43 protein-coding genes and 4 pseudogenes are annotated in these 50,595 nt (G+C 70.8%); 33 read left to right on the top strand and 14 right to left on the bottom strand.

The genetic code is table 11. The features are described 5' to 3' along the window. Positions 1 to 52 precede the first annotated feature (52 nt). The 3 genes from FRZ03_RS01230 to adh all read left to right on the top strand — a co-directional run bounded on the left by FRZ03_RS01230 (position 53) and on the right by adh (position 3,642). Complete coding sequence (locus FRZ03_RS01230; protein WP_186785212.1) at positions 53 to 652, top strand: N-acetylmuramoyl-L-alanine amidase; 600 nt, start codon at positions 53 to 55, stop codon at positions 650 to 652. Positions 653 to 754: 102 nt separating this feature from the next. Beyond that, on the top strand, positions 755 to 2,062 hold the full coding sequence (locus FRZ03_RS01225; RefSeq protein ID WP_146463195.1) for a GAF domain-containing protein: 1,308 nt from the start codon (positions 755 to 757) through the stop codon (positions 2,060 to 2,062). Between the two features lie 56 nt (positions 2,063 to 2,118). Beyond that, complete coding sequence (adh, locus tag FRZ03_RS01220; protein WP_146463193.1) at positions 2,119 to 3,642, top strand: aldehyde dehydrogenase; 1,524 nt, start codon at positions 2,119 to 2,121, stop codon at positions 3,640 to 3,642. 165 nt (positions 3,643 to 3,807) lie between these two features. Here the strand turns inward: adh and FRZ03_RS01215 are convergent. The 3 pseudogenes from FRZ03_RS01215 to FRZ03_RS38740 all read right to left on the bottom strand — a co-directional run. Then, positions 3,808 to 4,310 (bottom strand): annotated as a pseudogene (locus tag FRZ03_RS01215) (SDR family NAD(P)-dependent oxidoreductase); the annotation flags it as partial. Between the two features lie 39 nt (positions 4,311 to 4,349). Further along, positions 4,350 to 5,019 (bottom strand): annotated as a pseudogene (locus tag FRZ03_RS01210) (GlxA family transcriptional regulator); the annotation flags it as partial. Between the two features lie 3 nt (positions 5,020 to 5,022). Beyond that, positions 5,023 to 5,172 (bottom strand): annotated as a pseudogene (locus FRZ03_RS38740) (FAD-dependent monooxygenase); the annotation flags it as partial. A gap of 577 nt (positions 5,173 to 5,749) precedes the next feature. Between FRZ03_RS38740 and FRZ03_RS01205 the strand changes: the two are divergent. Further along, on the top strand, positions 5,750 to 6,991 hold the full coding sequence (locus tag FRZ03_RS01205; protein ID WP_261398454.1) for an MFS transporter: 1,242 nt from the start codon (positions 5,750 to 5,752) through the stop codon (positions 6,989 to 6,991). Between the two features lie 40 nt (positions 6,992 to 7,031). Here FRZ03_RS01205 and FRZ03_RS01200 read toward each other — a convergent pair whose 3' ends face one another. Beyond that, positions 7,032 to 8,267 (bottom strand): PucR family transcriptional regulator, encoded by a 1,236-nt coding sequence (locus FRZ03_RS01200; protein ID WP_146463189.1) that lies wholly within the window; start codon positions 8,265 to 8,267, stop codon positions 7,032 to 7,034. A 429-nt stretch (positions 8,268 to 8,696) separates the two neighbouring features. On the opposite strand from FRZ03_RS01200, the gene FRZ03_RS01195 reads away from it, so the two are divergent. Further along, a complete protein-coding gene (locus FRZ03_RS01195) occupies positions 8,697 to 9,200 on the top strand; it encodes a helix-turn-helix domain-containing protein (RefSeq protein WP_261398453.1) in 504 nt (167 codons plus the stop codon). Positions 9,201 to 9,436: 236 nt separating this feature from the next. On the opposite strand, the gene FRZ03_RS01190 is transcribed toward FRZ03_RS01195, so the two are convergent. Together FRZ03_RS01190 and FRZ03_RS38735 are read right to left on the bottom strand one after the other, a co-directional pair. Next, positions 9,437 to 9,838 carry an APC family permease gene (locus FRZ03_RS01190; RefSeq protein ID WP_146463185.1) on the bottom strand — a complete coding sequence of 134 codons (402 nt, stop codon included), beginning with the start codon at positions 9,836 to 9,838 and terminating at the stop codon, positions 9,437 to 9,439. Positions 9,839 to 10,132: 294 nt separating this feature from the next. Beyond that, positions 10,133 to 10,300, bottom strand: a complete 168-nt coding sequence (locus FRZ03_RS38735) for a hypothetical protein (protein WP_186785211.1) — start codon at positions 10,298 to 10,300, stop codon at positions 10,133 to 10,135. A 216-nt stretch (positions 10,301 to 10,516) separates the two neighbouring features. Here FRZ03_RS38735 and FRZ03_RS01185 point away from each other — a divergent pair, with 216 nt between their 5' ends. From FRZ03_RS01185 to FRZ03_RS01125, 13 genes are all read left to right on the top strand, one after another. Further along, positions 10,517 to 12,052: a flavin-containing monooxygenase gene (locus tag FRZ03_RS01185; RefSeq protein ID WP_146463182.1), complete on the top strand. Its 1,536-nt coding sequence runs from the start codon at positions 10,517 to 10,519 to the stop codon at positions 12,050 to 12,052. After that, positions 12,045 to 12,980, top strand: coding sequence for an alpha/beta fold hydrolase (locus FRZ03_RS01180; protein ID WP_146463179.1), 936 nt, complete (start codon positions 12,045 to 12,047; stop codon positions 12,978 to 12,980). The genes FRZ03_RS01185 and FRZ03_RS01180 overlap by 8 nt, the downstream gene beginning before the upstream one ends. After that, positions 12,964 to 14,358 carry a flavin monoamine oxidase family protein gene (locus tag FRZ03_RS01175; protein ID WP_146463177.1) on the top strand — a complete coding sequence of 465 codons (1,395 nt, stop codon included), beginning with the start codon at positions 12,964 to 12,966 and terminating at the stop codon, positions 14,356 to 14,358. The genes FRZ03_RS01180 and FRZ03_RS01175 overlap by 17 nt, the downstream gene beginning before the upstream one ends. After that, a complete protein-coding gene (locus FRZ03_RS01170; RefSeq protein WP_146463174.1) occupies positions 14,355 to 15,059 on the top strand; it encodes a transporter in 705 nt (234 codons plus the stop codon). Before FRZ03_RS01175 ends, FRZ03_RS01170 begins: the two co-directional genes overlap by 4 nt. 26 nt (positions 15,060 to 15,085) lie before the next feature. Further along, positions 15,086 to 16,444, top strand: a complete 1,359-nt coding sequence (locus FRZ03_RS01165; RefSeq protein ID WP_146463172.1) for an NAD-dependent succinate-semialdehyde dehydrogenase — start codon at positions 15,086 to 15,088, stop codon at positions 16,442 to 16,444. Positions 16,445 to 16,475: 31 nt separating this feature from the next. Beyond that, complete coding sequence (locus FRZ03_RS01160; protein ID WP_146463169.1) at positions 16,476 to 17,591, top strand: Zn-dependent alcohol dehydrogenase; 1,116 nt, start codon at positions 16,476 to 16,478, stop codon at positions 17,589 to 17,591. 101 nt (positions 17,592 to 17,692) lie between these two features. Continuing rightward, the gene (locus tag FRZ03_RS01155; RefSeq protein WP_261398452.1) at positions 17,693 to 18,865 is read left to right on the top strand and encodes an aspartate aminotransferase family protein; all 1,173 of its coding nucleotides are present in this window, start codon (positions 17,693 to 17,695) and stop codon (positions 18,863 to 18,865) included. 98 nt (positions 18,866 to 18,963) lie between these two features. Beyond that, a complete protein-coding gene (locus tag FRZ03_RS01150; RefSeq protein WP_146463165.1) occupies positions 18,964 to 20,520 on the top strand; it encodes a long-chain-fatty-acid--CoA ligase in 1,557 nt (518 codons plus the stop codon). Between the two features lie 41 nt (positions 20,521 to 20,561). Further along, the gene (locus FRZ03_RS01145) at positions 20,562 to 22,241 is read left to right on the top strand and encodes a class I adenylate-forming enzyme family protein (RefSeq protein WP_146463164.1); all 1,680 of its coding nucleotides are present in this window, start codon (positions 20,562 to 20,564) and stop codon (positions 22,239 to 22,241) included. A gap of 3 nt (positions 22,242 to 22,244) precedes the next feature. Beyond that, positions 22,245 to 23,027, top strand: a complete 783-nt coding sequence (locus FRZ03_RS01140; RefSeq protein WP_146463163.1) for an SDR family oxidoreductase — start codon at positions 22,245 to 22,247, stop codon at positions 23,025 to 23,027. A gap of 29 nt (positions 23,028 to 23,056) precedes the next feature. Beyond that, positions 23,057 to 24,295: an acyl-CoA dehydrogenase family protein gene (locus FRZ03_RS01135; RefSeq protein WP_146463162.1), complete on the top strand. Its 1,239-nt coding sequence runs from the start codon at positions 23,057 to 23,059 to the stop codon at positions 24,293 to 24,295. After that, positions 24,295 to 25,236 (top strand): phosphotransferase family protein, encoded by a 942-nt coding sequence (locus tag FRZ03_RS01130; protein ID WP_146463161.1) that lies wholly within the window; start codon positions 24,295 to 24,297, stop codon positions 25,234 to 25,236. Before FRZ03_RS01135 ends, FRZ03_RS01130 begins: the two co-directional genes overlap by 1 nt. Further along, positions 25,233 to 26,099, top strand: coding sequence for a phytanoyl-CoA dioxygenase family protein (locus tag FRZ03_RS01125; RefSeq protein WP_146463159.1), 867 nt, complete (start codon positions 25,233 to 25,235; stop codon positions 26,097 to 26,099). Before FRZ03_RS01130 ends, FRZ03_RS01125 begins: the two co-directional genes overlap by 4 nt. An 86-nt stretch (positions 26,100 to 26,185) precedes the next feature. Here FRZ03_RS01125 and FRZ03_RS01120 read toward each other — a convergent pair whose 3' ends face one another. Beyond that, positions 26,186 to 27,529, bottom strand: coding sequence for a diacylglycerol/lipid kinase family protein (locus FRZ03_RS01120; RefSeq protein ID WP_398659454.1), 1,344 nt, complete (start codon positions 27,527 to 27,529; stop codon positions 26,186 to 26,188). Positions 27,530 to 27,696: 167 nt separating this feature from the next. Then, positions 27,697 to 28,635: a M56 family metallopeptidase gene (locus FRZ03_RS01115; RefSeq protein WP_146463153.1), complete on the bottom strand. Its 939-nt coding sequence runs from the start codon at positions 28,633 to 28,635 to the stop codon at positions 27,697 to 27,699. A gap of 257 nt (positions 28,636 to 28,892) precedes the next feature. Here FRZ03_RS01115 and FRZ03_RS01110 point away from each other — a divergent pair, with 257 nt between their 5' ends. Next, positions 28,893 to 29,516 (top strand): TetR/AcrR family transcriptional regulator, encoded by a 624-nt coding sequence (locus FRZ03_RS01110; RefSeq protein WP_146463151.1) that lies wholly within the window; start codon positions 28,893 to 28,895, stop codon positions 29,514 to 29,516. Between the two features lie 49 nt (positions 29,517 to 29,565). Here FRZ03_RS01110 and FRZ03_RS01105 read toward each other — a convergent pair whose 3' ends face one another. Next, on the bottom strand, positions 29,566 to 32,778 hold the full coding sequence (locus tag FRZ03_RS01105; RefSeq protein ID WP_146463149.1) for a bifunctional cytochrome P450/NADPH--P450 reductase: 3,213 nt from the start codon (positions 32,776 to 32,778) through the stop codon (positions 29,566 to 29,568). 251 nt (positions 32,779 to 33,029) lie between these two features. Between FRZ03_RS01105 and FRZ03_RS01100 the strand changes: the two genes are divergently transcribed. The 4 genes and pseudogenes from FRZ03_RS01100 to FRZ03_RS01085 all read left to right on the top strand — a co-directional run bounded on the left by FRZ03_RS01100 (position 33,030) and on the right by FRZ03_RS01085 (position 36,054). Next, positions 33,030 to 34,097, top strand: a complete 1,068-nt coding sequence (locus FRZ03_RS01100) for a zinc-binding dehydrogenase (protein ID WP_146463147.1) — start codon at positions 33,030 to 33,032, stop codon at positions 34,095 to 34,097. A 212-nt stretch (positions 34,098 to 34,309) separates the two neighbouring features. After that, positions 34,310 to 34,438: pseudogene (locus FRZ03_RS39955) on the top strand (aldo/keto reductase); the annotation flags it as partial. A 175-nt stretch (positions 34,439 to 34,613) separates the two neighbouring features. Beyond that, on the top strand, positions 34,614 to 35,372 hold the full coding sequence (locus tag FRZ03_RS01090) for an SDR family oxidoreductase (RefSeq protein WP_146463145.1): 759 nt from the start codon (positions 34,614 to 34,616) through the stop codon (positions 35,370 to 35,372). A 16-nt stretch (positions 35,373 to 35,388) separates the two neighbouring features. Beyond that, positions 35,389 to 36,054 carry a TetR/AcrR family transcriptional regulator gene (locus tag FRZ03_RS01085; protein ID WP_146463144.1) on the top strand — a complete coding sequence of 222 codons (666 nt, stop codon included), beginning with the start codon at positions 35,389 to 35,391 and terminating at the stop codon, positions 36,052 to 36,054. A 212-nt stretch (positions 36,055 to 36,266) separates the two neighbouring features. On the opposite strand, the gene FRZ03_RS01080 is transcribed toward FRZ03_RS01085, so the two are convergent. Continuing rightward, positions 36,267 to 36,674: a hypothetical protein gene (locus FRZ03_RS01080; RefSeq protein ID WP_261398451.1), complete on the bottom strand. Its 408-nt coding sequence runs from the start codon at positions 36,672 to 36,674 to the stop codon at positions 36,267 to 36,269. A 297-nt stretch (positions 36,675 to 36,971) separates the two neighbouring features. On the opposite strand from FRZ03_RS01080, the gene FRZ03_RS01075 reads away from it, so the two are divergent. The 3 genes from FRZ03_RS01075 to FRZ03_RS38730 all read left to right on the top strand — a co-directional run bounded on the left by FRZ03_RS01075 (position 36,972) and on the right by FRZ03_RS38730 (position 39,573). Next, on the top strand, positions 36,972 to 38,942 hold the full coding sequence (locus tag FRZ03_RS01075) for an eCIS core domain-containing protein (protein WP_186785210.1): 1,971 nt from the start codon (positions 36,972 to 36,974) through the stop codon (positions 38,940 to 38,942). Positions 38,943 to 39,047: 105 nt separating this feature from the next. Continuing rightward, positions 39,048 to 39,278: a hypothetical protein gene (locus FRZ03_RS01070; RefSeq protein WP_146463139.1), complete on the top strand. Its 231-nt coding sequence runs from the start codon at positions 39,048 to 39,050 to the stop codon at positions 39,276 to 39,278. Positions 39,279 to 39,432: 154 nt separating this feature from the next. Then, on the top strand, positions 39,433 to 39,573 hold the full coding sequence (locus tag FRZ03_RS38730; protein ID WP_186785209.1) for a hypothetical protein: 141 nt from the start codon (positions 39,433 to 39,435) through the stop codon (positions 39,571 to 39,573). Between the two features lie 18 nt (positions 39,574 to 39,591). On the opposite strand, the gene FRZ03_RS01065 is transcribed toward FRZ03_RS38730, so the two are convergent. Beyond that, the gene (locus FRZ03_RS01065; RefSeq protein WP_146463137.1) at positions 39,592 to 40,182 is read right to left on the bottom strand and encodes a TetR/AcrR family transcriptional regulator; all 591 of its coding nucleotides are present in this window, start codon (positions 40,180 to 40,182) and stop codon (positions 39,592 to 39,594) included. Between the two features lie 190 nt (positions 40,183 to 40,372). On the opposite strand from FRZ03_RS01065, the gene FRZ03_RS01060 reads away from it, so the two are divergent. Next, positions 40,373 to 41,305: an alpha/beta fold hydrolase gene (locus FRZ03_RS01060; protein ID WP_146463135.1), complete on the top strand. Its 933-nt coding sequence runs from the start codon at positions 40,373 to 40,375 to the stop codon at positions 41,303 to 41,305. Between the two features lie 42 nt (positions 41,306 to 41,347). Here FRZ03_RS01060 and FRZ03_RS01055 read toward each other — a convergent pair whose 3' ends face one another. Beyond that, positions 41,348 to 41,728, bottom strand: coding sequence for a winged helix-turn-helix transcriptional regulator (locus FRZ03_RS01055; RefSeq protein WP_146463132.1), 381 nt, complete (start codon positions 41,726 to 41,728; stop codon positions 41,348 to 41,350). Between the two features lie 89 nt (positions 41,729 to 41,817). Between FRZ03_RS01055 and FRZ03_RS01050 the strand changes: the two genes are divergently transcribed. The 6 genes from FRZ03_RS01050 (at position 41,818) to FRZ03_RS01015 (ending at position 48,095) form a co-directional block, all read left to right on the top strand. After that, positions 41,818 to 42,747 carry an NADP-dependent oxidoreductase gene (locus tag FRZ03_RS01050; protein ID WP_146463129.1) on the top strand — a complete coding sequence of 310 codons (930 nt, stop codon included), beginning with the start codon at positions 41,818 to 41,820 and terminating at the stop codon, positions 42,745 to 42,747. A gap of 1,054 nt (positions 42,748 to 43,801) precedes the next feature. Beyond that, entirely contained in the window at positions 43,802 to 44,269 is a 468-nt protein-coding gene (locus FRZ03_RS01035; RefSeq protein WP_146463122.1) for a MarR family winged helix-turn-helix transcriptional regulator, read from the top strand. Between the two features lie 490 nt (positions 44,270 to 44,759). Continuing rightward, positions 44,760 to 45,152: an SDR family NAD(P)-dependent oxidoreductase gene (locus tag FRZ03_RS01030; RefSeq protein ID WP_146463118.1), complete on the top strand. Its 393-nt coding sequence runs from the start codon at positions 44,760 to 44,762 to the stop codon at positions 45,150 to 45,152. Between the two features lie 184 nt (positions 45,153 to 45,336). Next, positions 45,337 to 46,347 carry an aldo/keto reductase gene (locus FRZ03_RS01025; protein WP_146463116.1) on the top strand — a complete coding sequence of 337 codons (1,011 nt, stop codon included), beginning with the start codon at positions 45,337 to 45,339 and terminating at the stop codon, positions 46,345 to 46,347. Positions 46,348 to 46,391: 44 nt separating this feature from the next. After that, positions 46,392 to 46,811 (top strand): SRPBCC family protein, encoded by a 420-nt coding sequence (locus tag FRZ03_RS01020; protein WP_146463114.1) that lies wholly within the window; start codon positions 46,392 to 46,394, stop codon positions 46,809 to 46,811. A 435-nt stretch (positions 46,812 to 47,246) separates the two neighbouring features. Then, complete coding sequence (locus FRZ03_RS01015) at positions 47,247 to 48,095, top strand: MBL fold metallo-hydrolase (protein WP_146463112.1); 849 nt, start codon at positions 47,247 to 47,249, stop codon at positions 48,093 to 48,095. 77 nt (positions 48,096 to 48,172) lie between these two features. On the opposite strand, the gene FRZ03_RS01010 is transcribed toward FRZ03_RS01015, so the two are convergent. Together FRZ03_RS01010 and FRZ03_RS01005 are read right to left on the bottom strand one after the other, a co-directional pair. After that, positions 48,173 to 49,714, bottom strand: a complete 1,542-nt coding sequence (locus tag FRZ03_RS01010; protein ID WP_146463110.1) for an FAD-dependent monooxygenase — start codon at positions 49,712 to 49,714, stop codon at positions 48,173 to 48,175. 63 nt (positions 49,715 to 49,777) lie between these two features. After that, entirely contained in the window at positions 49,778 to 50,419 is a 642-nt protein-coding gene (locus FRZ03_RS01005; RefSeq protein ID WP_146463108.1) for a TetR/AcrR family transcriptional regulator, read from the bottom strand. Between the last annotated feature and the right edge of the window lie 176 nt (positions 50,420 to 50,595).

Here is a 50,595-nt window from a genome sequence, read left to right as displayed (position 1 = left end):
GGGCTTCCGTCACCTCCGACTCCCTCCTCCAGAAAGGCACCCCACGATGGACATGGACCGGGAAAGGCCGCGTCTGAGCAGACGGTGGCTCCTGAAGGGCGCGGCGCTCGCCGCCGTCCCGTACGCGCTGCTCCCCGAGCCGAGCGCCGGAGCGCAGACCGGTTCCGTCGACTACCCGGCCGCCGAGTGGCAGCCCGCCAGCACCTCCAACTACACGGCCTCCAGCCGGCCCGGCAGCTACGGCATCGATCACGTCGTCATCCATGTGACCCAGGAGACGTACGCCAACACCCTGTCCATCTTCCAGAACCCGCAGAAGCAGGTTTCCGCCCACTACCTGGTCCGGTCGGCGGACGGGCACATCGCCCAGTGCGTCCACGAGAGCGACATCGCCTGGCACGCGGGCAACTGGGACTACAACACCCGCAGCATCGGCATCGAGCACGAGGGATGGGTGGACCAGCCCTCCTACTTCACCAACGCCCTGTACGAGCAGTCCGCCAAGCTCACGGCGGCGATCTGCGACAAGTACGGCATCCCCAAGGACAGGGACCACATCATCGGCCACTACCAGGTACCCGGCACCGACCACACCGACCCCGGCGCCAACTGGGACTGGGTGCGCTATATGAGACTGGTCCACTTCGCCTGACGACGTTCCGGGACCGACGTCACACCTGTTGTCTGCACGGACACGGCACGTGACGATGGTCTCGACCGGATCATCGCCGTAACACCGTCCGGGGAGGCCGAGTTGACCGATCCGTGGGTGGCCCTGGAGCCGGGGGCCGATCCCGCCGAGCGCGTCCGGATACTGCGCCGGGCGCACGAGACATTCACCACGGTCGGGGCGGTGCCGCGCCCGGTGCGGTCGGTGGTCGCCGAGTCGTGGCGGCGCAGCGCGCGGGCCGGCGTCGTGCCGGACGGCACCGCGAGCGTGGAGCTGTCCGACGGCGACCTCGGCGCCTACCGGGCGGAGCATCCGCTGGCCCGGGTGATGCCGCTGTTCCGGGAGCTGATGGGCACGTTCGCGGCGGACGACGAGCAGTTGCTCGCGGTGTGCGACGCGCAGGGCAGGCTGCTGTGGGTCGAGGGGCACCCGGCGGCCCGGCGGCGGGCGGACGGGATGAACTTCGTGCCGGGGGCGCGCTGGTCGGAGGCCGCGGTGGGGACCAACGCGCCGGGGACCGCCGTCACCCTGGACCGGCCGGTGCAGGTGTTCGCGGCGGAGCACTTCACACGGCGGGTGCAGCCCTGGACGTGCGTGGCTGCTCCGGTGCACGATCCACGTACCGGGCGGGTCCTGGGCGCGGTGGACGTCACCGGCGGTGACGGGCTGGCGCATCCGCACAGCCTGGGCTTCGTGCAGGCGGTGGCGCGGGCCGCGGAGGCCCAGTTGGCGCTTCTCGCCCCGGCGCGGCCCGCCGCGGACACGCCGTCGCTGGTGGCGCTGGGCCGGGACGAGGCCGAACTCGCCCACGGCGGGCGGCGGATCAGGCTGAGCCGCCGGCACAGCGAGATCGTGCTGCTGCTGTCCCGGCACCCCGAGGGACTGACGGGGGACGAGCTGCTGTGCGCGCTGTACGCGGACGAGTCGGTGACGCCGGTGACCCTGCGGGCGGAACTGGCCCGGTTGCGGCGCCTGTTGGGACCGGAGCTGCTGTCGTCGCGGCCCTACCGGCTGACGACCGTGGTGGACGCGGACGCGACCGTGGTGGAACGGCGGCTGGGTTCGGGGGCGCTCACCGCGGCGGCGGAGGTGTATGCCGGACCGCTGCTGCCCGGTTCGCAGGCCCCGGCGATCGTACGGCTGCGGGAGCGTCTGGCCCGGGAGCTGCGGGCGGCGCTGATCGCGCACCGCGATCCCGACCTGCTGGCGGACTGGGCGCACGCACCGTGGGGCGAGGACGACATCGAGGTGTGGCGGGCGCTCGCCGCGGTGCGTCCGTCGGCTTCGGTGCGGGCCCGGCTGGCGGCGCTGGAGGCGGAACTGGCGGCGCCCTCCGCGCGCGCGGGAGCGCGGATCGGCGGCGCAACGTACTTGCAACGTCCGCCCGTCTAGCCTCGCGCCGAGAGCTGCCCAAAGGCGGGCAGCGCTGCACCGGGAGGCACATCAGGATGACTCGTTACGCGGCGCCGGGCACCGAGGGCGCGATCGTCTCCTACCAGGCGCGTTACGACCACTTCATCGGGGGCGAGTACGTGCCGCCGGTGCGCGGGCAGTACTTCGAGAACCCGTCGCCGGTCAACGGGCTGCCGTTCACCGAGATCGCGCGCGGCACCGCGGAGGACGTGGAGCGGGCGCTGGACGCGGCGCACGAGGCCGCCCCCGGGTGGGGTCGTACGTCGGTGACGGAGCGCTCCGACATCCTGCGCAGGATCGCCGACCGGATGGAGGCCAACCTCGAGGCCCTGGCGGTGGCGGAGAGCTGGGAGAACGGCAAGCCGGTGCGGGAGACGCTCGCGGCCGACATCCCGCTGGCGATCGACCACTTCCGGTACTTCGCCGGGGCGATCCGGGCGCAGGAGGGCTCGCTGGGCGAGATCGACGACGACACGGTGGCGTACCACTTCCACGAGCCGCTCGGGGTCGTCGCGCAGATCATCCCGTGGAACTTCCCGATCCTGATGGCCGCGTGGAAGCTGGCGCCGGCGCTGGCCGCGGGCAACGCCGTGGTGCTCAAGCCCGCCGAGCAGACCCCGGCCTCCATCCACTACTGGGTGAGCCTGATCGCCGATCTGCTGCCGCCGGGCGTGCTGAACATCGTCAACGGCTTCGGCGTCGAGGCGGGCAAGCCGCTGGCGTCGAGCCCGCGGGTGGCGAAGGTGGCGTTCACCGGGGAGACCACTACCGGGCGGCTGATCATGCAGTACGCCTCCGAGAACATCAAGCCGGTCACGCTCGAACTCGGCGGCAAGTCGCCGAACATCTTCTTCGACGACGTCTGGGCGCACGACGACGACTTCCGCGACAAGGCGCTGGAAGGCTTCACCATGTTCGCGCTCAACCAGGGCGAGGTGTGCACCTGCCCGTCGCGGGCGCTCGTCCAGCGCGGCAACTACGCGGAGTTCCTGGAGGCCGCGGTCGAGCGCACCCGGCAGATCAAGCCCGGGCACCCGCTGGACACGGACACGATGATCGGCGCGCAGGCCTCCAACGACCAGCTGGAGAAGATCCTCTCCTATCTGGACATCGGCCGGCAGGAGGGCGCGAAGGTCCTCACGGGTGGCGAACGCGTCGAGTACGACGGCGAGTTGAAGGGCGGCTACTACGTCCAGCCGACCATCTTCGAGGGCGACAACCGGATGCGGATCTTCCAGGAGGAGATCTTCGGCCCGGTCGTCTCGGTGGCCTCCTTCGACGACTTCGACGACGCCATCAAGATCGCCAACGACACGCTGTACGGCCTCGGCGCCGGCGTGTGGACCCGCGACATCAACACCGCCTACCGCGCGGGCCGCGCGATCCAGGCGGGCCGCGTGTGGACCAACTGCTACCACGCGTACCCGGCGCACGCCGCGTTCGGCGGGTACAAGCAGTCCGGCATCGGCCGCGAGACCCACAAGATGATGCTGGAGCACTACCAGCAGACGAAGAATCTTCTGGTGTCGTATTCGCCGAAGAAGCTGGGCTTCTTCTAGACACATGCGAAAGGGCGCCTGACCTGGGTTTTCACCCGTAAGGCGCCCTTCGTGCAACCCGCTCTCGACCGGGCCCGGCTTGCGCGCTAACTCCCCATTCCGCCCACGACTGCTCCCCTCCTGGCCAGTGCTTCCGGACCCGTCACGGACCAAACCCCCGGTTCACTCGGCGACCTCGTCGGCGGGCGCCTCCGAGAGCCCCTCCAGGGCGAACTTCGCCGCGCCGTACCCGCCGAAGCCCGCGAAGGACGTCTGTCCGCCCATGCTGCTCATCCGCATGATCGCGCCCGAGCGCCGCTCGCGCATGAGCGGCAGGACCGCGCGGACGAGCGCGGCGGGCCCGAGGACGTGCACGTCGAACAGGCGGCGCAGCTCCTGGTCGGTCGTCTCCTCGACGGCGCCGACGTGCGTCCAGCCGGCGTTGTTGACCAGGACGTCGATCCGTCTGTGCCGGGCCATCACATCCCGTACCGCCCTCTCGCCGGGCTCGTGTCGGTGACGTCCAGACGCAGCGCCTCCATCCGGCCGGGCCGGGCGGCCACCAGGCCCTGCGGCGCCTCGGTCGGCCGGGCCGCGCCCACCACGACGTCGCCGGCGGCCAGTGCCGCCTCGCTGCTCGCCCGGCCGAAGCCGCTGCTCGCGCCGGTCACCAGCCACACCCTGCCCATGACCACTCCTCGCCTCGCCGCGGGCCACGCCTCCAGACTCGCGATGTCGAACCGGATCGACTCGACGTACCCGGCCGGCGTGGTGCCCACTTCCTCCCGGAACAGCCTCGTGAGGTGACGCGTGCTGAGGTTCAGACGCGCGGCCAGTTCGGCGAGGGAGTAGTTGCCAGCGGGCCGCATCGTGACCAGGTCAACGACCCTGCGCAGGGCGGGCGACCGGGGCGACGGGCCTTGCAGGGGAGCGGAGAACTGCGACTGGCCGCCCGCTGCAGGTAGACGACAAGGGAACGGGCCACCTCCCGGGCGAGGTCGGGACCGTGGTCCTCCTCGACGAGGGCCAGCGCGAGGTCGATGCCCGCGGTGACACCCGCCGATGTGCAGACCGTGCCGTCGCGCACGTAGATGGCGTCGGGTTCGACGCGGGCCCTGGGATGCAGGGCGGCGAGTCTGTCCGCGATCTTCCAGTGGGTGGTCGCCCGGGTGCCGTCCAGGAGGCCGGTCGCTCCGAGGACGAAGGCACCGGAGCGCACGGAGGCGACCCGGCCGGAACGGGCTGCCAGGTCCCTGGCGGCTTCGGCAAGGTCGCGCGTGACCGGGGTCCTGGGGTAGACGTCTCCGCCCGGCATCAGGAACGTGTAGGGGTCCGGCTGCGTGGGGGCGCTGCCGTCGAAGGCGATCCGCTCACGATCGACGAGGCGACGTCGGCCCCGTCCCAGCCGAGGTTGAAGGCGTCGCGGAGCCCCGAGTTCCAGCCCTGGCCCCTGACGACCGGCATGGCATGGGCGGCGTCGCCGGTGAGGAAGATCCGCCCGTGCCGGAACCGGCCGGCGATACGGGCGTGGTGGCGGTAGACGCGCCGCCGACCGGGCCGTGAACATCGGTGACACCCTGCGGGCACCAGCCAGGTCCTGTTCACCTATCCGTTCTGCTCGGCGCCTTCTTGCGGCTCGCCCTTACAGCGGCAAGGATCAGGACCGCGTCCGACTCGTCCCTTGGGCCGCCCCTCTCCGGCGCCGTGTACTGCTCGCCTGGCGGCACGTCGAGGCCCGAGCGTGCCACGCGTGCGCCGACTCGACGCACAACTCCCACGGAGATGCCGACTTTGTCGGACCGCCTGCCGCCTTCGGCAGCGACATCCCCCACGGTCCACTCGATCGCGCCCGCGGATCGGCGCGGGTCACCCGCGGTGGCGCAGGGCCTGCACCGGTGGTGCCGAGTGCACCGAGCAGCGCAAACCCGGGTGCAGTTTGTCGTACCCAAGGTCGATCCGGCTCGCGACAGTGGAGCACCCCCGATCGACCGACAAGGACAACGAGATGCCGGAGTCGACGACCGCTCGGCGACGAGCGCGCGGAGCTGCTGCCATAGGTGCAGGCGCAGTCGCCACAGTCATGATCCGACGTAGCGCCCGGAGGCGCGGCGAGTCGCTTGGTCGTCACGTGCCACTCACCAGCGCGAACGCGAACGCACGCGTAGCCGCGACGACGGCTGCGCCGCACGTCGAGCAGCACACGAAGAGCCGGTGGTCGGTCTTCCTCGCCTACGGGCTCCTGGCGGCCGCGACCCAGGCGCTCTTCGTCAACTACGCGCCCGTGACGCAGGACGCCGCGCGGCACTTCGGCGTCTCCATCGGTGCGATCGGCTTGCTGTCCCAGGTCTTCCCGCTGATCTACGTCCTCCTTGCCATCCCTGCCGGCATCGCGCTCGACCGGTTCCTCCGTCCAGCCCTCGTCGTCGGCGCGGCGCTTACTGCGTCAGGGGCGTTCCTGAGACTGGTTGCCGACGACTTCACCTGGGCGTTCATCGGGCAGGTCGTCGCCGCCGTGGGACAGCCCTTCATCCTGAACGCCATACCGGGCCTTGCCGTGGGCTATCTCGCCGAAAAGCACCGCGCCACCGGAATCGCCGCCGCTTCCTCCGCCACGTTCGCCGGGATGGTCCTCGGCTACCTGCTCGGCGCGCTTCTGCCCGGCGAGAGCCACATCCATACCCTCACCCTTGTCACCGCCCTGATCGCCATGGACGCCGGGCTGTGTCTCGTCGGGGCACTTCGCGTCCCGCCACGGACCAGCCGCGAGACCGCATCCGTGACCAGCGGACTTCGGGCCTTTCGCGCGGCATTCGGCAATCGCCACGTACGCCGTTTGTGTGCGGTCGTCGCCATCCCGATGGGCGCGTTCATCGCTCTCGCGACGTTCGTGCAACCGCTGTTGGCGCCGGCGGGAGTTTCGGAATCCACCGCCGGTCTCATCCTCGCTCTGACCATGATCGCCGGTGTGGTCGGCTGCGCAGTCATGCCCATCTGGGCAGATCGGCGCGGCCGCGAGGTTCAGGTCATGGGCGTCGCGATCGTCTTCACGGTCGGGGCCTGCCTTCATCTCGCCCTGGTGCCGAGCACGGCCATGGCCTTTCTCACGCTCCTCGGCACAGGTTTCGTACTGCTCCCGGCTCTTCCCATCGTGCTCTCCCTGAGCGAGCGGCACGCACCGAAAGCCGAGAGCACGGCGGCCGGACTCGTCTGGATGGCAGGCAATCTGGGAGGTGTACTGCTGACGACGGCGGTCGGACTCTTCGTCGTCCGCCCCGAGATCGCGTTCGGGGTCCTGTCCGCCGCCACCCTGCTCGCTCTCCCGGCACTTCAGTGGTTCCGGAAGCTCGAGCACCAGGACCCCATGCCGTGAGCTCGGCTCAGGGCTCGTTGCCACGCCCCGTGACGTGGGCTCAGCTTGATCCGGTCGCCACGATGTCAGGCGCGATGTCCAGCACAAGGAGCGCCGCCGCCACATGGGTCGGGTTGTCCTCCACCTTGACGGCTGAAAGCTCGTTGGCGCGCGAGACCCGCCGCTCGACGGTGTTTCGGTGCGCGTAGAGGTTGGCGGCCGCCCGGGTGGTGTTGAAACCACACTGCACATAGGTGAGCAGTGCCTGCCGTAGTGTTGTGTCGGCTTCGGCCAACGGACCGAGGGTGTTCATGACGAACCGACGTGCGCCGGTACGGTCCTTCGTGAGCGCGTCGATCAGCTCTACGTCGGCGTAGGCGGTGAATTGCCGGTCGGACCCGAGGCGGATGATCAGCGCTTGCGCCGCGAGGGCGTCCTGGTGGCTGGACCTGAACCCGTCAAGTCCGCGTCCAGGCCTTCCCACCGCCGCGCGGACCTCTTCAGCCGTCGCCAGTGCCTTCTCCACATGGTGGAGGTCCGGGATGCCCGGTCCCGAGAGCCAGATCCACCGCGACGTCGCACTGGCACGCGCCACCAGGGCGCTTCGGCCTGCGGCGGTGGAACGCGCGGCCGGGATCGCTTCGTCCAGAGCGTCGACCTGGTCAGGATCATCGACCCACAACACGAGGCCCACGTGCCACCGTGCCAGCCGGTACCGCAGGCGCCCCTCGGCGAGGTCCTCCGCCATCGGCGCCCCGCCGGCGATCAGTTGGATCAGTGCGATCGCGTCGGCGCCCGCATTGCCCATCGCAGCGGCGAGGCCGGCCTCGCGCAGGGCAGCGACCGAATCGAGGGCGTACTGCGCCAGCGACTTCCCCGACACGTCCAGGACCCCCACGAGCAGGTCGGGGTCGGCGCAGTGCGCCACGCATTCCTCCAGCCACCGCCGCCAGCCGATCCCGAGTGCCACACGCCAGGCACCGGCGAAGTCGGGCGCGATGCCACGGGAGACGAGATCGTTGATGTACGCGGTGGTCCTCGGGCCGACGTAGGGCTCCACCCGCCGCCCCGGTTGCTGGATGTTCGCGGTCAGCCATTGGACGAGATCGGAGCGGTTGAGCTCCCGATCCTCCTCGACCAGCGAAGCGTCGGCGAGGAGGGCGGGATCGTTCTGGGCCACGAGAGAGGGCCTTGCGAAGGCGTCGACCAGGGCGTCCGTTTCCGTCAGCAGGCGCTGGCAGAGTGACCTCATCGCGTCAGCGACCTCGCGGGAGGGCGGGGGCCACAGATCTTCCATTTCTCAAGTCTCCCTCTGGTCCTTTGGAGCCGGCGCGCCCGACGTGCCGCGTCACAGACAGAGGAAGGGCCGGCCGGGGGCATGGCTGTCAGCGAGGTCGGGGCCATACCGCCGGCCGACGACAGCGAGAGGCGTCTGACCGCTGCCGCCATGCGGCAGCGACGGCTTCCGGCCGCGTATGTGGTCTCCAGCAGCGTGGTGTTTAGTATGAGTAAACGGCGGAAGATTTATCACGCCGTCAGAGGTGCTGCAAGGGGTTCGGCGACGTCGCCCCTTCTCCCGAAGGCCACATGATGTCGACCTCAGGACGGGCGGTGAGCACACCATGCCTATCGATGACAGCGGGAGAGCGGGCGGAGCTGCCAAGGGCTCCTCTGCCCCGAAGCGTCCACGGGCGCGCAACTGAGGGAGATCAGGCTCAGCCGCGGGTTGTCGTTGACGGAGGTTGCGCGTCAGGCGGACGTCACCAAGGGCTTCCTGAGTCAGTTGGAACGTGGTCTCACCAACGTGTCCGTCGCGACGTTGCTGCGCGTCTGCGATGTGCTGAAGATCGGGGTCGGCGAGCTGTTCGCCTACCCGGATGAGCAGGTCGTGGAGGGCGGTAGCCGGATCGACATGGGCGGTGAAGGAGTCACCGAGTACCTGCTCACGCCCGCCGACACCACGGCGTTCCAAGTCTTCCGTTCAGTGATCGAACCAGGCGGGGGAACGGGTGGCCCCTATCGGCTCGACACCATCACGATCTTCGCGCTGGGTCTGAGCGGCTCGACCCGTCTGATCGTCGGGGGCGAGGCCCGGATGCTGTCAGCCGGTGTCTCCACCTCGTTCTCCGGTCGGACGCTGCATCAGTTCGACAATCCGGGCACGACGGTCAGCGAGGTCCTGTGGGTCCTGTCGCCTCCGCTCCTTCGTGTCGCCCGCGAGCCCTCCTAGAGCCGCCCGCGTCGAGTCGCTCGTAGACAGCTGGACGGCGCGTCCTCAGGACGAGCGCCCGCACCACGCCGGCTACGGCCGAGAGGGCGACGAACCCCCCGATCACCCAGGCGCCCTCGGTGGTGCCGACGAGGAGCGGGAAGTTGGCAACCACCAGGTGGACCACACAGGTCAGGCCGAGGAAGGCCAGGGCCGGGGCCACGACCGTGCGCCACACCGATCGCTGCCCGTCCCGCTCATCGACTTGCCGGAGAAAGCCGATCACCGCGAGGCTGGTGGCCGCCATGGACGATGCCGAGGGTGGCGGCGCCGGAGAACCAGGCGTAGACGTTCGCGATCGGGTCCAGGTCGAGCGCGACGACGACGAGCGTGGTGACGCACGCGACCGCCGAGACGACGCCCGAGGACGCTGACGGCGTCCGGTGCCGGGGATGAACGACGCCCAGCCGCGCCGGAAGGGCACCGGCCCGGGACAGCGCGAACTGGTAGCGCGTCACGACGTTGTGGAAGGCCAGCGTGCAAGCGAACTGACTGGTGATCAGCAGCAGTTGCATCACGTCGAACCAGACGGGTCCGACGTAGCTCCGCGCCAGCGCCAGGACCAGGCCCTCGGGGTCGGCCTTCGCGGCGCCGGTCACCGAGCCGAGCCCCTGTTCTTCGCGCTGACCACCGTGCTGGTGCTGATCTTCGCGGTCGGCTTCACGCTGATGGCGGGACGGGTGTGCAACGCGGGCGCCTTCTACGCCTACGTCCAGGCCGGATTGGGCCGGATACCCGGTCTCTCGGCAGCGACCCTCACTCTCTTCTCCTACACACTGATTCTCGTCGGGGTGAACGCCTACGTCGGCGTGGCGACGAGCAATGTCGTCGAGCGGTACGCCGGCATCGGCTCCCCGTGGTGTTTGTGGGCGTTCGCATTCCCGGGCCGCCGCTCACGGCGAAGGCGATCGGCACCCACCGGCCACCAGCCCGAGCGGCGCCGCCGCGGCGACGACCATGAACACGATCTGCGATACGCCGAGCCCGCGGTGCAGAGGATTGCCCGGGCCTGCTTCCCTGCCGGGTGCTTCGAAGTGCCCTGTCTTGGAGAGGTCGGCCATGTCGACCACCTTTCAGCTCACGGGCCGGTCCGGCTCGTCACGGTTGGGGGGCCAAGGCCGTGCTCGGCTGTCGACAACCGCCTGAGGACGGTGCCGCTGGACCGACTTGTGCATCGTGCACCGGGCCCCGGGCCCAGCCGGTGCACGCTGTCGTTCCGCCCATGGACGTGGCTGGCGACAGTGAGATCACCACCCCGGGAACAGCGAGGAAACACCATGACAACTGAGGTGCTTGACGCCGTCGAGGAGTTCGACGTGGTCATCATCGGAGCGGGGATCTCCGGAATCGGTGCGGCCAGCTATTTCAGCCGGGAGCTCCCCGGCAAGTCCCTGCTCGTGCTCGAGGGCCGCGACAACATCGGAGGCACGTGGGATCTCTTCCGCTACCCGGGCATCCGCTCGGACTCGGACCTCCACACGTTCGGCTACGAGTTCAAGCCGTGGCGTCACGAAGCCGCGATCGCCGACGCGCCGCTGATCAGGGACTACCTCCGGGAGACGGTCGAGGAGAACCACCTGGAGCCCCTCATCAGGCTGCGCCACCGGGTCGTCAGGGCCGAATGGTCCTCGTACGAGGCGCGGTGGACCCTCACCGTCGAGGCAGCCGACCCCGCCGGCGGAGGCACCGTGACCAAGACGATCCGTGCCGGATGGGTGTTCGCCGCCACCGGCTACTACCGGTACGACGAGGGATTCTCCCCCCAGTTCCCGGGGCGCGACGACTTCGAGGGCACGATCGTCCATCCGCAGCACTGGCCCGAGACGCTCGACTACAGCGGCAAGAAGGTCGTCGTCATCGGCAGTGGCGCGACGGCGATCACGCTGGTGCCGGCCATGGCCACCGGGCCGGGCGCCGCCCGGCACGTGACGATGCTGCAGCGGACCCCGACGTACGTCCTGGCGCTGCCGCGCGTCGACAAGGTCGCCCTGTCGCTCACGAAGGTGCTCGGGGAGGAGCGCGGGTACGCCGTGACGCGGTTCAAGAACATCTGGCTCGACCGCGCCGTCGTCAAGGGGCTGCGGACGTTCCCGAAGGCCGGGCGTCGGCTGATCCGGCGCGAGAACATCAAGCGGCTGCCCAAGGGGTTCGACGTCGACAAGCACTTCAATCCGCCGTACGACCCGTGGGACCAGCGGCTGTGTCTGGCGCCGGACGGCGACTTCTTCGACGCGATCAAGCAGGGTTCCGCGACCGTCGTCACCGACACGATCGCGCGGTTCAGCAAACGCGGAATCGTGCTGAGCTCGGGTGAGGAGCTGGAAGCGGACGTCATCGTCACCGCGACGGGGTTGAACCTGCAGCTCTTCGGCGGCATGCCCATCGTGGTCGACGGGCGTCAGGCCGACATCGCGGACGCGCTCTGTTACCGCGGAATGCTGCTGAGCGGGATTCCGAACTGGGCGATGGCGATCGGTTACACCACCTCGTCCTGGACGCTCAAGGTGAGCCTGATGTGCCGCTACTTCATCGACCTGGTCAGGCACATGGACGCCCGCGGATACGACACGGTGGTTCCGGTCGCACCGGCGGGGACGGAGCGCAGGCCCGTCATGGACCTTCAGGCCGGGTACGCCAAGCGAGCCGAGAAGCGCATGCCCAAGCAGGGCCCCGAAAAGCCCTGGCGGATGGCGATGTCCTACCCCGAGGACGCCAAGGCGCTTCGCGGCCCGGTGGCCGACGAGCACCTCGCGTTCGGCTCCCGTCGGGCGGCCGCGCAGTCGCCTGGTGGGAGGCGAGCCACCCATGCCTGAGACGAGCGGCGCGGAGAGCACCGACCGGTACGCGGCCCTGCCTTCCGGCATGAGGATCTGCTTCCGGGACTTCGGCGACAAGGCCGACCCCACCATCCTCCTCATCGCCGGTCTGGGCGAGGACCTCACCTTCTGGACCGACGCGTTCTTCGGCTCGCTCGTCGCCCGCGGTTTCCGGGTCGTCGCGATCGACAACCGTGACGTCGGCCAGTCGACGTTCGTCGCCGCGCCCCCTCCGGCGCTGTGGCGTCAGCTCGCCGGGCGTCCGCGCAGCGACGCGTACGCGCTCGCCGACATGGCCCAGGACGCCGTCGGCGTACTCGACTGCCTCGGGATCTCGCGGGTGCACCTGGTGGGGCGGTCGATGGGCGGGATGATCGCGCAGACGATCGCGGCCACGGCCGCCGAGCGCGTTCTGTCGCTGACCTCCATCTACTCGACCACCGGGGCGAAGAAAGTGGGCCAGCCGGCGCTGTCGACGATCCGGCTCCTCGCCGCCCCGCCGGCGAGGACCAGAACCGCGGCGGTCCGGGCCCACCTGCGGATCACGAGACACGTCGCGGGAACGGGATATCCCATCGACGACGCGGCCGAGGCGGCCATCGCAGCGGGCGGCTGGGACCGCAGCGCCGGTGGCCCGGCGGCCGGCGTGGCGCGCCAGGTCCAGGCGATCCAGCGCTCCGGAGACCGGACGGCCCAGTTGAGCACCATCACGGCACCGACGCTGGTCATCAACGGCGACCGGGACCTGCTGATCCACCCGAGCGGCGGCGAGGCGACGGTGAAGGCGATCCGCTCGGCCCAGTACGTGGTCATTCCCGGCATGGGCCACCACATTCCCCAGGCCCTCGTCGGACCCGTCACCCAGTACATCTCGCAGCACGCGGACCGCGTGGGCGAAGGAGGAAACCATGTCCGGATCTCGTGAGCCCGGCTCCGGGGGCGCCTCGGTCGACGTCGTGGTCGTCGGTGCGGGCTTCGCCGGCCTGAGCGCTGCCGAGCGGCTGGCGAGCATGGGGCGGTCCGTCCTGGTCGTGGAAGGCCGCGACCGGGTCGGAGGCCGCTCCCTGTCCGGCGAGGTGGCAGGCGTGAAGGTCGACCTCGGAGCGACGTGGGTGGCACGGCGCCACACTGCCGTCCGGGACCTTGCGAGCCGGGTGGGGTGCACCACGACCGGCCAGTTCGACCAGGGTCGCAACGTGCTGTGGATGGCAGGCCGGCGCCGCACCTACAGCGGCACCATCCCCAAGGTCTCCCCCGCGGCCCTGGTGGACATGGCCCGCATGCAGATGGCCGTGAACAAGCTGGTCTCGGCCGTCGACGTGGACGCCGCGTGGGAGTCGCCCAAGGCGAGCCGGCTCGACGCCATCTCGTTCGGCGAGTGGCTCGACCGGAAGAACGCCCTGCCCAGCACCCGTGCGCTGATGACCGTCATCAGCAAGGTGCAGTGGGGCTGCACCCCGTCAGACGTCTCCCTGCTGCACGCAGTGCGCTACATCCGTGCAGCGGGCGGCATCGATCACATGCTGGACGTCGAGGGTGGCCAGCAGCAGGACCGGCTCGTCGAGACCACCCAGGAGATCGCCAAGCGGGTGGCGGAGAAGCTCGGCGACCGCGTGCGCCTGGGGGCGCCGGTGCGCCGTATCGCGCAGGACGACAACGGCGTCGCGGTCCACACCGACTCCGGCGAGATCCACGCCAGGTACGGGATCGTCACGGCCGCGCCGGCGCACCGCGCCGCCATCGCGTTCGATCCCGCTCTGCCCGCGCAGGCCGAAGGGCTCACGCGGACCTGGCGCATGGGCGTGCTGAGCAAGGCCTTCGCGGCCTACGAAGTGCCGTTCTGGCGGGCCGGCGGACTCTCCGGCGAGGCAGTGACCGACACCGGAACCGTGTTCATCACCTTCGACGTGTCACCCGCCCACAGCGGACCGGGCGTGCTGATGGCCTTCTGCGACCCGCGCGTCTTCGACGGTTTCAGCCCCGAGACCCGACGCGACCGGGTCATCCAGCAGCTCGCCGACCTCTACGGTCCGCAGGCCCGCAACCCCATCGACTACGTGGACCACTGCTGGGGATCGGAACCGTTCGCCCCGGGTGGCCCCAATCCTGCCGTCGCCCCCTACGCGACCACGAGCTACGGCAGGGCCCTGACCGAGCCCCACGGGCGCATCCACTGGGCCGGCACCGAAACCGCCGGCGAATGGGCCGGCACGATGAACGGCGCGGTCCTGACGGGCCAGCGCGCCGCCGAACGCGTGGCCGCCCTCCTGTCCCGCGACGTCCGGGAGGGGGCGCTGCGATGAAGGAAGCGCTGTTCCTGTCGGCCGATCTGTGGATGATCTTCGCCGGCTACTTCTACGGATGGAGGTTCATCCGCCGGTACGGCAACTACCTCCTCGGTCTCGAGTGGATGGTCGTCGCGACGTCGGGCAGCAACTTCCTGCTCTGGTCGCTGCTCGGAGCCAACAGCGGCAGCGTCCTGTACGACGTGGCGTACTTCTTCGACGCGTTCTCCAGGTCGGTCGGCATCACGCTCATCCTGGTCATGGGCTTGATGAAGGTCACCCATCGCTACAAGCCGAGCCTCGGCGTCGATGTGGCCGTGTTCGCAGTCGCAGTGGTGGCCGGCCTGTTCCTCCGGCACTTCCACGGCGCGGACCTCCACACCGACCGCGCCGCGTTCTCGGTCGCCGTGTTCTACCTCGTCGTCAATCTCCTCACGGCAGTGTTCGTCGGGTACTTCGTCACGCGGCTCTGGGATGCGGGCGCGAGGTGGCCGGCGATCTGGACGGGACTGGTCACGGCCGCCGGGACCGCCATCGCGGTCACCTACGACTTGTTCCCCCTGTCGTTCGACGACGCGAACCGCACGATCTTCTACACCGCCGCGCTGGCGACCTGGGGCACCCAGGGATTCGTCTACTTCCGCGCCTACCGCGCGCTGCACCACCACAACGCGGCCTTGGACGCGAAGGCCGCTCACGCCATGGGGGCCATCGCATGAACGCCGAACACGAAGACGGAGGCAGTATGGCGACCAGGCCCGTGTACGCGGTGGTGGACCCGGCCGACGGCGAGTTGGTCAAGGGATACCCCACCGCGACGGACGAGGCTGTCGACGGGGCGCTCGACGCGGCGGCGCAGGCCTACGCGCAATGGTCGAGGCACACCTCCGTGGATCGGCGTGCCCAGCTGTTGAGCGGCGTCGCCACCCTGCACAGCGAACGCAGCGGACAACTTGCCGAGATCATCCACCGGGAGATGGGCAAGCCGCTGGACCAGGCCGTCGCGGAGGTCGAGTTCAGCGCTTCCATCTACAGGTACTACGCCGAGAACGCGCACAGGTTCCTCGCCGACGAACCGATCGAGCTTCTCGAGGCGGAGGGCACCGCCTTCATCCGTCGCCAGCCGATCGGCGTGTTGTTGGGGATCATGCCCTGGAACTACCCGTACTACCAGGTCGCCCGTTTCGCCGCACCCAATCTCGCGCTGGGCAACACCATCGTGCTCAAGCACGCGCCGCAGTGTCCGGAGTCGTCCGCGGCTCTGCAGCAGTTGTTCACGGACGCGGGCTGTCCCGAGGGCAGCTACGTCAACATCTACGCCACCAACGAGCAGATCGCTCGCGCCGTCGCGGACCCCAGGGTGCGAGGCGTCTCCTTCACCGGTTCGGAGCGGGCCGGCGCGGAGATCGCCGAAAAGGCCGGGCGCAACCTCAAGAAGGTGGTGCTCGAACTGGGCGGCTCGGACCCCTTCATCGTGCTGTCGACGCACGACCTCGACGCCACGGTCCAGGCGGCGGTCGACGCTCGGTTCGAGAACACCGGGCAGGCGTGCAACGCCGGCAAGCGGATCATCGTCGCCGACGACATCCATGACGCGTTCCTCGACAAGTTCACGCAGAAAGTCCTCGCCATGGCCGACGGCCTGGCGCCCCTGTCCTCGGTCGCCGCCGCCGAGCGCCTCGAAGAACAAGTGGAGCGAGCCACCGCTGACGGGGCGACCTTCGTCTCCGCAGGACGGCGTGAAGGGGCGTACTTCCCGCCCGGCGTTCTGACGGGCCTATCACCGACGTCGCCGTCGGCCGCCGAGGAGCTCTTCGGCCCCGTCGCGACCGTCTATCGAGCCGGATCCGAGGACGAGGCCGTCGACCTGGCCAACGGGACACCGTACGGGCTGGGCTCCTACGTGTTCACGACGGACCCCGAGCAGGCGATGCGTGTCGCCGACCGGATCGACGCAGGCATGGTCTTCGTCAACGGCGTCGGACTCGAGGGCGCGGAACTGCCTTTCGGTGGGGTCAAGCGGTCCGGTTTCGGCCGCGAACTGGGCCGGGCCGGAATCGACGAGTTCGCCAACAAGAAACTCATCCGCACCGCTCGGACGTGATCGCCACAGCGCGGACAGAAGGAAACCTGTCATGACCATCGAATTCGACGCCGCTGTCTTCAGGGCACCGGACGAAGCACTGACCATCGAGAAAGTGACTCTCCCTTCGACGCCTCCGCCCGGCGAGGTGCTCGTGCGGCTCAAAGCAAGCGGGGTGTGCCACAGCGACCTTCACGTCGTCGTAGGCGAATGGGAGGTGCCATCGCCGATGGTCCTCGGCCATGAAGGCTCCGGTGTCGTCGAGAGTGTCGGCGAAGGGGTCACGACGCTGAGGAAGGGCGATCACGTCGTGCTGTCCTGGACGCCGTCCTGTCGCCGCTGCCGCTACTGCGTCGGTGGCAGACCCGTCCTCTGTGACATGGTCAGCCAACACTCGGCGAATCACCTGTCGTTCGACGGCCGGTCCCGGATCACGTCCCTGAGCGGGGACGACGTCTACAGCTTCGCGGGCCTCGGAACGTTCGGCCAGTACGCTCTCGTGCCCGAATCGGGCGCGATCGCCATCCGGAACGACGCCCCGTTCGAACAGTCGGCTCTGGTCGGATGCGCCGTCACCACCGGCGTCGGCGCGGCCGTCAACACGGCCAAGGTCCGTCCGAGCGACACCGTGCTGGTCCTCGGCTGCGGCGGCGTCGGCCTGAACGCGATTCAGGGTGCCCGGCTCGCCGGCGCGCGGAGGATCATCGCCGCGGACATCTCCGAGGAGAAGCTCGAGCAGGCACGCGTCTTCGGTGCGACAGACCTGATCAACAACGGCCGCGAGAATCTCGCCGGCCGGGTGCGCGAGCTCACCGACGGACGCGGTGTGGAGATCGCCATCGAGGCCATCGGGCTGCCACGCACCATCGAGTCGGCCTACGAGCTCCTGGCCCGAGGTGGCACGGCGGTGGTCGCCGGGCAGGTGGCGGACGGCGTGAGGATCTCCATCGACCCGTTCGTCATGTCCGATCAGGAGCTGTCGCTCATCGGCTCGAACTACGGCTCGAGCAAGCCGGATTCCGACTTTCCCATGCTGATCGACCACTACATGAACAACCGCATCGATCTCGACTCCCTTGTGACGCGTGTGATCGATCTGAAGGACATCAACGAGGCGTTCGACCAGATGCAGCGCGGCATCGGCATCCGCTCGGTGATCCGGTACTGAAAGGCAGGGGCAATCGCATGGCCCTGGAATCATCACGCTTGGCGTTCGAGCGAGCTCGACGCAGCGTCGGCGGGGGCGTGGGGTCAGGCCTGCGCGCCGCGATGCCTCCCCATCCGCTCTTCGTTCACGAGGCACAGGGCCCGTACGTCTGGGACCTGGACGGCGACCGGTACACCGACTACGTGATGGCCTGGGGCCCGCTCGTCCTCGGTCACGGTGACCCGCGCGTGCTGTCCGCGGTGTCCGAGGTCGCGAAGAAGATGCAGGTCGTCGGCACCGGCCATCCGCTCGAGTATCGCGCGGCGGAAGCGGTCCTGGAAGCCGTGCCGCACGGCGAGCGCCTGCTGTGGAGCAACACGGGGACCGAAGCGGTGCAGGTCGCGCTGCGCCTCGCGCGAGCCGCCACCGGGCGGCGCCGCGTCCTCAAGTTCGCCAAGAGCTACCACGGCTGGCACGACACCGTGTATGCCGGGATGTCCGAGGACGACTGCGACCGTCCCGCGTCCCCCGGCGGACCAGGGCAGTCGACCAGCGTGCTGGACGACCTGGTCGTGGCGCGCTTCAACGACGTACAACTGGCCGAACGCCTGCTGAGCGAGTCCGTCGAGCGCGACATCGCGGCCGTGCTCGTCGACCCGGTGATGAGCAATGCCGGCGTCGAAGCACCCGCACCGCGATTCCTGTCGACGCTGCGAACGCTCTGCGACCGGCACGGCGTCGTCCTCGTCTTCGACGAGGTGATCGCCGGGTTCCGGATCGCCCGGGGCGGGGCCGCCGAGAAGTACGGCGTGCGGCCCGACCTGTCCGTCTTCGGGAAGGCGATGGCCGGCGGTTTCACGCAGAGCGCCGTCGTCGGCCGAGCGGAGCTGATCGATCAGGTGACGTCCGGCGTCGTTCATGCCGGGACCTTCAACGCCAATCCGATCGCACTGGCGGCCGTCGAGGCGACGATGCGCGTCCTGGCCGATCCTGCGGTCTACGAGCTGCTCGAACAGACCTCGTCCCGGTTCGAGGCCCTCGTCGGTGGCGCCCTCGGTTCGTCTCCCGACTTCGGCCGCTTCAACCGGGTCGGCTCGCTCCTGCAGTACGTCCCCGCCGGCGGGGCCACGGGGCTCCACGGAACCGGCGGGCTCTGGACCGCGATCCTCGAAGGGATGCTGCGTCGGGGCTTCCTCTTCATGCCGTCCGGCAAGGTCTTCATCAGCACGGCACACACCACCGCCGACATCGAGGCGACGGCCGAGGCCCTCGACCAGCTGCTGCGGAAGTCGTGACATCCGCATCAAGCCACGTGTGACCCCCACCCGCTCAGGGCCGGGCCATGTGCCCCGTTCCCCGCGGCCCGGCCCGGCCCACATTCCCGGAAGACACCATGCTGAACCTCTCGGTCCTGCTCGAGGACTCCGCCCGCGCGTACCCGAACCGGGACGCAGTCGTCCTCGGCCCCACGCGTCTCACCTACGCCCAGGTCGACGCCGCCGCGAACCGGGTCGCCAACCTCCTCGTCGACCGCGGCGTCCGGCCGGGTGACAAGGTCGCGCTCAGCTGTCCGAACGTGCCCTACTTCCCGATCGTCTACTACGGGATCCTCAAGGCCGGCGCCGTCGTCGTACCGCTCAACATCCTGCTCAAGGGCCGCGAGATCGCCTACCACCTGGCCGACTCGGAGGCGAAGGCGTACTTCTGCTTCGAGGGAGATGCGGGCCTGCCGATGGGTGCGGAGGGACACGCCGGGTTCACCGGCACCGCGGGCTGCGAGCACTTCTTCCTCATCACCGCCGATCCCGAGGCGGAGAGCCCGATCGAGGGCGTCGAGACCATGGGCGCCGCGCTGCGGGGCACGCCGACGACGTTCGACAGCATCGGGACCACCGGGGACGACCCGGCGGTGCTGCTCTACACGAGTGGGACGACAGGACAGGCGAAGGGCGCCGAACTCAGCCACGCCAACCTCGTTCTCAACGCCCTCGCCTGCAACCGGCTGTTGGACAACCAGCCGGCCTCGGACACCCACCTGCTCGTGCTGCCGCTGTTCCACTCCTTCGGCGCGACCGTGCAGATGAACGCCGGCTTCTCGACGGCGAGCACACTGGTGCTGCTGCCACGATTCGACGCCCGGCAGGCGGTGTCCCTGATGCGGCAGGAGGACATCACCTTCTTCGCAGGCGTCCCCACCATGTGGTGGGGCCTGCTGCAGGCGCTCACCGACGATGCCGACGTCGAGAGGATCGCACGGAACCTGCGCGTCGGCGTCTCCGGCGGCGCCTCGCTCCCTGCCGAGATCATCAAGCGGGTCGGGGAGCGACTGGGCGTCCAGGTCCTGGAGGGCTACGGCCTCTCCGAGACCTCGCCGGTGGTGACCTTCAGCGATCCGGCGCGCGAGCCGCGGCCCGGCTCCATCGGCGTGCCGGTGTGGGGCGTGCAGCTCAAGCTCGTCAACTCCGACTGGTCCGAGGTCGAGGACGACGGAACGGGCAGCGCCATCGGGGAGATCGCGGTCAAGGGCCACAACGTGATGAAGGGCTACCACGGCCGCCCCGAGGCCACCGCCGAAGCAGTCAGGGACGGCTGGTTCCGCACCGGTGACCTGGCCCGCAGGGACGAGGACGGCTTCTACTACATCGTCGACCGGGCGAAGGACCTGATCATCCGCGGGGGCTTCAACGTGTACCCGCGCGAGATCGAGGAGGTCCTGATGACGCACCCGGCGATCAGCCTGGCCGCGGTCGTCGGCGTGCCACACGAGAGCCACGGCGAGGAGATCAAGGCGTTCGTCATCCTCGACCGCGGCGCCGAGGTCGGTCCCGATGAGCTGATCGCGTGGGGCAAGGAGCAGATGGCCGGCTACAAGTACCCGCGCATCGTGGAGATCGTCGAGACGCTGCCGATGACGTCCACCGGAAAGATCCTCAAGCGCGAACTCACATGACCGGCACGACAAGCGCAGGGACATGGGTGGAAGGACGGCAGATGACAGTGGATGAGGGCCGGCACAGGGACGCGTTCCCCGACGGGTTCGGCTCGGGGACGGATGCGGTTTTCGACTCGCTCGTGGCCGCCTGGAAGGCACGCGTGGCCAAGAACCCGGAGGGGACAGCGCTCCGCTTCTTCGACGGCCGGCTGTCCGCGCGGGAGGTGGACGCGGCGTCGGACGCCCTGGCTGCCGCGTTCGAGGCCCGCGGAACCGGCCGGGGTGATCGCGTCGGCGTGTACCTGCAGAACATCCCGCAGTACCCGCTGGTGCTGCTGGCCCTGTGGAAGCTGGGGGCCACGGCACTGGGGCTCAATCCGATGTACCGGCGCCGGGAGCTCCGCCGGATCATCGACGACTCCGGGGCGATCGGGGTCGTCTGTGCGGACGCGGACGTCCACGAGACGCTCGGCACGCTGGCGGGGAGCACGGTCCGATGGCTGGTCAGCACGTCGGCACTGGACTACCAGTCCCGCGATGATCCGCGGGTCTTCGCGACGACGCGACGCCACGCCCCGGCACCGGACGGCGACCTGGTGGCGCTGATCGGTGAGTTCACGGGCCGCCGCCCTTCGCCCGTGCAGCCGACCTGCGACGACGTCGCGTTCCTGACCTACACCTCCGGCACGACGGGGCCGCCGAAGGGTGCCATGAACACCCACGGCAACGTTCTGAGCGTGGTATCGACCTACGCCTCCTGGACCGGTCTGAGCGACGGGGACGTCGTGCTCGCCATCGCTCCGCTGTTCCACATCACCGGCGCGGTGGTCAACGCGACGATCTCCCTGCTCACCGACACCACGCTCGTCCTCACGGGCCGGTTCCACCCCGAGGTCGTACTGGAGGCCTTCGCCGAGCACGGGGTGACCTGCACGATCGGCTCCATCACGGCGTACAACGCGATCTACGAGCTGCCGCAGGCCGGTCCCCAGCACTTCGCGTCGGTGAAGGCCCTGTACTCCGGGGGCGCGCCGATCCCGCCGGCGACCGTCGAGCGGTTCCAGGAGCGGTTCGGCGTCTACCTCCACAACGGCTACGGGATGACCGAGACGACGTCCGCCGTCATCGCCGTGCCTCCGGGGGACAGGGCCCCCGTGCATCCGCCGAGCGGGACGCTGTCCGTCGGCAGGCCGCTGCCGCACCTCACCGCGCGCGTCGTGGACCCGCACGGCGACCCGCTGCCGAGCGGGAAACAGGGCGAACTCGAGTTGAGCGGGCCGCAGGTGGTGCCCGGGTACTGGGGCAAGCCCGAGGCCACCCGCCAGGCGATGCCGCAGGGCCGGCTTCGCACCGGTGACGTCGCCGTCATCGACGAGCAGGGCTGGGTCTACCTGGTGGACCGGCTCAAGGACCAGATCAACGTGTCCGGTTACAAGGTCTGGCCGCGCGAGGTCGAGGACGCGCTGTACGAGCACCCGTCCGTGCTGGAGGCAGCGGTCGTCGGGCAGCCGGACGCGTACCGCGGCGAGACCGTGGTCGCCTACGTCTCGCTCAAGGCGGGTCTGACCGCCACGGCGGAGGAGCTGATCGCCTTCTCCCGTGAGCGGCTGGCCGCCTACAAGTGTCCCCGCCTGATCCGTTTCCTCGCCGACCTGCCCAAGACGCAGAGCGGCAAGATCCGGCGTGCCGAGCTCCGCGGCGGCGTCGGCACCGGGCCGATCTCACCCTCGAAGGACTGATCGTTGAGCGAGAACCACACCGACCAGGGCCGTTTCCGGGGCCGCACCGCCATCGTGACCGGAGCGAGCCGGGGCATCGGCCTCGCCGTCGCCGAGCGGCTCGTCGCCGAAGGGGCGCGCGTGTGCATCACCGCGCGCAAGGCCGGACCGCTCGAAAAGGCCGCCGCTGCGCTTCCTGCGGGCAGCGTCATCACCGTCGCCGGCAAGGCGGACGACCCCGAGCACCGCCGCGAGGTCTTCGACACTGTCGCACGCGAGTTCGGCGGACTGGACGTCCTCGTGAACAACGCGGGCATCAACCCGGCCTACGGTCCCGCCGTCGGCCTGGACCTCGCTGTCGCCCGCAAGGTGCTGGAGGTCAACGTCCTCGCCACCCTCGCCTGGGTGCAGGACGCGGTGACCCACCCGAAGCTCCGTTTCACCGAACGCCGCGGCACTGTCGTCAACCTCTCCTCGGTGACCGCGGACACCCCCTCCCCCGGCATCGGCCTCTACAGCGTGAGCAAGGCGGCGGTGTCCCACCTGACCAGGACCCTGGCCGTCGAGCTCGGCCCGCAGATCCGGGTCAACGCCGTGGCACCCGCGGTGGTGAAGACCCGGTTCGCCGAAGCCCTGTACGAGGGAAAGGGAGCCGAGGTGGCCGCCGACTATCCGCTGCGGCGGCTGGGCGTGCCCTCGGACATCGCCTCCTCCGTGGCCTATCCGGCCTCTGAGGACTCCTCCTGGGTCACCGGTCACGTCCTCACCGTCGACGGCGGCCTCACGGTCGCCGGCGGCACCGCGTGACGACCGCGCCCATCAGACGAAGGACAGCCATGACTTTCCCTCAGCTTCCGCCGCACGTCGCGGGGTTGCGCGAGCGAACTCGCCGGTTCATCCGCGAGGTCGTCATCGACTCGGAGCCCGCACCGGGCGGACGTCTCGACCAGGCCACCCGTGACCGGCTGCAGTCCGCGGCGAAGGACGCCGGTGTCTTCGCGCCGCTGGTGCCGACGGAGTACGGCGGCCAAGGCCTGCCCATCGAACACTGGTCACCGATTCTGCAGGAGGCCGGCTACTCGCCGATCGGTCCCGTCGCGCTCAATTGCATGGCACCCGACGAGGGGAACATGCACATGCTCAACCTCATAGCCACGGAGGAGCAGAAGAAGCGCTACCTCGCGCCTCTGGCGGCGGGGGAGGTCAGGTCCTGCTTCGGCATGACCGAGCCCCACCCGGGAGCGGGATCCGACCCGGCGGCGCTGCGGACCACGGCCGTGCGGGCCGACGGCGGCTGGATCATCGACGGCCACAAGCGGTTCACCAGCGGCGCTGTCGGTGCGGGATTCTGCATCGTGATGGCGCGGACCTCGGCCGTCGACGGCTTCCCCGAGGGGGCCACCATGTTCCTCGTCGACATGACGAACCCCGGGATCCGGGTCGGTGAGGCGATCCGCACCGTCGACCGCTCCATCGACGGCGGTCACCCGCACGTGTACCTCGAGGATTGCTTCGTCGCCGACGACGCCGTGCTCGGCGAGGTGGGGCTCGGATTCCGGTACGCGCAGGGCCGGCTCGGACCGGCACGTCTCACGCACTGCATGCGGTGGCTGGGGCCGGCGCGTCGGGCGCACGACATCGCACTGGACCGGGCCGGAAGGCGTGAGCTGTTCGGTGGTCCGATCGACTCGCTGGGCCTGGCACAGCACCTGATCGCCGAGTCGGTGATCGACATCGAGACCTCCGACGCGATCATCACCAAGACCGCGGCTCTGCTGCACAGTGACCCGAAGGCGGGTTCGGCCATGTCGTCGATCGCCAAGGTGCACTGCTCGGAGGCGATCTACCGGGTGATCGACCGCGCCATCCAGATCTGTGGCGGGGACGGGGTCTCCGACGGGCTCCCGCTGGCGCAGTACCTGAGCGAGGTCCGTCCGTTCCGTATCTACGACGGCTCCAACGAAACCCACAGGTGGGCCATCGCCCGCCGCGCCTCGGCCGGCCGCCACGCCTCGGTCCGGGCCGGTGAGCGGTACAGGGGCGATGCCGTCGTCTCCCAGGACGGAGGCGCGTGATGCATACCGCCCCTGACGGCGTGGAAGTCGTCGCCGGCGGGGAGACGGCCCGTCATCTCGACAGCCCTCCGCTCCTGGTCCTCGACGCGGTCACCGGCTTCCTCGACGCACACGGCATCGGCAGCGGCCCGCTCGCGTGGCAGCGCATCGGCGACGGCCACTCCAACATCACCTATCTGATCCAGCGCGGTGGCGACTGCGTCGTACTACGCCGTGGACCGCGGCCGCCCCTGCCCAAGTCGACGCACGACATGGTGCGCGAGGCCCGCATCCAGAAGATCCTCGGCGAGCACGGGGTACCGGTACCGGAGATCGTCGCCGTCTGCGAGGACGAGTCGCTTCTGGGCGTGCCGTTCTACCTCATGTCCCGGCTCGACGGGATCGTCATCACCGACACGATCCCACCCCATCTCTCCTCCGCCGAGCAGCGCCGGGCCACCAGCGAGGCGGTCGTCGACACCCTCGTCGCCCTGCACGGCATCGACGTCACCGGAGGCCATCCACACCCGCTGGCTGCGTGGGGAGCGTCCCCACGACAAGACCTTCGGGCCGTCGCTGGAAACGGGTGTCCCCCGACTGCTGGAGCGGGCCGGGCAATACGCCGGTCTGACGGCGAGCACTCGCCGCTGACACCCGACGCGTCCCGGTACGGGGCTCTTCACCGACCTCGCCGCGGCCAGGCCGTGGAGGCCGCGCCGGCGTCGAGCCCCGCGATCGCAGGCACGGACTTCCGACCGGTACGGAGCGCCTCGTGCACCGGCCCCGAGCAAGGCAGGTGCTCGCTGTCGTTCTCGCCGGCGGCCGTGGCCGGCGAGAACAACGCCACCAACCACAGGAACAGCGAGGAAACAACGGGCAACCGGCCAGGAAGGCCAGGATTGCCGACGCGCGATCGGGTGTCCGATCAAGCGGGGACACATTCAGGGAGAGAAGTCACATGACAACACAGAAGCAGCCCCAGACCCTGCCGTCGGTGGCGGCTGACACGCCGACGGACGAGATTCTCGAGCTCCTGACCCGCGACGGAGGCGTCATCGTCAGGAACTTCCTGACGAAGGAGCAGATGGACCGTTTCAACGCCGAGATCGAGCCGCCGCTGCAGGCGCTTCGCCCGGGCTCGACCCACGAGAACGAAATGGTGGCCGCGTTCCACGGCAGCAACACCAAGCGACTCACGAACCTGGTCACGCACAGCGCCACCTTCCGCAACGAGATCCTCGAACACTCCCTGGTCCACGAGATCTGCGACCAGATCTTCCTTCCGGAGTCGGGCACGTACTGGATGACCACCGCGCAGGTGATCGAGATCGGTCCCCACAGTCAGGCGCAGATGTTGCACCGGGACCTGGAGAACTGGTTCCCGTTCATCGGGATGGGGCCCAACGGTCCGGAAGTCACCCTCAACTTCCTCATCGCCCTGACGGACTTCACGGAGGAGAACGGCGCCACCCGAGTCATCCCGGGGAGCAACCACTGGAGCGACTTCGAGGACCGCGGGACTCCTGAGCAGACGGTTCCCGCGATCATGGGCGCGGGAGACGCCCTTCTGTTCAGCGGCAAGACCGCCCACGGTGGTGGCGCGAACGAGACCGGCGACGAGTACCGGCGGGCTGTGGCTTTCGCCCTCAATCCGGGCTTCCTCACCGGCGAGGAGGCGTACCCCTTCCTGGTCGACATGGAGGTCGCCAGGACGCTCTCGCCGCGTGTCCAGCGCCTGCTCGGGTTCCGCTCCCAGTACCCGACGGGTTCCCCTGGCCTGTGGCAGGTCGACTACGCCGACCTGGGCGACTATCTCGACCTCTGATCAGCTCACGCGCCCTGGCCGGCGCCATATGCCGGTCGTGGGGCCAGGCCGAGGGGCTCGCGCGGCATCGCGGCGAGGTGCGGGCCTCACCGAGGACTGCAGGGACGGTTCTGTGGTCGGGCACGGTCCTCGCGGGATGCCGTGCGCTCGGCGGAACCGCCCGCGAGGGCGAGTAGTCTCCGCCAGTCGACGGGCGGCGCAGGTGGCGGTACGCCCGGGCGGTCGCGCGGCAGCAGCACCCGCAGCGCGCCGGGCCGTACCGAGCAAGCGACCGGTGTGCGCAGCCACAGCGCCTCCCCGTCCACCGCGACCGGGATCCGCGCCTCCCCGGCCACCGATCTCTGCGGTCCCCCGGCCGTCACCTCGGCCCACCGCGCGGTCGTCACGGTGAGCCCCGACGCCTGCGAGCCCCGTACGGCCAGTTCCGCCGCCTGCGCCGCGTTCTCCACCCTGATCCCGATCACGCCCAGCTCACCGCCGTCGAGCACGGGCCGGCGCCCGCCGCCGCCCAGCTCGTCGGGGGAGGCGTACGGGTTGTTGCTGATCAACAGCGCCTGCTGGTCCGCGAGCCGGATGCCGTCCACCCGCGCGTCGAGCCGTCGCGCGCCCTCCCGGGCCAACAGGTCCGGCATCAGCTTCAGGGCGGTGCCCGTCTTGTCGTCGCGATACTCGGGGCTCTGCACGATGTCCGCGTACACACCGAAGGACACCGTGTTGACGAAGGGACGGCCGGAGACGTCGCCGAGGTCGACCCGGATCTCCTCGCCGTCGGTCAGGGCGTCGAGGCAGCGGGCCGGGTCGGCGCGGTCGAGGCCGAGGTCCATGGCGAAGTGGTTGCGGGTGCCCGCGGAGATCACCAGGAACGGCAGTCCGTGCTCGGCGGCGACGGCCGCGACCAGCGCCTGAGTGCCGTCGCCGCCGGCGACACCGAGCAGGTCGGCACCGTCTGCCACGGCCTCGCGGGCCAGTTCGCCCACGTCGACCGGGGCCGACGGGTCCAGCAGGATCACCCGTGCGCCCAGTCGCTCCGCCCGCTCCACGAGGCCGAAGCGGCCGACCTTGCCGCCCCCCGACTTCGGATTCATGATCAGCACCGCCCGCTTCGGGCGACGGGCGCGCGTGGGCCGCTGCGACCGGGGCGGCCGCGCTCGGTGCAGCGCCGCGCGACCGCAGGTCACCGCGGCCGCCCAGCACAGGCTGGAGAGCAACGCGATGAGCCACAGGCCGCTTCGCGCGAAGAACACCAGCACGCCGACCGGCGCCGCGACGGCCAGGAAGGCGCCGAACAGCCGCACCGGACCGCGCCGGGCCACGAACCACCAGAGGCCGGCGGCGCAGACCACCAGCCCGAGGACCCCGGCCGCGGCCACGAGCAGTCCGCCCCCGCCCAGCGCGAGCAGCAGCACCGCCACGGCGGCGATCGCTGCCACCACGGCGCACCGCGCGAGCCACCGGGCGGCCGGCCCGGACCGCGACCGCGCTCTTCGTGTCGTGTCGATGGCGTTCTCCCGAAGGGGTGCTGATCCGTCCCCGTCTCACCAGCCTGGCGCAGCACCGGTGGACGCGTGCGTCCCGGACGCCTGTACGGGTGAGCCGGTCAGTGGAGCGCGTCGATTCCCGGCGCGAAGGTGATGAGCAGCGGCAGCAGCGGGGCCAGTGCCGCCGCGCCGGCGATGAGCGTGCGTTGTCGCCGCCTGAGCGTCGGCGGGGGCGTGAGGAGACGGTTCACCCGGTCGTCGAGCAGGCGGCGGCCGGATGTGTGGGAGAGGACCCCGCGGTGCTGGTTCAGCTCGATGAGGGCCAGCGCGGTGGTGACATGCCCGCAGTGCCGGGCGGCGGTGTCGTCGGCGGCCCACTCCACCAGCCGATGCGTCTGTTCGCAGAAGTGGGTGAACAGCAAAACCCTCGGAAGCGCACCGGCCAGAGCGGCGGACACCTGCAGCAGCCAGTCATGGCGGGCGCGGGCGTGACCGCGCTCGTGCGTGAGGACGGCGTCCAGCTGGCGATCGGTCAGCCGGTGCAGCGCGCCCGTGGTGACGACCAGCCGGAACGGGCTGCCGGGCACCCACCAGACGTCCGGATGCTCCTCCTCCAGGACCAGCAGGGGGCCGCGGCCCGCGGGCAGGCCCGCGGGCAGTTCGGGCGCCCGCTCCCGCAGCCGGGCACGCGCCGCGCCCCGGGCCCGGCGGACCGCCCCGAGCTGCCCGACCAGCACGGCCACCGTCCAAGCGGCCCCCGCCGCCAGCAGCAAGGTGAGGGCCATGGCCCAGGCGGGGGCGGAGGACAGCCGGTAGGCGGCCACGACGCCGGGCGGCGCCGAGCCGAAGAGATGGTCGCGGACCGTACGGAAACCCGCGGCCAAACCCAGCACCAGCGCGGTCAGGCAGCTCAGCAGGGCGGTGGCGACCAGGCACTGCCACACCCACAGACCGAGCACGGGCCCCCGCTCCGGCCACACCGCACGGTTCAACGCCCGAGCGACCGGCACGGCAACCGCCACGCCGAGCACACAGAGCAAAAGCAGGCAACCGGTCATACCGGAACTCCGGTGGATCGTGACGACAGGCGGCCCGCGGCGGCCACCACTTCCGGGTGGTGCAAGTGTCTTGCGTCCATCTTTCCTCGCATGCGCCGAGCCCCGCGGGAGCGGACCCCGCGCCCTTTCCTTGCGTGGCGGAGGCTGTGCCCCAGCGTCAGGTGCGCCGTGCCGAGGTGGAGGTCCCCCCAGCACCATCCAGCGGGGTGCCCCCAGGAACGACTTGGTCCAGTGACTAAGTCGGTATAGTCGAACGAGTGGCTCATGTTTCCGCGGCCGAGCGCCGACCCCAGCTGATCAAAGCGGCCATCGCTCTCATGACGAGGGAAGGCGTGACCGCGGGCAGTACGCGTGCCATCGCCGCAGAGCTTGGTGTCGCCCAGGCGACGGTCCACTACACCTTCGGCACGAAGGAGGACCTCTACCGGGCGGTCATGGAGCAGCTGACCGGGGACTTGATCGCGCAGGTCGAGCGGGCGGCTCCGCAGGACGCGGGCTTCGAGGAGACGATCGCTGCGATGGCCGGCGCCCTGTGGCGCACGGTCGAGGTGGAGGCGAGCGGTTACCAGCTGCTGACGGAGCTGGCCATGCTGGCCCTGCGCACTCCTGGTCTCTCCGAAGCGCGTACGGCCCACTATCAGCAGGTCACCGAGGTCACGGAGCGCATCTTCGCCGAGACCGCGTCCCGCACCGGGTATGTCCTCGCTCAGCCCCCGGGCCTTGTCGCCCGGTTCTTCCTCTCCGGCATCGACGGCCTGACGATGCAACGTCTCTACGCCCCGGGGGAGCCTGCTGACAACACGGGGCTGCGAGCCCTGATCGCTGCGACGGTCGCGCTGGCCGGTGGCAAGCTCGAACTCCCGGACGTCCCGATCAGCTGACGGCCACGGGCGCCCGCACATCCGTGGCCGTAGCTCTCCGCGGAGCCGGTCAGCCGGCCCAGACGTCCTCGACATAGCGACCGGACTCGACGAGGCTGGTCAGCCAGCCTGCCGCCTCCCCCTCGTCCGCGCCCGTTCGCTCGCGGCAGATCGCCATGAACGCCTCGCGCACCGCGGGCGCCATCCTCCGCCCGTCGCCGCAGACGTAGACCTTGCCCCCGGCCTCCAGCACGGCCCAGACCTCGTCGGCTTCCCGGGCGATGCGCTCTTGGACGAAGCGGACACCGTCGACGGGCGCGTGCATGAAGGTGGGACGCATGCTGACGGCGCCGGCGGCCTCGGCCAGCTCGAACTCCTCGCGGTGGAGGTAGTCGACGGCGGGGTGGTCGCAGCCGAAGTAGCAGAGCAGGGTACCGGTGGCCCCCCTGTGGTGCCGGTCGAGGGCCGCACCGCGGAAGGGCGCGAGGCCGGTGCCCGCGCTGACCAGGATCACCGGGACGGACGGGTCCTCGGGGAGGCGGAAGGAGTCGCTGCACGGCAGCACCCTGGCCTGGACGAAGTCACCGGCCTTCACAGTCCGGACATAGTGTGAGGCGATGCCGCGGAAGGTTCCCTCGCCGCAGCGGTGGGGCGCGGCAAGGAGCGACACCATCAGGTCCACCTCGCCGGGCGACGCCTCGGCGGAGGAGGAGATGGAGTAATGACGGGGCCGCAGGACCGGCACCAGCTCCAGGAAGTGTTCGAAGGGCAGCTCGCAGGCGCGGTACTGCTCCAGGAGGTCCAAGAGGCTGCGCCCCTGTGAGGTCACCTGCTCACGGAAGTCCTCGGGCTCGGCGGTGGCGAGGGCGACCAGGGGCTGCTTCTCGGGCGGGCAGGCGGTGTACTCGGCGAGCACGGCCACCTGCTCCGGGGTGGCGGCGTCCTGGAGCTCGACGAAGTCGGTGAGGAGGCGGCGCAGGGTCAGCGGCCGGTCGACGGGCAGGGCACCCCGGCTGCGGCGCCGGGCGCGCAGGCGGACCGTGCGGTCCAGGTCGAGTCCGAAGCGGGCGGCGACCCGCTGGACGAGTGCCTCCGGGTTGCTCGGCAGGATCGCCAGGTGGTCGGCCGTGCGGTAGGTGACGCCCTCGGGCAGGCGAAGGCGAAGGAAGCGCTTGGAGCGGCCGAGTTCGTGATCGGTGTCGACGAGTTCGTAGGCATCGAGGACCTCCATGGGCTGCACGCCGTGCCGGGCGGCGAGGCCGCCGATGACCGAGTCGGTGGCGTCCTCCAGTTCGTAGAGGCCCTGGTCCTCCTCAGGCTCGGCGGCCGCAGCGGCGTCGACCGTGGCGTCGCCGTACCGCTCGAGGAGAGAGTTCCACAGGTCTGTGGTCCAGCGGTCGACCGTTCCGGCGAAGTCTCCGGAGGCGTCGGCCGCGCCACGGGCGAGGATGGGTACGGCGCCGGCCGCCGTGAGGCGTTCGTCGATGAGGGTGGGGATCCGCTGGTAGGTGGCGGCCCAGTTGCGGTCGCCGACGCCGAGCACAGCGTACGGGAGGCCGGCGAGCGAGCCGGGCTCCAGATCTTCCAGCCAGGCGACGAATGCGGCGGCGTCGTCGGTGGGTCGGCCGTTGTAGGAGGCGGCCACGATCACCAGTGGACCGGCGGCGGGATCCAGCTTCCCGGTGGCGTCGTCGAGGGACGCCACGGAGGAAGTGAAGCCGCGCTCCTCGCCTTCGTCCGACAGGTCGCGGGCGATGCCGGCGCAGGTGCCGAGGTTGGAGCCGTGCAGCAGGGTGAGTGCGGTGCCGGAGGCCCGCCGGGCCGTACCCGCGCTCTGTCCCGCCGTCGTCTCGCTCACCGTCACGGCGGCCCGGCGGCGCTCCTGGGTGGTGCGCCGGGCGAGCTTGAGCGTGAAGTCGTCGGGCTTGAGGGTGAGTGTCTGCTTGATCTCCAGCTGGTAGTCGGTGTGGTCGATCAGTCGGTAGCGGTGGACGAGCAGGCCCAGCAGAAGCGTGGCCTCGTGGAGGGCGAACTGGCGTCCGATGCAGGCTCGTTCACCGTTACCGAACGGCTTGAACAGGTGGACGGAACGCTTCTCCTCCTGCTCCTGGGTGAAGCGCTCGGGATCGAACAGCTCGACGTTCTCACCCCAGGCGGGGTCGCGGTGCAGAGCCGGGGTGAGGACCATCAGCGTCTCGCCCTTGCGGACGGCGTACTTGCCGCCGATGACCGTGTCCTGAAGGGGCTCCACCGCGAAGGCGGGGGCGGTCGGCCACAGCCGGAGGCTCTCGTTGAGCACCTGGCGGATGTAGGTGAGCTTGCCGATGTCACCGTAGTCGGGGTCGGGCGCCTCCGCGTCGCCCCACAGGCCGTCGACCTCGGCCTGCGCCCGCGCGAGCACTTCCGGGTGCTTGGTCAGGTAGTACAGGGCGAAGGACAGGGCACCACTGGTCGTCTCGTGCCCGGCGATGAGGAACGTGATGACCTGGTTGCGGATGTTCACATCGTCCAGTGGCCGGCCCGTGCGGGCGTCCGGGGTGTGCAGCATCCTGCCGAGCAGATCGCCGGTGCTGGTGTCGCCGGACCGCCTGCGCTGCCGGATGACCTCGTCGACGAGGTTCGTCATGAGCTTGACGTCCTGGCGGAACTGCTCGGAGCGCTTCCGCCGGAAGCGCTCCGAGCCGGGAATGGACTCTCCCTTGGCCTGGGTGAACGCCAGGGCCCGCGTCATGGCCTCCACGAAGGGGTGCGGGTCGTCCTGGCGGAACGATTCGAAGTCGTAGTCGAAGCCGCACAAACCGATGGTGTCGAAGGTCAGGCGGGTCATGTCCCCGGGGACGTCCACGGCACGCCCGCCTGCGGCCTGGTCCCACTTGCCGATCAGGGAGCGGGCGACCCGCAGCATCGTCGCGTGGTAGTCGCGCATCGCGCCCAGTGAGAACGCCGGCATGAGGATGTCATGCGCCTTCTGCCAGTTCGGCTCGTGGTTGAAGGCGGTGAACAGGCCGTCCCCGGCGAACTGGCGGATGTCGACCAGTTCAGGGTGCACGTTCTTGCGGAAGCGGGACTCGTCGGCCAGTTCCGTCACCAGATCCAGGCCGCCCACGATCACCAGCTCGGTCCCGAAGGCGCGGATCCGGTAGACCGGCCCGAGTTCCTTGACCTCTTTCATCATGTGGACGGTCGCGGCGAAGCCCTTCGGAAGCATGAGGGCGTGGCCGACCAAGGGCAGGGCCGGGCGCTCGGGCACCGGCTGGGCCGTGAGGACGGACGGCTGGGTCATGAGCGTGCCTTTCATTTCCGCATCAATCGGTCTCCCACAAACGTACAAGCGACTTTGTCACTCGACAAAATCGATTGATTGTGTCGAATGACACGACCATTCGACAGAACTAAAGGGAGCCCGCGAACGTCCCGTTCGGACTCGCTTGACGGCGACCTCGTCCATCGACAAGGTAGGGCGACATGGTCGATCGACAAACTCGACCGCAGCGAATCGCCACCGCCCCCACCGAACGAATCGAGGTTTCCGCCATGCGCACGAGCACGATGCTCGCCGGACGGCTCCACCTGGACACCCTCACCTTCGCGGTCGAAGAGGTTCCCGTGCCCGTACCCGGCCCCGGAGAGGTACTGGTCGAGGTACGCGCCGCCGGCGTCTGCCTGTCCGACGTGCACCTGATCGACGGCAGCATCAGCCCGTTCTTCCCCGTCGACGCCGTACGCGAGAGCGCCGCCGTCACCCTCGGCCATGAGGTCGCCGGCGTGGTCCACACCCTCGGCCCGGACGTCCGGGGCGCCTGGGCGCCCGGTCAGCCGGTCGTCCTCCAGGCCGGGCAGGCATGCGGGGAGTGCGAGGACTGCGTACGCCGCCGCACCTGCCAGCGGCCGCTGACCCGCGGCGTCGACTACGACGGCGGCTGGGCCCAGTACGCCCTCGCCCGCGAGGACACCCTCGTCCCGCTCCCCGACCACCTGCCCTTCGACCAGGCCGCGATCATCCCCGACGCCGTGTCCACCCCCTACGCAGCCATCGTCGAGGCGGGCACCGTACGGCCCGCCCAGGCGGTCGGCATCTGGGGCGCGGGCGGCCTCGGCGCCCATGCCGTTCGACTCGCGCGCCTGGTCGGCGCGGCGCCGATCATCGCGGTCGACCCACTGCCCACCGCACGTGAGCGCGCCCTCGCCTTCGGCGCCGATTTCGCGCTCGACCCGGCGGCACCCGACTTCACCCAGGCCATCGCGGGGGCCACCGCCGGACAGGGCGTGCACGCCGCGTTCGACTTCGCCGGCGTCGCCACCGCCCGCGCCCAGGCCACTGCCTCACTCAGCCCCGGCGGTGTCCTCGTCCTCGTCGGTCTCACCCCCGACCCCCTCACCGTCGCCGACAGCCTCGACTTCTGCTTCCAGACCCAGCAGATCCGCGGCCACTACGGCTCCGGCGACGACCACGTGGAGCAGCTCATCCGCCTGGCATCCGCCGGTCGCCTCGACCTGACCCCCTCCATCACCGCCCACGTTCCCTTGTCCGAGGCGGCCGACGCCGTCGCCCGCCTGGAGAAGAAGATCGGCGACCCGATCCGGCTGGTCCTCACCCCCTGAGGCCCCGCCTCGCGCGTCACCGCACCCTGAGGCGACTCGGCGTGCGGTGACGGTCACCGCGCACGACTCCGCGTTCACTGTCGGTCGATGACCCGGTACCGGCTGCTCGCGAGTGCGGCTGCGCCCTCCGCGCGACGATGCGGTCAGGCCGCTCCGACGGTCATCCGCATCATCGTGCGGAACCGGGTCCCGTGGGAGCAGGTCGCCTCCTTGTCGCGATGCTCGCCCAGGCCAAGGGCGCCACACCCGGCCAGGTCGCCCTCGCCTGGCTCCTCGCCCAGCACCCGTCGATCGTCCCGACCCCCGGCACACGACGCCTCTCCCGCGTCGAGGAGAACACCGGCGACCCGGACCGGCGGCCATGTCGCAGGCCGTCGGCCGCACACGCCTCACGCGTCGGGGCCATGGTCGAGAACTCGCGTTCGTCATCCGCCGTACAACTGCCGAGATTGAGCGGAGCGCTCCGCTCCGATAGATTGGCTGAAGGACATATCGTTCTGCCGAAGCGGAGGACACATGAAGACGACGAGCAAGCCGACCGCCCTCGTCACCGGTGGCAGCCGCGGTATCGGCGCGGCCACCTCGCGTGAGCTGGCGGCCCGCGGGTACCGCGTGGCTGTCAACTACTTCTCGAACCGTGAGGCCGCCGACCAGGTCGTCAAGCAGATCGAGGCCACTGGCGGCGACGCCTTCGCCGTGCAGGCCGATGTGCACGACCCCCGGCAGGCGGCAGGCCTGCTGGAGCGCTCCGCGGTCGACGGCCGGTTGGAGGTCCTCGTCTGCAACGCCGGCGCCCGCTTCACTCCGACCCCGCTTTCCCGCCTGTCCTGGGAGGACTTCCATGCGAAGGTGACGAACGAGCTCGCGTCCGTGTACACGCTCACCCAGCAGGCGCTGGCCGTCATGGGCGCCCAGGGCGGGGGCCGGATCGTGTACGTCTCCAGCGCTGTGGCCGACGGCCCGCCGACCGTGGGCATGGCCGCGCACGGCACCGCCAAGGCAGCGCTGAACACCTTCGCCCGCTTCGTCGCCTATGAGGCAGGCCCGCTCGGCATCAATGTCAATGTCGTGGCCCCCGGCTTCGTGCGCACCGAGGCCAGCGCCGGGCAGCCGGCCGAGTTCCAGCAGCGCCTGGCCGAGCACACCCCCTTCGGGCGGGTCGCGGAACCGGAGGACGTGGCCCGGGCGATCGCCATGCTCGCCGGTGATGACGCCGGATTCGTCACCGGGACTGTCGTCACCGTCGACGGCGGGCACGGCGTGGGACGCCGCTGAGGGAGAATGCCGCGCCATGGGTGACACGTACACAGGCAGACCCCGAGGCCGACAGCGGGAGGCGGACCGCAACGACGCCCGCCTCTTCCAGGCCGCGCGGGAGGTATTCGCCGAGCGCGGCTGGGACGCCCCCGTCTCCGAGATCGCCCGCCGCGCCGGGATCGGCATGGGCAGTCTCTACCGCCGCTATCCCAGCAAGGAACTGCTGGCCCAGCGCATGCGCATCGCCGGGATGGAGCAACTCGTCGCGCAGGCGCGCACGGCGCTCGGCGAGGAGCCCGACCCCTGGGCCGCCCTCGTTCGCTTCTTCCGCGAGGCGTTGACCGTCCAGGGGACAGGCGGTCCGCTCCTTCCTCTGGTCGGTGGCCGGCTGCCGGCCACCGACGAGGTGCTGGCCGTGGCGGAGCGGCTGCGTGCCGCCCTGGACGACCTGGTGGACGGCGCCCACCGAGCGGGGATGCTGCGCGCCGACTTCACGTCCGCCGACATCCCGTTGCTACTCGAACACCTCACCCCTCGCATCCCCGTCACCGGCGAGCGTGCCACCGCGCTGCACCTGCGCTACCTCGACGTGGTCCTCGCCGGGCTGCGCACCCCGGCCCCCGGCCCGCCCGCGGCCCTGCACGGCCCGGGACCGCATTGGGGAGAGCTCCAGGAACTGTGGAACGCGCCGGAAAGCTGACCCCGGCAGTGGCCCCGAACAGGTGCGACCGCCATGGTGAATTCCGGGTGTGGCCCCTTCTGCACGACAGCAAGGGGCCGTTCTCTCCGCGCGGCCTCCTGACACGCGCTGCGCTCGTCAGCGCAACAGGTCCTCCGCCCCCTGCGGAACCGCGACCGGCACTCGCGTGATCGCCACGGTCGTGTCCGGTCACGGTTCACGTGCCGGCTCTGTCACCCGTTCAGCGCCACGCACTCGCGGAGCGCCGGTTCCAGGCGCAACCGGGTGTCCTCGCGGTCGAAGACTTGGAGGGTGTCGAGGCAGTTGACGATCCACCGTGCCCCGTCCTCGTCATCGATCTTGAGCGCGACGGCGGTCACCGCGCCCTCCGGGTCGAGGAGGCCGCCCTTGAACTCGTCGTCGAGGGCCCTGTACCCGGCGGCCGGCAGCGGATCCGAGTACACGCCGGTCGCCTCGGCAAATCCGCGGGCCTCGGCCCGGTCCGTGCGGAGGCCGGCCAGGCGGCGCAACACCTCGTCGGGGTCGCCCAGTTCCTCATGCAGGCGGTGGGCTCGGTCCACCAGGAGCGGCCGGCCGCCGGTCAGGTCGTGGAGACGCGCCTGCGGACCGGTCGCGGCCAAGCCCCGGACCTCGGCGGGGGCGTATCCCCGCTGCGTCCGCAAGGGCAGCGCACCGTGACCCCGGGTCTGCCCTCTTCGGCCTTTCTCTTCGAAAGCCCCTGGGAGATGGTCGCTTCTCGAGACCGATGCGACAGCGCTCGTTCGAACGGATTCCTCATGCGGCGTGCCACAGAGTCCCGACGCGACCCCGACCGCGAACAGACCGGGTCACGCGGTCCCGTTCGTGTCACCGGTCCCCTTCCGGCGGGATCGCCGGGCGCCCTGCAAGGCTCGATCGGGAACGCCGCCGTCTCCCGCATGATCGCGCGCCAGCGGAACGAGGGCGCCGTCGCCCAGGCCTCCGGGGGCGGTGGGTCGAGCGGGCCGGACGCCGTACGGGAGGCCGCGAGCACGGCCGGACGCGGCGGCAGGCGGCTGCCGACCGGGATGCGTACGTCCATGGAGAACGCGTTCGGCATCGGTCTCGGCCACATCAGGGTGTCGGTCGACGAGCAGGCCGCCGCGGGCATCGACGCCAAGGCGTACACCGTGGGCGACAACATCGTCGTCCAGAACGCAAGCGTCCTGCGTGACGTCGAGACGATGGCCCACGAGATCCACCACACCACCCAGCGCGACGCGCCGAGCGGCCTCAGCGATCCGAACGGCAGGTGGGAGCGCGAGGCGTCCGACGTCGGGGCTCGGGTCGCGCGCGGCCAAAGCGTCCACCGGTGTGCCGCGGAGGGCGAGGAGCACGGGAGCGCGGACGCGGGCGCGATCCAGCGCCGGGTCGGCTTCGAGTTCGAGTCGCAGTGGCAGGTGCGGGATCACAACGGCCTCACCGACCAGGACGAGCGGGACTACCAGGCCGAGGTCTCGGAACGTGACGCCGTCATCGACGCGAAGATCCTTTGGAAGATTTCCGACCGGAAGCAGTACAGCGACCTCCGGGACGCGGCCGAACAGGACTCCGGGGAGGATCTGCGCGGCAAATGGCTCACGCCGCTGCCCGGGGGCGATCCCGACCAGTTCCGGCTCACCCCCGAGGGCAGCGCGCGGATCGCGCGGGCGAAGCGGGAGAACCTCGAAAGCTACAAGCGGCACGCGGCCGACGCCGTTCCGGCGCTGCTCCACAACAACCGGATCCGGGAGACCCCCCTCCGGGGCCGCGACGTCCCCAAGATGGGCACCCTCGGCAGTGGCACCGACTACCGGCTCACCTCGGACGTCAGCCCGACGGGCGGCTCGGCCCTGGAATGGGTGACCGATCCGCTCTCGACGAAGGATCAGCTCCTCCGGGTGATGAAGGAGATCACCGCCCTGTCGACCGCCCTGGACAGCCGGAAGGACGAGGAGTCCTTCGCGCTCGAAGAGGTCGACTCGGGCAGCTTCACGGCACTGCCCGGGATGGTGGTGTTCCCGTTGCGGGGCGCTCTCCTCTACGAGCCGCAGATGACCGGCGGCTTCAAGCTGGCCGAGCTGCCCCGGCTGGTGAAGTACCTCAATGTGCCGGCCAAGGCTCCCAGCATCATCGGTCGCTCCAAGCACGAACAGCGCAAGGAGGCCAAGCAAGATCTGCACCGGGACTCCGTCGCCTCGATCGACGGGATCCGCCGGCGGGCCGAGGAGCAGGCCGAGAAACTTCCCCGAGAGATCACCGGCAAGAAGCCGACGGCCGGGCTGGTCGGTCTGATCACCCTGATCGGCAGCTACCTTTCGTACGGCTCCAACCTGGAGGTCAATCCGAACTCGAAGTCGATCGCGGGCGGTCTGATGTCCCGCACCTCCTTCGCCCACAACTTCACGCTGCTGCCCGACCCGCTGCGAAGTCACTTCCGCGAGCATCCGGACATGTTTGCCGCGTTCGCCCTCAGAGCGGCCGGTCTCCCGGAGGACGGAAGCGAGCCCCTGTACAACAAGCCGGTCGCGCACGGGGACGCCGGCAGCCGCGAGACGAGGCAGATCCCGCTGACCCGCGCCGAATGGCTGAAGGGCATACCGGTCGGCAAGGACCTTCTGCGCAACTACAAGCACCTGACCGACGAGGAGAAGGAACAGGTCTCCGGCCACCGCGCGGACTGGGAGCACATCCATGGCTCCCTCGGCGCGCTGGGCACGGTGGAGGACAAAGTGGGCAAGCCCGGCAAGGAGGAGGTCGCCCTGGTGGCCGAGCTTCGCCGGATGAAGGAGCGGGTGCCCACCGCGGACCTCCTTCCCATCGCCCTCGCCGCCTTCGACCTGGTCCAGCGTCTCAACGAGGGGAAGTCCCCGAAGTACAAGAAGGAGTGAGGGCACTCGGCGGGGAGCGCAGTCGACCGCGTGCGGGGGCCCGCGGACGCGGAGCCGCCCGCAGGCCCGGCCACCCGTCAGAGGTGGGCGCGCAGTTGATCGAGCATGAAGCGGACGCTGGCTGCCGCCGAGTTGGGCGACACGGAGGCGCTGCGCCGGGCCGGTGTCCGGCCGGCCGCGGAGGGGCGTCTGGAGGAGGCCCTGGCCTGGTACGGGCGCGCGGCCGAAGCAGGCGGGCGCGCGGGTGAGCGCGTTTCCTCGAAGCGCAGCTCTGGTGCGAACGCGCGGCGGCCGACGGGAGCCATGCGGTGCTTCGGTGGGCTGCCGACCGGCTGACGACGGCGGACCGCTTGGACGACGCGCTCCCCCGGCACGAACGTGCGGCCGCCCGGGGCGACACCGACGCGCTGCAGGCAGCAGCCGGTCTTTGGCCGCCGCGGGCCGGAAAGAGGAGGCACGTGCCTGGTTCTGGCGCGCCGCCGATGCCGGCGTGAGCCTGCGCGGCGGCTGGTTCCCCGCCCTGGGGCGCGAACTCCTCGGCGACGAGGCCGACGTACTGCTGCGCCATGGGCGGGGCCCGGCCGGGCGCTTGGCACACACATGGCGGATGGAGTGCGAGCCGGAGGAGTAGTGCCGGTGTCCCAACTGTTCAGTCGGTCGCGCCGAGGGTCCGCGCGAGGGCGTCGAGGGTCACGTCGACGACGGCGCGGAGCTGCTCGGGGCTCGTTCCGGCTCTGCTCATGACGGCGAGGGACTGGTTCACGGCCGCGAGGTGGGCCGCGAAGGACTCGGCCGCCTCGTCGGGCAGCCGGCCGGCCTTCAGCGCGGCGCGCAGCCGGGTGTGCTGGAAGCCGATCGCCTCCCGTGCGCGCGCCGCGACGCTCGCGCTCAGCACCGGCGTCGCCATGACGGTCTGGGCCACCAGGCATCCGTCGGGCAGGCCGGGGTCCGCGATGCGTTCCAGCGTGACGTCGAAGAACGCCCGCGCGGCCGCCAGGGGCCGGTCGGCGGCGCGGGACAGCGCGGCGTCGTACTTGTCTCCGTAGCGCGTGGCGTAGCGCTCCAGGCAGCGGACGAAGAGCGTGTCCTTGTCGCCGAGGGAGGAGTAGATGGAGCTGCGGTTGAGCCCGGTCGCCCGGGACAGGTCGTCCACGGAGGTGTCCGCGTAGCCGGCCCGCCAGAACTGGATCATCGCGGCATCGAGCGCCGTGTCGACGTCGAACTGCTTCTTGCCTGCCATGCCGGCACTTCCCTCGTGCTCTGCGTTCTCGGTGAGACCATCATCCCATCTTGAACCGATCAGTTCAGGATGGGGTAGGGTGAAGGCGTGATCGTGGCCCGATACTCCGCGGACCACACAGCGCGGCAACACGCCCACCGCGTGCTCGCGGCCGGCGTCTGAGCGTCACCGACGCACGTGAAGGAGAACCATGAACGACCCCGCAAGCTCCCCCCGTGTCTCCGGCAACCCGGTCCGCGACCTGCCGCTGCCCGACCTGGCCGGTTTCATCCACCGTTGGGTGGACGCGGGCGGCGTCCGGCTGCACGCGGTGGAGGGCGGCCGGATGGACGCTCCGGCCGTCGTGCTGCTCGCCGGGTTCCCGCAGACCTGGTGGGCATGGCGCAAGGTGATGCCGAACCTGGCCGACCGGTTCCGCGTCATCGCGATCGACCTGCCGGGCCAGGGCCACTCCGAACGCCCGGACATCCGCTACGACACGCACACGGTCGCCGCGCACGTCCACGCCGCGGTCAAGGCGCTCGGAGTCCCGACGTACTGGCTGGCCGCCCACGACATCGGCGCGTGGGTCGCCTTCTCCCTCGCCTTGACACACCAGAACGAGTTGCGTGGTCTGGCGCTGCTCGACGCCGGCATCCCGGGCATCACGCTTCCCGACGCCATTCCGACCGACCCCGAGCGGGCGTGGAAGACCTGGCACTTCGCCTTCCACCTCGTGCCCGACCTGCCCGAGACGCTGCTCGCCGGCCGTGAACGGGAGTACGTCGGCTGGTTCCTGAAGGTCAAGGCCCTCTCCCCCGACACCTTCGACGACGCCGAGATCGAGCACTACGCCGCGTCCGTGGCCGCCGACGGCGGACTCCGCGCATCCCTGGCCTACTACCGGGACGCCGCCGAGTCCGCGCGGAAGAACCACGAAGCGCTGGACCAGCAGCGCCTGACGGTCCCGGTCCTGGGGATCTCCAGCAGCCACGGCTCCATCCCCGACATGGCGGCTTCCATCAGGCCGTGGGCCGACCACGCCACCAGCATCGTCGTGCCGGACGCGGGACACTTCATCCCCGACGAACAGCCCGATGCCGTCGCCGCCGCGCTGGCCGACTTCATCACCGAGGACGACTGAGACCCGGCGGAAGCGATGGAGGGGCCGTCTCTCGCCGGGGCCTCAGCCGCCGGGGGTGATCGGATCGGGGGCGGCGTCGAGCGCGTCGAGTACTGCGTCGCCGTTCGCCCTCGCCCACTCGGTCAGCATGTGGATCGGATCGATCAGCGTCGCCCCGAGCGGGGTGAGTTCGTACTCGACGCGGGGCGGCGCCTCGGCGTAGGCGTGGCGGCGGATGAGTCCGTGCGCCTCGAGCCGTCGAAGCGTCTGGGTGAGCATCTTGCGGGAGATGCCGCCGATCAGCTCGATCAGCTCGCCATGGCGCACCGGGCCCTCGCTGAGGCCGTAGAGCACGACCACCGTCCACTTGTCGGCGATCAGCTCGACCGCCAGCCGCGCCGGGCAGTCGGCGAGAAAGAAATCACCGGGACGGAAACCGTTCATGTGTCAAAGGTACGTGCGCCGTAGGTACCCGCTGGTTCCTGTCGGATCCATAGCCTGGGTTCTCTCCCCCCTCCCGAGCCAGGAGAGTCATGCGAGTCATCACCCAGCAGACGTTCGGCGGTCCCGAGGTGCTCACCGTCGTGGACGCGCCCGAGCCCCAGCCCCTTCCGAGCGAGGTCCTCGTCCGCGTCAAGGCGATCGGGCTGAACCCGCTGGAGGCGCGCCTGCGCGCCGGCGAGTTCCCGCTGCTCGGCCGGCCGCCGTTCGTCCTGGGCTGGGACATCAGCGGCGTGGTCGAGGAGGCGCCGGGGACATGGCGGTTGCGACCCGGTGACGAGGTGTTCGGGATGCCGCTGTTCCCGCGGGCGGCGAGGGCGTACGCCGAGGTCGTGTCGGCGCCGGCGTTGCACCTGGCGCGCAAGCCCGCGTCGCTCTCCCACGTCGAGGCGTCGGCGCTGCCGATCGTCGGGCTGACGGCCTGGCAGGGCCTCGTCGACCTCGCCGGCGTGACCGCGGGTGACCGCGTCCTGGTTCATGGCGGTGGCGGCGGGGTCGGCCACGTGGCGATCCAGATCGCGAAGGCGCTCGGCGCGTACGTGATCGCGACCGCCAGCGGGAGCAAGCGGGAGTTCGTCGAGGGGTTCGGCGCCGACGAGGTGATCGACTACACGGCGGTCGACTTCACCGAGGCGGTCCGCGACATCGACGTCGTGCTCGACACGATCGGCGGCGACACCGTCGAGCGGTCGCTCGGCGTGCTCCGCCCGGGCGGTCACCTGGTGACGGCGGTCGCCGAGGAGGACGCTGCGCTCGCCGCCGCGTACGCGGCGGCCGGCCTGCGCTTCAGCGGCATCGCGGTCGACCCCGATCCGGTCGCGCTGCGAGGTCTGGTCGATCTCGTGGAGCAAGGCAGGCTCCGGGTCCACGTGCAGGAGACGTTCCCGTTCGAGCGCGTCGCCGACGCGCACCGGCTGCTCGAAGGCGGTCACCTCCGGGGCAAGCTCGTCCTCACGGTCTGATCCCCTCGTGGGGAAGGCGCCACGCGGGGCGGATGCCGCCGGATGATCCTCGCCCCGCGAACGGCTCGCTCATGGCGGCGCTGCGGCGCGCCGGCCCACGGCACGACCGAGGTCAGGGGCCGGCGGGCCGAGCACCGTATGCCGGCGGCAGTGCGGCGCCGGCGTGGTTCAGAGCCGGGGTGCCGTCGGGACGGGTCTGCGCCGCCCTCACGGCGCGGCCCGGGCAGCGTCCCTGGCCGTCCTCACGCGGGCGTCCTGATGGGGTACGCCATGCGGGCGGGCCCGCTGACCGCTTCCCAGCCGGCCCTCACGCTCGGGGACGCCGCGGTCAGCTTCCTCCTCGGGGTGACGCTCTACGGGGAATCGCCGCGCCACGGACCGTGGGCGGCTCCCGCGCCCCTCGGCGTCGCGCTCGTCTCCTATGGCGTTCTCACCCTGTCCCGCACGCGCCGCCCGGAACGGCCGGGCACCCCGGCGGACGCCGATGGCCCGTCGTCGGGCTCCCGGCCGTGCCGCGCGGGGAAGGCCGGCGTCCTCGCGGGCACCGGCTGGGCGGAAGAGGCCCGCTCACGGCCTTCTCGCACGGCTTCCGTGGCTCCGCAGGGAAGCCTTCGCCAGGCCGCCGAGACCTCCTGGCACAGGGGTCCGAGCACGCCGTTCACCCGCTCCTGCGGTGCCGTACGCGCCCGCGTGATCGCCCCGGGCCGGCGCACGGCCCGCGACAGTGCACCGCGGGTGAAGCGACCTGGCCGACCTCGTTTGGGTCCGGCGACGGCGCGCCGTGTCCGGCGCGCACCCGGACCGCCGTCGTCGCGTCCACGACGCGTTCGACGGCGACGACCAGCGGCCACCATCTCGTCTCGCCGGATCGGGAGCCGACCGAACTCGGCGGTGCTGAGGGTGGGGCGAACGGCGGGGACGCCATGGCCGCCGCACCACGGACAGATGCGCGCAGCAACAGATACTTGCAGTCGCCTTATATTGACCCTAGCGCATATTTCAAATCATGGCTTATCCTGTATCTCAGCCCTCCCCGGAAGGAGACCCGGACCCCATGACCGCCACGGACCCCGCACTCACCGCTCTCGCCAGCGGCTGGGGCGCCCTCTCCCTCCTGCACGGCAAGATCGAGGCGCACATCGAGCGCGCCCTGCAGTCCCGGCACGACCTGAGCGTGCGGGAGTACTCGCTGCTCGACGTGCTCAGCCGCCAGCACGACGGCGAAGGCGGGCATCTGCAGATGAAGCAGGTCGCCGACGCGGTCGTGCTCAGCCAGAGCGCCACGACCCGCCTGGTCAGCCGCCTGGAGGACCGCCATCTGCTCTCCCGGTACCTGTGCCCGACCGACCGCCGTGGCATCTACACCGACGTCACCGAAGCCGGCCTGAAGCTCCTGGAGGAAGCACGGCCGACCAACGACGCCGCCCTCCGGGAGGCGCTCGACGAGGCCGCGAAGAACCCCGACCTGACCCCGCTGGTCGAGGCCGTGGAGGCGCTGGACGTTCCGGTGCGTCGGCAGTAGTCCGGGCGTGAGCACACACAAAAGCACCCGAATGGGCTAGTTCCCCGCGCGGTCCCCTGGTCCGGCGGGGATTCTTCATGGAGCCGTCCGAGTCGGTTCCGGCCGCCCAGGTCGGCTCCGACGGCCACCCGAGTCGGTTCCGGCCGCCCATGGCGCCCACCGGCGGGGTGGAGCGCGCCGGCGGACGTGGAGCGCGTCGGCGCGGACGACCGCCCGGCCCTGCGAGCCGTGGCGCGGCCCGCGACCCCTCCGAAGTGGCGCGAGAAAGGGAGCCGGAGCAGCCTCCCCGGACCGGTCCCCTCGGCCACCCTCGCCCCCGGCGGCACCCGTCCGCCGCCCCGCACCAGGGCAGGCGCGTCGCCGCCGGCGCCCTGACCCACCACCGCATCGACCGCACGGGCCGCCGCACGCCATGGGCCGAGTCCAACCGCACCGAGGTCCGAACGGACACCGGGGCGGCGTAGGCACGAACAGACGCGACCCGCCGCCGATGGGCCGCGACCACTCCCGAAGAGGTGTTCGCCCGACGCAGATCGATCTCAGTGGACGTACCGCGCTGGTCACCGGGTCGACGGCCGGAATCGGAGAGGCGACCACGAAGGCGCTCGCCTCGGCCGGGGCCGACGTCGTGGTCATCGGCCGCAACGCCGACCGTGTCGCCGAGACGGCGAAGCGGATCGGCGGCCGCGGCATCACGGCCGACGTGGGGACGGCCGAAGGGACGGCCGAGCTGATCCGGAAACCGCCCGAGGCCGACATCCGCCTCATCCGGCCCCACGAGGTGGCCGCCATGATCACCTACGTGGCGTCGGAGCAGGCCTCGGCGACCACGCGCAGGGCGCTCGGCGTCGACGGCGGTCTGGTGCCCACGATCTTCCCCTGAGACGGGTGCGACAGGGGGTGGGGGCACCACTTGCATTACAAGGCGTCTGCAATTATTGTCTTTACTCGTAAAACGCTCCTGCATCTATTGCAGGCGCCAAGCGCTGGGGCGTCCGTTCCGCTCCGGCCTCCCCCCACGCCGGGGTGCCAGTACCCCCGGCACCACTGATCGAAAAGGCACCATCATGTCGCTCAAGGAAATCCTCCCCGGCAAGCTCGGCTTCGGCACCGCGCCGCTCGGCAACATGTTCCGCGCGATCCCCGACGACGAGGCCCGTGCCACCGTCGAAGCCGCCTGGGACCAGGGCATCCGCTACTACGACACCGCCCCCTTCTACGGCGCCGGCCTCTCCGAGCAGCGCCTGGGCCAGGTGATCTCCACCAAGCCGCGCGACTCCTACGTCCTGTCGACCAAGGTCGGCCGCGTCATCCTCGACGAACTGGAGGAGGGCGCCCGCGACCTCGGCGAGAAGGGCGGGATCTTCGAGCACGGCAACCCCAACAAGATCGTCCACGAGTGGACCGCCGACGCCACCGAGCGCTCCATCGAGGGCAGCCTCAAGCGCCTGGGCGTCGACCGTCTCGACATCGTCTGGGTCCACGACATCGCCCAGGACTTCCACGGCGACCTGTGGGTGCAGAAGTTCGAGGAGGCCCGCACCGGCGCCTTCCGCGTCCTGTCCCGCCTGCGCGACGAGGGCGTCATCAAGGCCTGGGGCCTGGGTGTGAACAAGACCGAGCCGATCGAGATGACCCTGGCCCTCGACGAGCCGCGGCCCGACGGGTTCCTGCTGGCCGGCCGCTACACCCTCCTCGACCACGAGCACGCCCTCCAGCGCCTGCTCCCGATGGCCCAGGAGCAGAACGTCGACATGGTCGTCGGCGGCCCCTACAGCTCCGGCATCCTCGCCGGCGGCGCCCACTTCGAGTACCAGCAGGCCCCGCGGGAGATCGTCGAGCGCGTCGAGCGCCTGAAGGCCTTGGCCGCCAAGCACGGCGTCGGCATCAAGGCCGCCGCGCTGCAGTTCTCGCTGGCCCACCCGGTGGCCGCCGCCGTCGTCCCCGGCGCGACCCGCCCGAGCCGGATCGCCGAGGACGTCGCCGCACTGAACGAGACGGTCCCCGCCGCGTTCTGGCACGACCTGCGCGCCGCCGGTCTGGTCAGCCCGGCCGCCCCGCTGCCCAACGGCGCCTGATCCCCGAAGTCCTCACGCCAGTACCAGAATCCCGGAGAAAGACCATGGCCTCCACCTCCGTCAGCCGCACCGTGCCCGCCTCCCCCGAGAAGGTGTGGAGCCTCATCGGCGGCTTCGACGCCCTGCCCGACTGGCTCCCCTACATCCCCGAGAGCACCCCGCTCGAAGGCGGCCGGGTCCGTCGGCTGAAGAACCCCGAGGGCGACGTCATCATCGAGCGCCTCGTGGACTTCAACGAGACCGAGCGCCACTACAGCTACGCCATCCTCCAGGCGCCCTTCCCCGTCAACGGCTACGTCTCCACCATCCGGGTCCACGCGATCCCCGGGCGGGAGAACGCCGCCGAGGTCCAGTGGTCCGGCCGCTTCAACCCCGACGGCGCCACCGAGGACCAGGTCGTGGAACTCTTCACCGGCATCTACCGCGACGGCCTCGACGCCCTGCACGAGACCCTCGCCGCCTGACACGGACCGGCCGGCCCGTCGGGCACCGGACCGCACAGCCCGGGCACGCACCCCGCGTACCCGGGCCGCGGTGGGCCCGCAGCCGTGGTCCCCGTGTCCCCTGCGGCCGGCCCCGCCGGCACGTGTCCATCGTCCGGCCGCTTCCCGCAGAGTCCGCGTCAGACGCCTCCGGGACCACGAGGGCCGGCCGAGGAAACGGTGGCAGACCGTGGTCGCGCACGGGCACCCGAACTCCGCCCGTGGTCTGGGCGCGTGGCCGCACGGCCCTGCACTCCTGGACTCGCCGATCCGGTGAGCCGCCACCGCGCGGTCCCCGTTCGGCCCAGGGCCAAGGACCGAACGGCGACGCGACCGGGGACCGACGCGCCCGGCGCCCGCCTGTTCCTAGGCTCCGGGTCACGAGACGTCATCGACACCCACCGACCGGAGGTTCCCATGCCGTCGTCGAAACGACCCTCGCCGGTGCGGGGGCGGCAGCTGCCGATCTGCCGCACCTGCGCGGTGCAGTACGCGGAACCGCGCGAGGACTGCCCCGTCTGCCTGGACGAACGCCAGTACGTCGGCTGGGACGGCCAGCAGTGGACCAGCCTCGCCGAACTGCGCGCCGAGGGCCACCGCGGCAGGCTGGAGGAGGAGGGGCCCGGGGTGATCGGCGTCGGCACGGAGCCGGCGGTGGGGATCGGCCAGCGCGCGCTGCTGATCCGCTCGCCGGCCGGGAACGTGCTGTGGGACTGCCTGGGCTACCTCGACGACGAACTCGCCGCCGAGGTCGAGCGGTTGGGCGGGATCAGCGCGATCGCCGTCAGCCATCCGCACTTCTACGGCACCATGACCGAGTGGGGCCGCGCCTTCGACGCCCCGGTCTACGTCCACGCCGCGGACCGCGAGTGGGTCCCCCGGCCCGACGGGGTGGTCGAGTACTGGTCCGGTGACACCCATCGGATCGCGGACGGGCTGACGCTGATCAACGCGGGCACGCACTTCGCCGGGGGCACCGTGCTGCACTGGGCCGACGACCCGGACGGGCGGGGCGCGCTGTTCAGCGGCGACATCTTCATGGTGGTGGCGGACCGCCGGTGGGTGAGCTTCATGTACAGCATCCCCAACTTCGTCCCGGAGCGGCCGCGCACCATCCGCCGCGCGCTCGCCCTGGTCGAACCCTTCGAGTTCGCGCGCGTCTACGGGGCGTTCTGGGGACGGGTGGTCACCCACGGCGGGTCGGAGGCCGTCCGCCGCTCCGCGGAGCGCTATCTGCGCTTCGCCCTGGACGACGGCCCCCGCTGACCGGAACGCGCGAGCGGCGTCGTCCGGGAGCCGGGCCGCCCGCCCTCGGCGGGGCGGGCGGCCCGGAGCGCCGATGCTCAGGGCCGGAACCAGCGGCGGACGGCCGCGCGCAGCCCGGCGAGGTCGGTGTCGTCGGGGCGGGGCGAGTCGCCGGCCCAGGCGACATAGCCGTCGGGGCGGACCAGCAGTCCGGTGAGGCCCTCCGGGCCGCGCCGCGCGACGACGTGGTCGACGGCGTCGCCGTCATCGCCCAGGGACTTCGCCAGCGACTGCTCCTCGGTCAGATCGAGGAGGAGCGGGCGGGCGTTCCTGGCGAGTTCGGCGAGCCGGACCTTCTTCGTCGCGGTGACCAGCTCCAGCTCGGGGGCGAAGCGGCCGACCGCGGGGTGCGGGTCGGCGAGGCCCATGTCGTAGCGCACGTCGCTGCCCGCGACCAGGGCGGCGAGGTGGCCGACGACCTGCTCGTGGGTGAGCAGTTCGGCGAACAGTTCGCGCAGGGCGGTGGTGTCGCTGCCCGGCGCGTCGAGTGCGGACTGCGCCTGCGCGTTGAGCACCATGCGGCGGGCGGCCCGGCGGCGTTCGGTGTCGTAGGTGTCGAGGAGGCCGGGCGGGGCGGTCTCGTGCAGCGCGGCCGCGAGTTTCCAGCCGAGGTTGGCGGCGTCCTGGAGGCCCAGGTTCAGTCCCGGACCGCCGCCGGAGGCGTAGACGTGGGCGGCGTCGCCGACGAGGAAGACCCGGCGGTCGCGGAACCGTTCGGCGACCCGGGTGTTGCCGCCGTCCAGCCGCCGCAGCACATGCGGGCCGGGCCCGGTGGGCGGGCCGAGCGGCACCTCGACGCCGAGCACCCGGTGGACACTCGCCCGCATCTCCTCCAGGCTCATCGGCCCGGTGCCGGGGGGCTGGTCCCACTCGGTGGTGCTGATGAGCGGGGGCAGGCCGGGGAACGGCGCGTAGGAGAAGCCTCCGCGGTCGGTGCGGTGCGGCAGGAAGGGCAGCACCGGTCCGTGGCCGGGGATGACGAGCGCGCCGCTCGCCGGGTCGATCCAGTCGGCCGGCACGGTGGCGTGGGCGGAGCGGTTGGTGCGCCGGTCGTACCCGACGCCGGGGAAGCCGATGCCGGACAGCTTGCGGATCACGCTGTGCGCGCCGTCCGCGCCGGCCACGAAGCGGGCGCGCAACCGCCGGACGCCGTCGGGCCCTTCGGCCTCCACCGCGACGCCGTCCTCGTCCTGGGCGACGGAGGTGACCCGTTGGCCGCGCCGTATCTCGACGCCGAGGTCGAGGGCGCGCCGCTCCAGGACCTCGACGATGCGGTGCTGCGGGACGGCCAGGCCGAAGACGGGGCTCCGCGCCAGCAGACCGAGGTCGAGGCCCATGGCGGCGAACATGACGTAGGCGGAGTTGGGTTCCGGGGGCTCCGCGCCGCCGCCGAGCGGCTCGTACAGGCCGCGGTGGTCGATCAGGCGCACCACCTGGCCCAGCAGTCCATTGGCCTTGGGCTCGGTGGCGGGCGCCGCGTGCCGCTCCAGGACGAGGGGGCGGATGCCGGCCAGGCTCAGCTCGCAGGCCAGCATCAGCCCGTTGGGGCCGCCTCCCACGATGATCACGTCGGCTGTCACGGTCGGGTCTCCTTGCGATGGAGGGAAGAGGTGCCGCGGAAGGCCGGTGGCCCGCGCGTCGGATCAGGGGACGGGCAGGCCGGCGGACAGCTGCGCGAAGACCTGGGCCAGGACGGCGCCGAGCGGCGCGGTCTCCTCGGCGCGCAGGCTGTGTTCGACGGCGACCGCGGTGCCGGCCGCGACCGCCGCCGCGACCAGCTTCGGGTAGAGGTCGTGCTCGGCGTCGGTCCCGGTGCGTCGTGCGACGGCACCGGCCAGTGCCTGCTGGGCGGCCGCGTTGGCCTTGACGATCTCGCCTGCCAGCGCGGGCTCGGTGAGCATCAGCCGCACTCCCTCGCGCCAGCGGTCGTGGTGCGGCGCGGGCGCCGCCGCGGCGCCCGCCGGCACGAACTGGCCGAGGACGGCGTGCAGCAGCGAGTCCCACAGCGGTTCGCCGGCCGGGCGGGCGAGCAGTTCGTCGGCGACGCGCAGCATCCGCTCCACGTGCCCGGCGGCGATCGCCTCGGCCTTGCCCGTGAAGTAGTTGCGGAAGGTGCGCACGGAGACGCCGGCCTCGGCGGCGATCTGCTCGATCGTCACATCGGCCCAGCCGCGCAGGACGCACAGCCGGATCGCCGCCTGGCTCAGTGCGGCCCGGGTCTGCCGTTTCTTGCGTTCGCGGAGCCCGGGCTGCTCGGTGGCGCGGTCCTCGTCTGCGGATGCCATGCGAGCACCCTAGATTCAAGTTTGCCTTTTCGGCAATCTTTCCGCTTCGGCAATTTTTCAGCTCCGCTGCGGGACCTTCCACGGGTTGTCGTCCCGCAGGGGGGCGGGAGCAGGTGCCGGGGCCAGGACTGGCAGGCGACCGGCCGCAGGAAGCGGTCGACGGCGGCGGTGCCGAC

This window comes from Streptomyces misionensis (genome assembly GCF_007896895.1).
Taxonomy (GTDB): Bacteria; Actinomycetota; Actinomycetes; order Streptomycetales; family Streptomycetaceae; genus Streptomyces; species Streptomyces misionensis_A.
The sequence above is the reverse complement of the archived record's forward strand: the minus strand, read 5'-3'. Positions and strand labels throughout refer to the sequence as shown.

Excerpts from the sequence above, each read along its gene's own strand:
- FRZ03_RS01145 (WP_146463164.1), top strand. The coding sequence starts at position 20,562 with ATGACAGTGGATGAGGGCCGGCACAGGGACGCGTTCCCCGACGGGTTC.
- FRZ03_RS01200 (WP_146463189.1), bottom strand. The coding sequence starts at position 8,267 with ATGGAAGATCTGTGGCCCCCGCCCTCCCGCGAGGTCGCTGACGCGATG.
- FRZ03_RS01005 (WP_146463108.1), bottom strand. The coding sequence starts at position 50,419 with ATGGCATCCGCAGACGAGGACCGCGCCACCGAGCAGCCCGGGCTCCGC.
- FRZ03_RS01085 (WP_146463144.1), top strand. The coding sequence starts at position 35,389 with ATGGGTGACACGTACACAGGCAGACCCCGAGGCCGACAGCGGGAGGCG.
- FRZ03_RS01055 (WP_146463132.1), bottom strand. The coding sequence starts at position 41,728 with ATGAACGGTTTCCGTCCCGGTGATTTCTTTCTCGCCGACTGCCCGGCG.
- FRZ03_RS01165 (WP_146463172.1), top strand. The coding sequence starts at position 15,086 with ATGGCGACCAGGCCCGTGTACGCGGTGGTGGACCCGGCCGACGGCGAG.
- FRZ03_RS01100 (WP_146463147.1), top strand. The coding sequence starts at position 33,030 with ATGCGCACGAGCACGATGCTCGCCGGACGGCTCCACCTGGACACCCTC.
- FRZ03_RS01015 (WP_146463112.1), top strand. The coding sequence starts at position 47,247 with ATGCCGTCGTCGAAACGACCCTCGCCGGTGCGGGGGCGGCAGCTGCCG.
- FRZ03_RS01170 (WP_146463174.1), top strand. The coding sequence starts at position 14,355 with ATGAAGGAAGCGCTGTTCCTGTCGGCCGATCTGTGGATGATCTTCGCC.
- FRZ03_RS01160 (WP_146463169.1), top strand. The coding sequence starts at position 16,476 with ATGACCATCGAATTCGACGCCGCTGTCTTCAGGGCACCGGACGAAGCA.
- FRZ03_RS01060 (WP_146463135.1), top strand. The coding sequence starts at position 40,373 with ATGAACGACCCCGCAAGCTCCCCCCGTGTCTCCGGCAACCCGGTCCGC.
- FRZ03_RS38735 (WP_186785211.1), bottom strand. The coding sequence starts at position 10,300 with ATGGCCGACCTCTCCAAGACAGGGCACTTCGAAGCACCCGGCAGGGAA.
- FRZ03_RS01125 (WP_146463159.1), top strand. The coding sequence starts at position 25,233 with ATGACAACACAGAAGCAGCCCCAGACCCTGCCGTCGGTGGCGGCTGAC.
- FRZ03_RS01075 (WP_186785210.1), top strand. The coding sequence starts at position 36,972 with ATGATCGCGCGCCAGCGGAACGAGGGCGCCGTCGCCCAGGCCTCCGGG.
- FRZ03_RS01030 (WP_146463118.1), top strand. The coding sequence starts at position 44,760 with ATGGGCCGCGACCACTCCCGAAGAGGTGTTCGCCCGACGCAGATCGAT.
- FRZ03_RS01155 (WP_261398452.1), top strand. The coding sequence starts at position 17,693 with ATGCCTCCCCATCCGCTCTTCGTTCACGAGGCACAGGGCCCGTACGTC.
- FRZ03_RS01020 (WP_146463114.1), top strand. The coding sequence starts at position 46,392 with ATGGCCTCCACCTCCGTCAGCCGCACCGTGCCCGCCTCCCCCGAGAAG.
- FRZ03_RS01050 (WP_146463129.1), top strand. The coding sequence starts at position 41,818 with ATGCGAGTCATCACCCAGCAGACGTTCGGCGGTCCCGAGGTGCTCACC.
- adh (WP_146463193.1), top strand. The coding sequence starts at position 2,119 with ATGACTCGTTACGCGGCGCCGGGCACCGAGGGCGCGATCGTCTCCTAC.
- FRZ03_RS01180 (WP_146463179.1), top strand. The coding sequence starts at position 12,045 with ATGCCTGAGACGAGCGGCGCGGAGAGCACCGACCGGTACGCGGCCCTG.
- FRZ03_RS01230 (WP_186785212.1), top strand. The coding sequence starts at position 53 with ATGGACCGGGAAAGGCCGCGTCTGAGCAGACGGTGGCTCCTGAAGGGC.
- FRZ03_RS01150 (WP_146463165.1), top strand. The coding sequence starts at position 18,964 with ATGCTGAACCTCTCGGTCCTGCTCGAGGACTCCGCCCGCGCGTACCCG.
- FRZ03_RS01130 (WP_146463161.1), top strand. The coding sequence starts at position 24,295 with ATGCATACCGCCCCTGACGGCGTGGAAGTCGTCGCCGGCGGGGAGACG.
- FRZ03_RS01135 (WP_146463162.1), top strand. The coding sequence starts at position 23,057 with ATGACTTTCCCTCAGCTTCCGCCGCACGTCGCGGGGTTGCGCGAGCGA.
- FRZ03_RS01035 (WP_146463122.1), top strand. The coding sequence starts at position 43,802 with ATGACCGCCACGGACCCCGCACTCACCGCTCTCGCCAGCGGCTGGGGC.
- FRZ03_RS01070 (WP_146463139.1), top strand. The coding sequence starts at position 39,048 with ATGAAGCGGACGCTGGCTGCCGCCGAGTTGGGCGACACGGAGGCGCTG.
- FRZ03_RS01090 (WP_146463145.1), top strand. The coding sequence starts at position 34,614 with ATGAAGACGACGAGCAAGCCGACCGCCCTCGTCACCGGTGGCAGCCGC.
- FRZ03_RS01065 (WP_146463137.1), bottom strand. The coding sequence starts at position 40,182 with ATGGCAGGCAAGAAGCAGTTCGACGTCGACACGGCGCTCGATGCCGCG.
- FRZ03_RS01175 (WP_146463177.1), top strand. The coding sequence starts at position 12,964 with ATGTCCGGATCTCGTGAGCCCGGCTCCGGGGGCGCCTCGGTCGACGTC.
- FRZ03_RS01105 (WP_146463149.1), bottom strand. The coding sequence starts at position 32,778 with ATGACCCAGCCGTCCGTCCTCACGGCCCAGCCGGTGCCCGAGCGCCCG.
- FRZ03_RS01025 (WP_146463116.1), top strand. The coding sequence starts at position 45,337 with ATGTCGCTCAAGGAAATCCTCCCCGGCAAGCTCGGCTTCGGCACCGCG.
- FRZ03_RS01185 (WP_146463182.1), top strand. The coding sequence starts at position 10,517 with ATGACAACTGAGGTGCTTGACGCCGTCGAGGAGTTCGACGTGGTCATC.
- FRZ03_RS01115 (WP_146463153.1), bottom strand. The coding sequence starts at position 28,635 with ATGACCGGTTGCCTGCTTTTGCTCTGTGTGCTCGGCGTGGCGGTTGCC.